Genomic DNA, 41,260 nt, shown 5'->3' with positions numbered 1-41,260 from the left:
TTTTTCGCTTTTAAATAGTCATCAATAACCGTTTTTCTACCAATAGTTTTGGTAATAATATCTTTCTCTAAGTCCCAACCACGCGCAGGAGAATATTCTCTCCCATACCATATAATTTGTAAATGTAAATCGTTCCACTTTTCTTTTGGGAACAGTCGTTTTGCGTCTTTTTCTGTTTGAACTACGTTTTTTCCGTTGGTTAAATTCCAACGATACATAAGTCTATGAATATGTGTGTCTACTGGAAATGCAGGAATACCAAAGGCTTGACTTATAACAACACTCGCTGTTTTATGACCTACAGCTGGCAATTCTTCCAAATCTTCTAAGTTTTGCGGAACCTCTCCGTTGTGTTTATCAATTAGGATGTGTGACAAACCATGAATTCCTTTCGATTTCATTGGAGACAAACCAACAGGTCTAATAATATCTCTAATTTCTTCTACCGAAAGTTTTATCATATCGTATGGATTATCTGCTTTTGCAAACAATAATGGCGTAATTTGATTCACGCGAACATCAGTACTTTGGGCAGACATTAATACAGCAATTAATAAAGTATACGGATCTTTGTGATCGAGTGGAATTGGAATTTCAGGATATATTTCTTCAAGAGTATCAATTACAAACTGAACCTTTTCTTGTTTGGTCATTTTTTCAGTATTTTTACACAAAAATATAAAATAAATAACGACACGCTATGAACACTTTAAAAATAGGTGATAAAGTACCCGATTTTACTGTAAATGATCAAGATGGAAATGCAGTTTCTTTGACTGATTATACAGGAAAAAAAATAATAGTTTTCTTTTACCCAAAAGCAAGTACGCCAGGTTGTACAGTAGAAGCTTGTAATTTAAGAGATAACTATGCTGAATTACAGAGCAAAGGTTTTGAATTGTTAGGTGTAAGTGCCGATTCTGAGAAGAGACAAACGAATTTTAAAAACAAATACGAATTTCCTTTTCCATTATTAGCAGATGAAAACAAAGAAGTAATTGAAGCTTTTGGTGTTTGGGGCGAAAAGAAATTTATGGGAAAAATTTATGATGGAATTCACCGTAAAACATTCTTAGTCAACGAAAATGGAGTAGTAGACCATGTAATTGATAAAGTAAAGACAAAAGATCACGCTGCACAGATTTTAGCGTTGGTGGAGTAATTAATTCCAATAGGTAAAGATATCTTTTGTAACGGAAATATAATCCTCATTTTTATACACTGCAGAATCTTTTATGACATTATTGTATTTGTCGTAAGTATAAAAATGTTTTCCATGACTTTTTAAAATTGTATCCTTGCCTTTAACAGTATAACTAAAATGGTCAGTTCTATTGCCGAACTGATCATTTTTGTATTTCGTAAACCAACCTGGCTTTCCTTTTTTATTGATATGATAATACTGAGTTTTAAAACCATTATTGTCATACATATATATAGCAGCTGATTGTCCTTTTTTATCAAAAAAGTCTATTTTAATATTATTGTTTTTTGAATCGAAATGATAATATGTAGAATCTTTTCGTTTGCCTTTGGCGTCGTAATCAGTTTTTGCGATTTTATTCCCGTTTTCATCATAGGTATGAATAACAGTTCCTCCACTTTTCACATCAGATCTGATCAGCTTTTTATCTTTATTAAAAGTTAATGCATACTCATGTTTCGTAGTTTTACTTTTATTTTTAAAAATAGTAATTACTTTTTTACCACCTTTTGAAAAAGTAGTATTGCTTCCCCATGATTTTCTCCCATTTTTATATGACCAAGAACTAATTTTTCTTCCTTGACGATCATATTCTACAATATATTTTGAGGTATACTCTTTTTTTATTTTTTTAAGTGTTTTGGCATCGTATTGGTAACTTATTGAAATTATTGATTTGACTTTCCCTTTGTATTGACTTGTAATATCTTTTGGATATTGATACGTAGCACAACTAATGAAGATTAGGCACAAAATATTTATTATGATGAGTTGTGTTTTTTTCATGTGATTAATATGATGCATCATTTAGTTTGATGTACGATGAATTCAAGATATAAAAAAAGCTCCCGAAAAAGGAGCTTTATAGTATGTTATTTATTTTCTATCAATTCGTTTTGTTGTAGATACCCGAATAAGTTTTTCTCTTTAATGATTTCGGCAACACCATCTGGCAACATTTTTTCCCAGTCATCTTCATTGTCGGCAATCATTTTTAATACTTTTCTAGAGAAAATATCAAGGATTTTATTATCAAAATCAAAAATATCAACCACTTTTCCGTTGTACTTAAAGAATTTGTACAATTCTTTCATACGTGGATGTACTTTTAGGTTATTACTATTCACCAATTCGCCCGTTTCCTTACGTTTCATTGGATATAAGTATACTTTCAAGTCTTTATAGAATAATTTACCGAAAGCTTCTAAAATTCCACCACTCATATGACGGTAATACTTCTCATCAAAAATATCAACTAGGTTATTTACACCCATTGTCAATGCCATACGTTCTTTCGTATAGTTTGAGAAATAATCAACCAAACGATAGTATTCTTTAAAGTTAGAAATCATCACCGTTTGTCCAAGTGAACCGAGTAATTGTGCTCTGTCCATAAAATCTTGTTCGTCAATTTCTCCTTCTGCACGCAGATTGGATAGCGTAATTTCAAAAAGGACAACCGTTTTTTCTTCTTCAACCTTATTTTCACGAATAAAAATCTCATACGATTTTTCAAACATGTCCATATTAACTTTGGTCACAGGTCTAAAACTTCCGCGAAGCGCCAATACATTCTTCTTGTATAGCAAACGTGCAGGAAGAATATTGTTTCCGTCAGGCCCAAAAATTACGGCTTCTGTCATACCGTTTTTAAGCAGTTGCAAACTCATCAATCGGTTATCAACTTTTTCAAATTGCGGTCCAGAAAAGTTAATCGTATCTATTTCAATCTGATCTTTGTCGATATGATCGTACAGACTTTTCAATAAACTTTTAGGATCATTATGCTTATAAAAAGCACCGTGAATCAAATTCACGCCCATTGTCCCTAATGTTTCTTGCTGTAATTTTGCATCATTTTCTTGGAAACGAACGTGTAAAACGATTTCATTATATCCTTGTGATGGGTCTATTTGGTACTTAATTCCCATCCATCCATGACCTTTATATTTTTTAGCAAAATCAATAGTAGCTACTGTATTTGCAAAGCTAAAAAACATTTTATCAGGATGTTTGTCACGAGAAATACGCGCTTCAATTAGCGACATTTCATGCGAGAGCATCTTTTTTAAGCGAGCTTCAGTTACATAACGACGATCATTCTCAACACCATAAATAGCGTCACTAAAATCTTTATCGTATGCACTCATTGCTTTTGCAATTGTACCAGAAGCTCCTCCAGACCTAAAAAAGTGACGAACTGTTTCTTGTCCTGCACCAATTTCTGCAAATGTTCCGTAGATTTGACTGTTTAAGTTAATTCGTAATGCTTTCGCTTTGATGGAAGGTACGTTTTCTATTACCTTGTCACCTTTGTAGACAATAGCCATGCGTTGATGAATTTGTTTGCTACAAAAATAGACATTCATAATTTTTTTTGAACTAAATATTTAAGGTTTTTTGTTAAATATTCAGTTAAATTTGAAGAATCATCGGTAAAATACATCGATGTGAACTCAAAACTGTCTAATTCTTAACAAATTATCAGTGTTTGCTATGAAAATAACTTTTTTAGGAACAGGTACTTCACAAGGCATTCCAATTATAGGAAGCGATCATCCTGTGTGTTTGAGTGATGATTCACGCGATAAACGTCTGCGAGTTTCAATTTTAATTTCTTGGGAAAACGCTACTTATGTCATTGATTGCGGACCAGATTTTCGCCAGCAAATGTTGCGTGCCAATTGCACACATATTGATGGTGTTTTGTTTACACATGAGCATGCAGATCATACTGCTGGATTAGATGATATACGACCTTTTTATTTCCGTCAAGGCGATATTCATACCTATGCACACAAACGCGTGTTTGGAGAGTTGGCTAGACGCTTTGATTATATTTTTGCTACAGAAAATAAATATCCTGGTGCGCCAGGCGTAATTCAGCATGAAGTCAAAAATAATCACCCTTTTACATTAGAAGGTGTACGAATTACACCTATTAATGCGTTACATTATAAGTTACAAGTTTTTGGATATCGATTTAATGATTTTGCTTATCTGACCGATGTCAAAACTATAGAACAAGCAGAAAAAGAGAAGTTGAAAGGTTTAAAAGTTCTTGTAGTCAATGCATTGCGAATTCAAGAGCATATTTCACATTTCTCATTGGAAGAAGCGTTGGCATTTATTGAAGAAATTAAACCAGAAAAAGCATACTTAACACATATAAGTCATTTGTTAGGTTTTCATGCAGAAGTTTCCAAAGAATTGCCAGAAAACGTATTTTTGGCCTACGATACCCTAACAATCGAGATTTAAAAAAAATAACATACCAATGAAAAAGAGAATCTTAGTATACGCAGTCATTTTTTTAGCTTTACTTGCAATTTATCTATTTGTAAGCTCGAATAAAATGTATGAGAAACAAAATACTAAAATTGAAGACTTGCGTGGAAAGGTGGAAACTTTCCAAAAAGATATAACAGCATATAAAGATTCAATCGATATACTTTATAACCAGAACTTAGATTTACGCTATTTTTCGTTAGATAGTAACGGAGAAGCCTTGGAATATTTTGATGATTATAATGTAAATGCGGAAAATCTTTCTCGAATTATTACAGATGTTATTTACAGTAAAAATTCTGCTTCAGCCAACAATCCATTAGTTCCTTTTGATGGTACAGGTGGAAAATTTATGGCAGTAGACAAAGTAAAAGTCATCAATCATAAGTGGATTATCTGCAGTTTTACTGATGGTGATTATTGGGGAGAAATGTTATTGAGTTACGAACTCGACCAAAAGAAAAATATCACTTTTGAATTGGTTACGGAAGTACTCTATCCAAAATATAAATAATAGTTTTTTAACTAATTCTACACATGTATCAAAAATAGGCTGTCTAGAAAGTTTTAAAAAGACGTCATTCTGAATCAAGTTTAGTTTGATGAAATTTTGACTTTTTAGACAGTCTATTTTGATAGTAGACTTATAATGACTCTACTTTTACAGTATGCTTGCCATAAGCATCTTCAACCGTTATGGAAGCTCCCAGATTTATAAGTCCTGCGCCAGAAGTCCATTGCGCACTGTGATACGTTGCTAAGAAAAACCCAGCAGATGAATTATTCTGCATCAACTTAAACTCGTTGGTTCCAGTTGATTCAAAATATAACTTGACTTCTGGAGTTGGGTAATACCAGCCGTTGGCTAATATGATTAATACATCAGAACCGCCACCCACGTAAGGACGTTTAAATGCTCTGTATTCAATATCGTTGGCTTTTGCCAAAACAGGTGCATTTAATTCTTTAAATAACGCAGTAGCATCTTCTCGATACCTTTTTAATAATAACTCAGATTCTTTTGTTTGCGTAAAGGCTTTTGTTTGTTTTTTTGATTTTCCCATGGTCGTAAATTTTAATTAGAAACTATATTAAATATACAATATGAAGCGTAGCTGTATAAGCGTGTAAACACTTGATTATAAATACAAGTAACTTTTACTAATGTTGTATGGATTATCAAATTGCATGTTTTTTACTGCTCACTTTTAATCGCTCTCACTACTTTTTGTTGCATTGGCGAACTATTTCATTTTCGAGTAATATTCACAAGTACATTTACACTGTAAAAAGCACTAAAAGACGTCATAAAAGCTTTGTGATAGCGCATTCCGAAAAGCTACAGATAGAGTAGGAGCAACCAATTAAAATTTTAAATTATGGAGTATAAAAGTAGATTGTTTTCTAATGAAAAACTAAACAGAGGAGATCGATTAATATCAGGTAATAGAAGGTACAAGCTTGAATTTTTGGACGATGGTAATCTTGTTTTTTATGATAACGGAAAGGAAAAATGGAGCTCAAGAACCGATAAAGGAAAAGCCGAAATATGCATAATGCAGCGAACAGGGAATTTTGTTATTAAAAATAGTGATAATAAAACTATTTGGTCAGTTGGAACGCATGGCAATAATGGTTCATACTTGGCAATCCAAGATGATGGAAAACTTGTTATTTATAAACCTTCAATGATAAAGAATGTATTAAATGTAAGTCCTTTGTAGATTTTTAATAATATTTCAAACCTTATAGCTAGTTTATTTTTCTCAATAAAAGTAGACTAGTTTTTTGCAAGTTTCTCTAAGAATACTTGCTTAAGTTTTTTTTCAATTTTTCGATCAAAAAACCATGAAAATGGAGAACCTGTTCTGTACTTTGTAAAAGAAATACAATTTATCAATATATCTTTTCCATCATATAAAATAGTGATTTGTCTCCCATAACTCAGAGAAGTCCAGTCCCAACCTTTTTCGAATATGTAAATTAGCTGGTCTTGACGCACTTGTTTCCAGTCTACTAAATCCTTAAAATATTCTTTGATAATCGTTCTGTTTTTACTTCCAGAAACACCTTTAATTTGTTGTAATCGGTTATTGAAAAAAAATGAAAGACAGATGTAGGTAGCTGTCAATAAGCTTACAATTACTAATAGCAAATCGAGAAAAAATGATTCAGTATCGTCAAAATTATTTATAAAGACTGCGATTGCTATAAACGGAAAAATAATGGTAACGATTACTTCAAAAGATGCTACAAAAAGCAAGTCCATGAAAGTAGCGAAGAGTCCTTTACGTTTGTATATTAACTTTCTTTTTTTTAAAGAAGCATCAATGTCTATTTCGTAATAATTCAATTAATTTTTAGAGTTATATAGATTAAATCAACTTCTCCAGCCAAGCTTTAAACGAATAGAAGTTCTGTGGTGCAACACCATGTCCTACAGGATATTCTTCGTATACATGATTTAGATTTTTTGATTCCATAAATGGTGCAATTTCACGTGCTGCTTCAACAGGAATAACCTGATCTTGACTTCCGTGCGAACAGTAAAAATTCAAATGATCGTATTTTTTATCGTCACTCATGTCAAAGATTTTGTGATTCAAATAACCACTCAACGCGACTACATTTTTTATCTTTTCAGGATGCGTAAATGCCACTGCATAACTCAAAATTGTTCCTTGACTGAAACCTAACAAGGTCACATTAGCAGCATCTACAGGATAATTTTGAACAACTTCATCAATAAAATTGGCTACAATATCTCTTGATTCAATTGCTTGCTCGTCGTCACTTATTTTTTCGGTAGCAGTATAGTGAATATCATACCACGAATATCCATACGGTTGCAAATCTCTTGGCGCACGCGCAGAAACTACAAATAAGTGTTCTGGTAATTCTGCTGCAAACGAAAACAAATCTTCTTCATTACTTCCATATCCGTGTAATAAAATGATAACAGGCGCATTTTCAGTTGCGTTTTTTGGAGTTCTTATTAAGTGCGTAAGAGTCAATTTTTTAGTGTCCATGGTAGTGTGTATTAAATAGATTTAAACCATTCTTGAAAATAATCGCCAACAAGCGGAACTGGTGTGTAGTCTCGTTGCATAGCATTTACAAAGCCAAATGCCCAAAGCACTACGAAAAATACGTAAAATGGCCCAGAAATCATCCAGCTATTAAAATATCCAATAAAAATGGCAATGGAATAAAATAAAATATTCAAGCCTAATGATTGGCGAATGTGCATGTTTGCAAATTTATTTTTAGAGTCCATATTCATTGAAAACGCAATTACCAATCCGATAATGGTTAAGTATGAAATAATGGCAGTTTGTCTACCTTCTTCTATTGTTTTTGAATCCATTACGAAACTACTTTTTGTTGATTATGAATGATTCCGTACACAGTTCCTTTCAATTCTTTTCCTAAAAAAGCACTGTTTTGAGAACTGCTGTGAATGTGTTTTTTGCTAAATGTATATTTTCCGTCAGGATTAAAAAGTGTCAAGTTTGCTTGTTGTCCCACAGCAATGGAAGCATTTTCCAAACCAAAGCGTTCTTTTCCTGAAGTCATGAATTTGATTGTTGTATCGGTATCAAAAATAGTCTGTAAAGCACCAAAAGCACTTTCCAAACCAATAGTTCCGTACATTGCATTATCAAATTCTACCTTTTTATGTTCTATATCAATTGGGTTGTGATCGCTTGTCACCATATCAATTGTTCCGTCTTTCAAACCTTCAATCAAGGCTTCTCGGTCGTTTTGCGTACGTAATGGTGGCAACACTTTATAACGTGTGTCAAATGTTTCCAATTCATCATCTGTCATTAGAATATTGTGAATGGCAACAGTGCAACTCACATTCAATCCTTTTTGTTTGGCTTCACGAATTAACTGAACCGATTTTGCAGTAGAAATCGTCGGAATGTGTAATTTCCCTTTGGTATAGTCCAACAAAAACAAATCGCGTGCAATGTGTAATTCTTCCGCTAAGGAAGGAATTCCTTTTAAGCCCAATCGTGTACTATTTGGTCCTTCATTCACAATTCCTTTTCCAACAACTTTGTTTTCTTGCGGAAATGAAAGTACCAATCCGCCAAAGTTTTCAGCATACAATAACGCAATCTTTAATAAATTCGGATTTGCAATTGCTTTTTGATAATCGCCAAATGCAATCGCGCCTGCGTTTTTCATATCAAACAACTCTGCCAAATCTACACTTTGACTAGCATTCGTCAATGCGCCAATAGGGTAGAGGTTGACTGCATTTCCTAACGATTGACTTTTTAAAAAAGCAATATCTGCTTTCGTATCTGCAATCGGATTTGCATTCGGATTCACGGCAATTGCTGTAAAACCACTCTTTGCAGCTGTTTTCAAACCGTTTTCAATGGTTTCACGTTCTTCAAAACCTGGTTCTCCCAAACTTACGCTGCTATCAAACCAACCTTGTGAAACATGCAGGTTTTCAAGTGAAATAGTGTCGTAATTGTTTACATTTTCTATGGAAGAGGCAATCTGTGTAATCGCTCCGTTTTCTATCAAAATATCTTTCGTAGCGTGATGATGTTCACTCGCTGCATCAATGATAGTCGCGGATTTTATGATGAGGTTCATTTTACGAATTTTAAAATCAAAATTTCAATACCTAAAAATACTAGCGCAAAAATAATAAACCATTTCCAAAGCGAAGCTACAGACTGTTCATTTTTTAAATCTTCAAAAAATTGAGCTACTGTTGTATGCGTATTTTCAGGATATAAATTGGCAATGTTATGGTATTGTAATGTGCTTTCTTTTCGATCGAAATTATAACTAATTTGTTGTAATTCAGCATTTTGATTCTTAATGCTGTAAATCCCAGCTTTCGATGGAAACTCGTCTGTTGTCAAACGAACTTTAGTATTTGTGGTTCGCTGTAGCGGAATAAACTCTTCGTCTGCTTTTGCAATCGTTAACACGGCATCTTGCCCAAGTGACGTTTGCACATCAAAGGTGTTTTCGCGTCCTAAGGTGTAATATAAATTGGTTAATCGCAAGCTGTTCTTACCAATATTGTATAGAATTGGAACAATGATTGGCGAGTTTTTAAAGTTCGAATTTTCATTATTAATTGCTGCCGTAAACACGTATGTTTCGTTGTTTTCCAATAGAAATGGCAGATTGTTTTCTAATCGTAAAATTGCCGCGGTTGAAACGATACTGTAATAATCATTGACTTTCGGATACTGGAAATTCGTCACTTGTTTTTCAAACACATTTGTAAAAAGTGGATGTGAAAAATTGATTTTCGTAATTTTCTTTTCTGTTACATTTGGCACTTTAGTAAACGTACTAAAACTATTTGTTTTTAAAAGATCATTATAGCTTGTTAGGTTACTTTCCTTGGCGGGAATGATCACTAAAGAGCCTCCATTTTGTTTGAAACTTCTTAGTGCTGTCAACAACGGATTTGGAATGGTTTTTAATTCATTCAGAACGATTAATTGCTGTGTAGAAATATCATTGTAATTCAGTTGATTCAATGGTGCAGAAACCAAGTTGAACTCGTCTTCGGTGTATAACTTCTTTAGGAATTCATCATCCGCTTCATTAATAGCAAGCACATTTATTTTTTCAGGCGCATTGATATTGAAAAACAGATTGTTGTCAAATTGAAGTGAATTGTCATCAATGCGAATTTCACCTTGAATCACTTTATTTGAAGGAATTGAAAAACTCACTTCCGAGCTATTTTGTGGATCTAAATTCACAGATGATTTTGCAATCAAGCTACCGCCATCGTACAATGAAACGGCTACATCTTGCACAGGAACTCCCGAATTTTTCAGAACAACTGCAATCTTCACAGAATTGGCATCTTGCTCAGCAATGTACAAACTGTCGAGCGCAATATTGTTTGCGTTTGCTGGTTTCAGTTGAATATAATTGGTGGTGAATGTACTATCTGTTTGAACCGATAATTGTTCGTTTTGCTGAAAATCTGAGATCAGAATTAAGTTTTTATCAGCATTGTTTTGTTTAGAAAACAACTTACGACCTTTCAAAATCACGGAAGGAATTGCTTCTTGCTGATGTGAATATTCCAATCGCAACAATTCATTTCGAATGCTCTTAATCGTCGTATTTTTGAACGTTTCCGTATTTGTGAAAATAGACACTTCTTCATCTTCCGGAACTGTATTCAGTAATTCTTGCACGGCGCGTTTTAGTAAATCACCTTTTTCACCTTTGGTTTGCATGCTAAACGAATTATCGAGATAAATGACGGTTTCTTTTTCCGTTTGTACAATATCACGATTCGCAAAATACGGTTGTGCAAAGGCAAAAACTAGTGCAGCAATGGCAAGTAATCGCGTACAGAGAATCAACCATTTCTTTAACTGTGAGCTTTTTCGGGTTTGTAAAATGACATTTTGCAGCAATTTTACATTCGTAAAAGCTGTTTTCTCAAATCGTCGTAGTTGAAATAAATGAACCAGAATAGGAATGAGTAGTAATAATAAGGCGTAAAGTACTTCTGGGTGTTTGAATTGCATTCCTAAATAAACGTTTGTCAAATATAAACGTTTAATTTTATTTTACCATAATTTGTTTTTTATAAAGAAAAGTTAAAAAGGTTTATAAGTTTATGGGTTGAGGAACTTAATAGTTTATTAGTCGAGAAATCATACAAGTTGTGCAAATAGTTTTTATATAAATTTCATGTGAATTATTGATCGTCTTAGTGCTTTTTGAGCCTCCCAATAATATGGTGGGTTAAATAGATTTTTATTTGGATTTATTTCAGAATAAGTTACCATACGTTTATTTTGTTTTTGGGATTCAAAATGAAATCTAGTCAAAACCATTTCTTTATGGGTAAACCAAGGGGAGTGTTTTCCAGAATAAGAATGATCAGGTAATGAAAGAATTATTTGACCATTTTTCTTAATTGCTGAAACAAAAAACTCTGCTAGTTCACGATAAAGATTAAGCAACTTACTCATTCCGTGATGGGTATTGAAACCATAAGGCGGATCACCAATAATTAGATCATAAGTGTTACTTTCTAGTTTTCTGAAATCAAAGTCTTCTTTGAAATTTTTGATTTCCAGTTTATTAAATATATTATGGTCAATAATAATTTTTGGAGAAAATGCTCCTTTTACAATTTCAAATCCATTAATGCTTGAATCAATTTTTGGTAATGATAAAGTTTCTTTTAAATCATTAAGTCTATCATTAAGTTTGCCTAGTTCTTGTTTGAGTCGAGGTTTAAACAGATGATTTTTGCGTTCAATAAATTTCGTATGGATTATTCTAACAATAAAATATGTGTAAATGTGGAGCCTTTCTGTAAGACTAAGTTTAGAAAAATCTTCAACTTTACTTTGATCCATTTCAAATTCGTCAGAGTCAGCTACACTGTTTATGTTTAGTTGTTCTTTATTTTGAAGAAGTAGATTGTAATTTTTATCAAAATTTGAATCCTCAATACTGACAGATGAAATTAAATCCGATAATTTTTTCGGGTTCATTCCTAGTATTTCAGCATTATCAAATAATAAAATTGTAAATAGGCAATCAAGATCACTACCATAAATATCCAAATTATAATTCTCTGATAATTTCAATAATTCTAATACAGTTGTACCTGTGCCAGAAAATGGATCAATTACAACTGTTTTATCTTTAGGGTTTATGTTCTCAAGCGCTAGATTAATCATAGCACCAATTAAAGTATGAGGGATACTTGTATTTGATTTCCAAGCTGGCTTATTTTCGTTAAAGATATGTAGCTGATTATCATTTTTATATAATTGCTTATAACATATGAAATAGTTATTCTCCCCAGGTATTTTTATATTTGGTGATATTGATGAATCTTTTATCATCCAATATGAATCGTTTGACAAGCCAATATTTGATTTGTTGAGTTTTAAATTAACTTCTAATTTATTCTTAAATTTTTCTTGCATCTCAATCAAGATTGTTGAAACTGAGTCCCTTTTAAAGAAAAATTTGTCAACATGAATTTTTAAGTGTTCTATGTCATGATTTAGATTTTTAGTATGTATAAAATCTTCATAAGAAAATACATTGAAATTAAACTTTTCATCACAATTATCAAGTGATTGACTTAAAGCTTCATAGAATTTATTTTTGTCAGCTTTGTTAAAATTTCTAATATAAACTAATTCACCACAAGTATTTACGTATCCTCCATTCGATATTATTTTGAATAAGTCAATATTTAAGTTTGGAGGTAAGAACAAACAACAAGAACTATATAGCGTGTCAATAACAATTGTTCTAGCTAGAATTTCGTAGTAATTTTCTACTAAACTATCAAGAATTCCATCTAAATTTAATTCGAGTTCTTTTAATTTCTTAGAAGCTTTATTTAGTTCTTGTCTATATTCATATATAGGAAAATTGAAAGTAGAAACAATTCTTTTAATAGAATCATTCATCATTTTCACAGTATGAATTTGAATATCGTTTTTAGAGATTAATAAATTCTTACCTTCTAATAAATTTGATTTGACTAGAGATTTAAACTCTCCATATTGAATATTAGTTCTAGAGAGATTTAGTTTAAATGTAAAGTAATAGGCATTTTGCTCGCTTTTAAACCATTCATTAAAAAAAAAACCAGTTTTAAAATAATTAAGTAATGCACTTTTTAGTTTTTGTTCTTGTTCAGTCATCTTATCACTTTCGTATTTGATAATCTAAAAATAAGACAAAGATTACACATACACAATGTGGTTTCCCGTAATGGAATCAAAAAAAACTCCCTAAACTATAAAACTTATCAACTCCACAAAACAAAAAAAGGAACCTCATGACAAGATTCCTTTTTCAAACGATACTTAACTGTAAATAGTAAGTTTACTTATTCTTTTCAATGCTGTATAACTTGTAGAATAAAGTTGGTAAAAAACCAAAATTAAATAGTGCAAAACCGATAAGTATCATGATACCTGAATACGGCCAATGCATGATTTCAAATAGGAATGCTGTACTAAGCGTAAATAAGGCGATAAAACCTAAAACATAAACTGATTTTTTCATTTTTAATTGATTTTTAATGTTCGTATTATGATTGATATGTAAGTGATGAATCTTTGTATTTGGAATAAAAATAAAGCGGAAGTGTCATGAGCACTAAAAACGCAAACCCAGAAACTAGTATTTGACCAGCATACGGCCATTGCATTACCTTAAATAGGCTTCCTACAGTAAGTAATGCTGCGTTTAAAAAACCTAAGGTAAACAAGAGCTTTTTACGATTTTTAGCCGATTTAAAATACAATTGTACGTTTGTTTCTGTCTGTATATGATTGATGTTTAAATAACCACCAAATTTCTGAATAGCAGCTTCATACGCTAACTCAAAATTGGTTGCTTCCGAATTTTCTATATGTGTACAAATATGATCAAGAATGTCTTCTTTCAACTCTTGATTCTTTAAACCATACAATTCTAAATTTTTAGAAATATAATCGATGTTTTGGTCCGTTAGTATCATTTTGAAGTAGGTTTTGGATTAAATATTAACGACAATGTTTTTATAAAATCATTGATTTGATTGGTTTGATCAACTATTACTTGTTTGCCCGATTTGGTTACTGAATAGTATTTCCGAACACGCTTGCCGATATACACTTTTTCCGTTTCTAATACGTTGTTCTTTTCCAGCTTATGTAGAATAGGGTAGAGCGCGCCTTCAGAAATATCAATTTTACCTTTGGTAAGCTCTTTTACTTTTTGAGTGATTTCATATCCATACATTTTTTCATGTTGACTTAACAACTTTAAAATGATAGGTTGCAGCGTTCCTTTGGTGAGTTCTTTACTATACATAGGACAAATATACATTTTATTTATATACATTTTAATAAAATGTATTGTATTTTGAAAAAAACATGAATTAAGAGAAAACCATTTATATAAAATCACAATTAAAAAACGTTCACCAAACAAAAAAACGACCTACAAAACTGCAAGTCGCTTTCTAATAATATTCGTGTCAAAATCATATACATAGATAGTAATAATTCCAGCCTAATATAAAATGATTAATAGATAATGCTTTTAATTTTATTTGTGAAAAGAAATCTTTGGATAAAAACATCTTTTACAGCTAATTTTAGCCAAAGAAATCGCACCAAGCGTCATAGATTGCGACAGCAGCAGCAGCACCAGCAGATCCTATCCAAGCACCAGCAGCTTTTCCTCCTAAAACACCACCAACAGTACCAGCTGGTCCTGCAAATGAACCTCCAGTTCCTCCAACAACGCCACCAACTACATAGCCAGCCGTATCAGCACCAACAATGATTCCACTTCTTGGATCAATATCTCTTTTTCCTATTATACCTGTTTGTCCTTGTGCTCTTGCAGCATTTCTGAATACTGAAAAGTCATAGTTTTCCCAAAAATCTCTAGAGTGTTTTGCAACCGCTACTGCTCCTAAAGCATATCGCTCATCTGCTCCCCAATCTTGAGCTAAGATTAAAGCTTCGTGATGCAATACAACTTCTCTCATAGTATTAAAAGCATCAGAGTTGTCTCTAGCATTGTTTGCTGCATTGAATAAATCATTTAATAAATTCATTGTGAATTCTCTATCTCTACTAGTAGCTGTATCGTTTAAAACACTAGCTGCTATATCAAGAGTTGTAATACCACTACAATTATACCATTCGTTGATATTTAGTTGATCGTATACTTCTTCTTGGAATGATACGGTTGAATTAGATCTTGTATAACGAGTATGGAAAGCATCGTTCATTACAGTTGCAAATGTAGCTCTGTAATCGTCACTTAAAAATTCAACTCGACTCCAGTCTCTGTTCGCATAGCTTTCTTCAAGTTTTTGTGTGAAGACTTCCATAAAGGCATTGTGCTCAATACCTATGTATTCTAATGGGTTTGTTCGGCTATTTTTGGCAGTGGTAGTTTGGTCGGCTTCCTTATTTACAGTGTCTTCACTACAGGCATAAAATCCTATAGATGAAACTAATAACAAAATAAATACAGACTTAAATAAATTTGTTTTCATGGTTCTTTATTTTTGGTTGGCCTATTTACTAGACTTTCTGTTGATTATTTGTCCACTAACTAACGCATTTCGGACATTTTAAGCTCGGAAGATACGTTACGAGATGACTTACTTCATTCTCGTCATTTCGTCATAAATTGGGTATATCAGCCCATCTGAGGTTATCTTTTACTTGATAAAACATGAGGTGTTTGTAGGTTAAAAATTTTCGATTAGTACTAAAATACAACTTAAAAAATGTTTATTTACGCTTTTATTGTACTTTTTTTGAGAGTATTTTAGTACTTTTAAAAAAAAAAAGATTAATGATTAAGTAGGTTGGAAATAATTTTAAACAAAAAAAAAGGAACCTCATAACGAGATTCCTTTTCAACTAGTAAATAAATTGGGTTAGTTAGGATTAGTCGGTTTTTAAATTTTTATCAGATCGTCCATTGTCATATAAACCTTCAAGTGCGACGATCTTGTTATTTTCTTTGATAAATCGGATTCTAAAAAAAGAGATGTTTCCGACCATAAATTCATTTTCGCTTATTGGAACTAATTTGTGTTTTCCACGGTTTTCACGTTGATAGATCAATTCTCCGTTTTCCATCGTAATCTTTCGAACTTCATAGGTTCCTACATACGATTTCAACACAGATTGCTTCACAGTCATCGGATTCGATAGTGCCTTTTTGTTGGTCAATGCCCAATTATATCTATGCTTCAATGCAGGATCGGTTGCTTCTTTAGCTAAATATTCCAAGGCTTTCATTTCGGCAACTTTCAATGCCTCATCTGCTTTTACTTTAATATGTGGTACAACACCAGTCCCTTCCCAATTGGTCTTTGTAATTGGGTTGATAGCTCGTCCAGTTGGTGTCCAAACCATAAAACCTTCGGTTGCGTTAATGGTTCCTCCAGGATGCGCACCGCCGCCAGTTGTTTCACCAATTAACGTAGCACGTTCTAAATGTTTTAAATTATAAGAGAACTCTTCTGCGGCAGAAAATGTACTGCTACTTGTCAACACAAAGACTTTTGCATCCGGATTTCGTTTACCAGGCACATGTGGCAATGTCCATGTTTGTGAGCTTCTATCTGCCGATCTGTTGTAAAAATTATTCAAATGGACAGGATCAGAACGAAATAAATAGCTCGTAATTAATTGAATCATACTTGGTGATCCGCCACCATTCTGACGAAGATCGACAATAATTACTTCTGCACTACTCAAAAAGTTCATCGCTGCAACCGCAGTTTCACTCGCATATTCAGTATCCATAAACGCGCGTAAATCCAAATAGCCAATATTTCCATCGAGGATTTTGACTTCTTTAAAGCCAAAGTTTTGATACTTCATTTGGTTTACACGATTGGCAACATATGCCAAACTATCTTCCTTTGTAATAACGCGTTTTTCTGCTTCAATCTGTTCCGGATTATAGATAACTCGTAAATGTTTGTCATGACTGATAGCTTGCAGTTCTTCGGTTAGGGTAGAAGCTAACACTTGCGGATCTTTGATTTTTTTATAAATTCCTTTTTTGAAATTACCTTGAATTTTGGAATTCATTTTTGTGGCAACTTCTGGAAAGATATAATTTGAATCTAAAATACTTGCAACCGAATCTACAACATCATGAATTTGTGATTGTGTAAGATTCACTTGCTTATCTTGCGCTTTTAGCAAACTTGTTGACCAAAAGAGCAAGAAGCAAGCAATGGTAGTTTGTAAGGTGAACTGTTTCATTTTTTTGATTTGATGATTGATGAATGACGCTTTTATGACGTGCAGTTTGATTTAATTTTTAATAAAATTCGTTCTAATTGTAAAACTTCCTCTTCAGAAATACCGTGAAGAGCATTATCTCTATTGCTTGTAATAATAGGAGCCAAGGTTTTTAAAACTTGTTTCCCTTTTGATGTAATTTCAATTTTATATCGCCTTCTATTTTCTTCGTTAATAGACCTTTTTAAATACTTCTTTTTCTCCATTAAATCCAACATTCTTGTCATGGAAGCATTGTCTTTAAAAGCCATTGCGGCAATTTCTTTCTGAGTCTTCTCAGGATATTTATCTAAAAAAGCTAAAATCATTCCTTGATCAATAGTCATATCATCAACTTCAACAGAAAGGTTTTTCTGAGAAGACTTCCGATATTCTTTTATAGTAGATTCTATAGTGTAAAAAATAGTTTCTGCAGGAGATTTTAGGTTCATACTCTATTATTTGATACAATAATAGTTGATATATCAATTATATGCAATTTTTTTAGAAAATATTAAGAAAAATAACTCAAGATATAAATCATACATCATAGTAATTAGCAAAAAGTATTGCCTACCTTCACACGAAACCAACTGTTCTATGGATACTGTACTTATTTCAAATAAACCCACACCAATTATCCCTAAAACAGAAATCGCATTGTTTTATCGTGGAATGGATATTAAAAGCACGATTAAAATATTAGAATCAGGAAAACATGTATTGATTACAGAATTTTATTCAAATGGACTTGAGTTGTTGAAAGCGCTACATGTATACTTGAAGAAAAAAATGTTGAACGGAACGTTTTTAGAGCAACGCAAGTATCGATCTGTATATCAAAGACTTTCAAACTTGATTCTTATAGAAATTACCAATCATAAACTAGTCGTAAAAAAATCGCCTGTCATCGGTTGGTTAGAAAAGTTGTATCCGGAAAATAAAAATTTCTTTTTGCCATTATCACAAATTCAAGGATTAAATAGTGCTTGGCAATGGTATAAAAATGGAATTTCCATTCCTGTACTTCGAAACAAATTGCATCCATATTATGGTGTGTATTTTCCAACGCGTTTTGAGCATCTTGAGCTTTTTGACAATTGGTTGAAGCGTTACAAAGGTTCAAAAAAAACAGCTATCGATATTGGATTTGGAAGTGGAGTACTTTCATTTCAACTCATAAAACACGGTTTTCAAAAAGTATTTGGAACCGATACAAATCCGAATGCAGTTATTGGTTTGAGAGAATCTATGGGAACCACAAAACTGTCACGAAAAATTGAGGTTGACTTTGGAAACCTTTTTGGGAAATGGGAAAAACCAACAGAACTTATTGTTTTCAATCCGCCTTGGTTGCCAACAACACAAGAGATGAATAGACTTGATGAAGCCATGTATTATCCTAAAAGTTTATTTCCTGATTTTTTCAAAGAAGCAAAAAAAATGTTGTTGCCAGATGGAAAATTGGTCTTGATTTTTTCAAATTTAGGAGAACTAACAAATGCAACAAGCGAACATCCCATAGAAAAAGAATTGGCCGAAGGTGGAAGATTTCAATTAGAAAGGTGTTTCAAAAAATCGGTAAAAGCAGCTTCCAAAAACACAAAGCGCGATCAACATTGGCGAGCAGAAGAATCTGTTGAACTTTGGGTGCTGACGAACGTGTAAATAAATAGCTTTCAGTTACTTAAAAATTGTATCTAAACATGTTACTATTTAGCCTTTTTAGCTCTTTTTTCAGCTTTCTTTTCTTTTGCTGTTTTCATCGGTTCTTTTTTTACATTCTTCTTCGAGTCTTTACTTTTAGCCATAATAAGTTTTTTTAATGTTGTTTCTAAGTGATTAGGTTCACAAAGTAGGCTTAATATTCCATGTAACAACTACATATTGTATTTATGATGTTAAATTTTAAATCAAGAAAATGGGATGACTTCTAATAATCAGACCAATCTAACACAATAAAAAAAATTCATAACAAGATTCCTTTTCAACAAGTATATACTATTAAGATTTGAATAGGAGCGTGTTGGTTAATTTTGAGAAGAAGAATCTTATGTTTTAGTGTACTTCAAATTTTTGTAGAAAAGGAATTTCAATAATCTTTCCTTCTTCATTTATGTGAATTTTTCCTTGAATAGAATAGTTGCCACTTTGTAAAGAATCCAATACAATATTGGCAAAAGATGCATTTTTAACAATTGTAGGTTCTATGTTTATTTTGGAATCATTCAAAAGAATTTGATCAATGAATAGGTGTCTACCTTTTTGTACGAGCTGTGCCTTAGCAGATGAAAGTGTAATCAGAACACGGTCATCAAATTGCTTGACCTTAGTCTCAATATGTTTTATTGTGCTAACGTCGTGTATAATACTTGGTGGCTTGTTTAGATATTCAAACGTATAACTCATAGCAATTACGAGGTTATTTCGCATCATTCGTAAATGGTATTCTTTATCGAGTTGCGAAGTATTGTTAGTTGTTAGTAATCGATCAATTGTGTAGCCATCTTCTTTTTGCACAATCGTTTCAATTTCATTCAATAATTGATGATATTCATTTTGGACAGTTTCAATGCTATGATTTTTAGAAGTGATATTCTGAGTTAATTTTGAAATGAGAGCTTCATATTTTATCCAAACAGTATCAAGTTTTATATTGCGCGTTCTTGGTATTTCTTGAACCTTTATACTATATTCTTCTTGTTGATTTTTTAAGACTTTTGCTTTTATTTGATAGTTTTCATTTAGGAATGAATTCAGAGCTTTTATGTCTTTAGAAGTATCTTTTTGACATGAAGATAGATTCAGTAGTAAAAGAATATTTAGTGACAATAGTTTATATATGGTTCGCATCGTTTTCTTTGTTTAAATTATTGCACTTTAAATTCTTCACGAAAAGGAATCGCCGTTTTTCCATTTCTATTAAAATATTGAACCGTTCCTTCAATTTTATACGTTCCAGAAGTCAACGAATCCAATATAATATCTGTAAAACCATGGTTTTTAGTAATATTAAAATCCATTTTTTTCTCAAAACCATTAAAAATAATTTTATCAACGATAATAAGGTTCTCTTGTTTTATGAGTAGAAAAACATTTGAGAATAGTATTATTTTTGTTTGATGCTCGTTTTGTTTAACAGTTGTACGAACACGAAGATAACGAGAGCCTGTATCTGAATATATCATGTTGCCCGTAAAACTTTCATAAGTATAAATTATAGCAGTTGTAAGGTTATTTTTCATCATTTTTAAACGATACTCAGCATTGAAATTCAGATGATCTGTTGTCAAGAAATATTGGTCTAACTTTTCTTTATAATATGTTGCAAGAACGCTTTTTATGTCGATTAGAAATTCGTCATACTCTTGTACAAGTGATTTTATATTTGATTCTTTGGAAATCATAGCACGATCAACCTTTGCAATTAGCTGTTCATAAGAAGTAGTAATAGCAGCGTGTTTTTTAGTGTTCATTTGGGTAATTCTTTTTATCATTTCAACATAATCGCCTTTTTGGCGATTCAATCGCTTGGTATTGTAGGAATGATTTTGTTGTAAAAAAGAATCCAGTAGTTTCAATTCATTGCTTTTAGTTTTTTCACAAGATGAAAAAGCAATCAATAGCAAACTGAAACATAAAAAAAGTCTGGATTTATGAAAAAAGGAATCAAGCATGGTTGGTTGGTGTTAATTATGTAAACGGTATTCCTCTACATATTAGTGTATTTCTTATTTTTTTATTAAAACTCAAGGTTAAAACGATACAGGTATTTTCTGAATTTTTATAAAATCACGTAAAATTACGCTAGTATAAAATTGTAGTTGACTATATCTTTATGCAACTTAAAAATCAACCATATTATGGCAAACTCAAATCCAAAATTTAGAATTTATCCTTCTATCGGAATTGCGCGACTTGGAAATGGTCCTGCAGAAAAAGATAAAGTAATATTTAGTCCAGAAGTTCCTTGGGCAAATTTATATGAAACAGATCAAAATTATTTGACAAAAGACGGACGCTTAAAGAAGCAAGCACAACGTTTTTACATTTACGAATGTGACGATCATGGAAATCCGAGAAGACAGGTTAATACTGAAGATTTCGATATTGAATGGTCTGTAGAAGTGGCGAACAAAAAACCATTTTGGTACGATTTCAACAATAGTTTAGATTTATCAGTCATAGCAGATAACCAAAACTTATCTCCAAATTTTGTAAAAGATAAACTCGCTCCTGGAATTAATGCCGCGTACAGAAATCCAAATGTATTAGACCAAGGATTGCGTGTAAAAGATGGGTATGATTACCGAAAAGATTTAGTAAACCATCCAGGAATGGTAAGTGTTGATGCAAACGGAAAACGCAGAGAAATAAGAGGTCAGTTTCCATCTTCTAGATTTTCAAAAGATGGAGTAAGTATGTTGGCTAAACGTATGAACGTAGATGCTAAAGATGTAAATCTTGGAACAGTTGAATATGATGATGACGGAACATTGATATTCTATGGAGCAGATGGAATTTCTGCTGCTTTGAATCCTTCTGATTTAAACACAGATTTTGCCGATAACTCAAATTGGTATGATGATATTTGTGACGGACGCATTACTGCAAAAATCGTTAGAAAAGATACTGGAGAAGAGTACAGGCTTGACGATGAAAAATCAGCTGCTTGGGTGGCTTCGGCACCGCCAGATTACGCACCGCAAATTCAGCCATTATCAACGATGTATGATTTAATTACGGGAGCTTCTAACGAATATCATGAACCTGAATTGGGAACTGTTTTTCCAATGATGTATCGTTTGTATAGAATGCAATGGGTAAACTTAGGTGATTTCTTAGCGCCATCATTCAAAGAAACAATCGATGAATTAATAGAAAAAGATCAATTCAAATACATTTATCAAAAAGAGCCAAAAGCAGAAGCAGATGCAGTACGTGAAAAGATTTTCAATATGTTCCGTAATCCTGCGTATAACATGTCGAATGAACCGATTATTCCAAGTAAAAACACAACTGATTTTGTAAACCGCGGAAGCGGAACAGAGGAATTAAAATTACCATATTATCCTGGTGATGCCATTGATTATCCTGGAAGTCCAGCACAATGGTTTGCCATTCCACCAATGATTTATGAACAATTAAGACAATGGCGCGATGGACATTTTTATACGCCAGAAGGTTTTGATTTTAAAGATATGAACGAAATGGGCGCGTTTTATCGCGATCAATTTCAAGAATCTGCCAACGATGAAGCTCGTAAGCCATTATTAATGACAAGAGCTGTTTTAGAAACTTTATACGGTGGAGGTTTTCACCCTGGAGTTGAATTGACTTGGCCAATGCGACACAATAATATTTATTCAGAAAATAGAGAAGCATACAGATTTATTGTAGACAACCATGACTATAGAATTGGCGCGTATGGTTTACGTGAAGTACGATTAAACTTAGCTTCTAGAGAAGAGCAAGAAAATATATTTTATAATGATTTTGGATTCTCAATGAATTCGGAAGATATCCAAAGATCGATGGAACCAGGAAGTAAAGACAGCTGGTTTTGGAAAATTACTCCGGGCGATTTAACCAAATGGATGGGAATTCCTTGGCAATCGGATGCAGGAAGTTGTCAGGCTGTGTATGTTGAAAAACAATATCCAGTTCCATCTTGGTGGGCAGCGAATTTACCTGTGCATGTATTACCACAAGACAGTTATAAAAAACTGTTAGATCCAACTATCACAGAAGATACGAAGCGTAATATTTATGCCAATCGTTTGGAATGGTTACACACGGCAAGCACAGGATTCATAGGATATCACGCGGAAGGTGGTTATATGAATGGCTTGATTAATATGGTGTATCAATGGAAAGATATTGGCGTGGTGACGGGAAGAAGACTTGATTTAGATATTGATGGAATTCCTGAGATTGTGTATGTAGCGTATGATTCGAAAGATAATTAGGAATTAGACTCGTTCCCGCGTATGCGTATCTCTTAGACTTGCTATGCTCTTAGAATGTTAGATACGCTTCGCTTTTTGATCGCTTCGCGTGAATTCTTAAAATACTCAAAACGTCATTTCGAGTGAAATCTCAAAGAGATTTTGTATCGAGAAGTACTTTGAAACGTATATCATCATTTTATAAAATGAAAAAAGAAGTAATTATTATAGGCAATGGCATTGCAGGCGTTACGCTTGCAGTGCTTTTGCAACGTAAAGGGATTTCCTTTGTGCTTTTACACAGAGAAGGAGAGAAGGAACCTTTTGCGCTAGGTGAAACCTTGCCACCATCGGCAATGCCGTTATTGGAGCAATTAAAATTACTTTCACTGTTTGAAGAAAATGCATACCGAAAGACTTACGGATATCATTCCATGTGGGGAAGTTCGCGTGTGACCGATATCAATTTTTACCATCAAAATCCGTATAAAAATGGTTTGAAGATCAACAAGCATCAAACCTTAGAAAAAATGCGAGATTTGATCCGAGATGATATGGTTTCGTATAGTAAAGGTTTTGAAATTATTCATGAAGAACACGGAAATACAGTCGTTTTAGCTAAAAATGAAGGTGTTAAAATTGTTCAAGGAAAAATATTGATTGATGCTACTGGAAGAAATCGTGCTGTGTTACAGAAACTTAAAGTTGAAAGTACCATTTATGACGAATTGGTGTCGTTGAGCTGTCATATCCCAAAAATTGAACATCCAAAACTCACGCATGAAGTCTATGTGGAAAGTTTTAAGCAAGGTTGGGGAATTGTTTCTGCGTTAAACGAAACGGAAAACATCTGTACCATTTTTACACAGAAAGGACATGCTATTTTGCAAAAACTCAAGGATGTTTCACAGTGGAAATCTGTCTTGTCGGAAACGATCTATTTAAAAGATTTCTTGAATGAAGATGCTCAGATAAAATTCAAAGGTGGAAACGCAAATTCTTCCGTAGCAGCACAAATTGCAGGCAATAACTGGCTGGCACTTGGTGATACCGCCATGTCTTTTGATCCGTTATCTTCTCACGGAATTACCAATTCAATTTATACAGCGTCAAATGCTTCAGAAGCGATTGAAAAGAAACTCAATTTTGCAGATACAGAAGCCTTTCCGGAGTATGACGAAACTATGAAAACTATTTTTCAGCAGTATGTACAATCTAAAAATAAGTTGTACCAACAGGAAACGCGCTGGAAAGAGGAAGCTTTTTGGAAACCTTTTTTTGAATGATTAAACTGAGTTTGATCTTTATGATTCTAGTTAATAGCTTTATAATGAATGTAAAATCGAGCGCAGTCGAGATTCAATGAAAGTAATATGATCTTTAGCTTCTCGATAGCTTCGCTAGGTATTTTCAATTCAAAAATATTTGAATCTTAATAATGCTCGAAGTGACAACCCTTTATGTAGATAATTCTTTACTTCGAACTCACAATAAAGAATTCACAAATAAAAAAGCAAAAATTACCAACTGGTAGCTTTTGCTTTTATGCTATTTAAAAATAATTTTTTATGTGGAAATCTCTCGGTTAGGCAAACTTCACAAAACCATGAGTTGTATCATAATTATATTGAGTTATATCGTATTTTCCATCTTTATCAGGATTTGTAAACACATAAAACGTACCTGCTTTTACAGGGCGTGTAAATTTCCCTGGCCATTGTTTATCTTTGGCAAGTGATTGTAAAATATAGGTTTTACTCTTGTCTTCACCATGATCACGCCAAAGTCCTTGTCTGTCCCAACAAATTAATGTAGAATGACCATCAGAGATTAGTCCATCTTTGCTGAAACCAGGATCGTTTTTCAATTGGAATTCAACATCCATTCCTGGATTTATCTTAGGATCTGTACTCGCTTCAATATCATAAGCTGCAGGAATGACCGTTTGAAACGGATTTTGCGTTTGATCTTTTGATTGTGGATCTTTTGTAATTACGAGGTTTACGGTTGCCCAATGTTGAGCAATCCAATTTGGTAAGGCAGTCCCCAAGTTCTTTGCTTCACTAAAACCATCTGGTGATAAACGTTGCCATGGAAGTGTAATTGAACCTTGCTTTGGACTTGGCAAGTTATAAGGTTTAGCTTCATGAATATAATAATAGCTTTCACCTCTTTTTTTATCATCAGGAAGATTTTTGTTATATGCGTCCATTTCAGCTTGTTGCTGCTTGGTAGGAAGATCATGTGCGTGTCTAAATACAATAACAGCTGCGGGATTTGAATTACTCATAAGATACGTCAGTTTTTTAAATATACGTTTTGTTACATATACTTTTTTAAGATAAACTAATATTAGTTCACTCTATAAAAAACTGATTTATATCTTATTAGATTCATGAAAATTGGAAACAAATACGTAAGAAAAATACAGTGTTTTTGAAAAATTCAAATCAAAAATTAATGCTGTGAATTCAGTTGCGTTGTAAGGTTTTTGAAAATTAGATCATTCAAGAAATCTTTTTCTAGTGTTAAAACATCATATTTTTTTTGCCTCAAATACACAACAATTCCTCTAATTGGTAAAGCATCAAAATAATAGGCGATATGTGAAATTTTAGTGCCTTCTATATTTTGGATATAATCGGTACTTAGAGTTCTGGGGATTTTATTTTTTGTAACCTCATTAATCCATAATTTTTGAATTTCTTCTTTACTATCTTCTATAGATATCCCTAAATAAATTAATAAGCACAATTAATATTAGCAACTATTTTATCACTTATTTCTACACTTGCATTTTTTGTTCTTTGAATAACTGTTCTCATATTACTACTTTGTAAAATCTTGATATATAGCGATTGTTCCAATTATTATATTAGTTATACCTGTTATAATATCTTCATTTTCCCAATCATTTTTTAATAGTAATAATAAATTAAAATGAAGAGGCATATATGTTGAACCTTCGTTTGATGTATCATCAAGTCTTTTAAGCCAAGTTTCCCATAATTGTTTTAAATCTTTATCAGCGATTGCATTTGTTTCTTGATTAAAAATTAATTCAATTTCAGAGTTTATTAGTTTGTAGGCATCGTTCAAACTATAACCAATTGTTTCATTAAATTTTTCATTTACATAATCTATATTTGTTGACTTAACACATAATAATAAAAAGCTAGAAATATCAGATATTATACGATTTCGTTGAATCAAAGGTGTATTTAATAAAATCTCTTTAATTGTATTAAATGACTGATTATAATCAATACAAATTAATTCTTTGTTAATAATTTTGTGATCCTTCTTGTCAGTTCTTAAAATATCCAAAGAAAGTGAATTGTAAGGAAGAATCTTAAATTTTCCAATTTGATATTGCGGCAAATAAATTGCAGATAGTTTTTTTTCAGACGCAATTTGCTTTACACCACTTAATAGTAAATGTGCAGTTGAATGACCTTCACCCCAAGTTGAAAAGTACTTATCCAAATCATCAAATGGCTTATCAAATTTAGTTTCCGAAAAAGGGCTTATTTTTATATGATTATCTCTAAATTCTTTTTGAGCATAATATTGAGCAAAAAAGTAAGTGAAAATTTCTTCATCAAATGAATTAAAATGCTTTGCTATTGATCTTAATATTTCAATATGTTCCTCTAAACTTTCTTCTAATTTCTGTAAAACACCAGGGAATTGAGCAAATACTCTTATGTGCTCGGGAATATCAAGTTTTACAAGATCACTATGGTGTTCTAAATTTTGAAATGGTTTAGATATGGTTTTTACCAATCCAACATTTAATTGACCTTTGGTTCTTTCCCCCCAAATAGCTTTGGATAAGTCAATATAATATTTGCTTATCGTTTTTAGTTTTTTAGAATTAATTGTATGTTTTTTTTCAAAACTTATAATTTTTTTTACTACTGCATTCATATCAAGAGCGGAATATAGTCTCTGTCTTTTATCAAGACAAATTCTTAAACCTTCATCAATTTTTAAACTGGTAAGAGTATCGAACTGACGAATCGATCTATTTGAACTCATCCAAGAGATGTCAGCAAGAAGTACATTCATTGGTTTTTGAAAAGCTTCAGAAAACCTAAAAACTCTTCCAATATCCATTAATAGAGCAAGGCTATCGGAAGTAGGACTTAATCCGTGAGCCATTACAACATTTTCTATTTTATTGATATCATCAAGATTATGTAAATTTGAATATTCAGTATCATTTACTAATTCAGCACAAGAATTTAAAAACTCTAATTCATTTTCATGAAAGTCTTTTGTTAAATTAGTATTATTTTTTTTCCTTACATCACCAATTGCCATATAAGATATTTTTGAAAGAAACCTTTCAGGATTACTAACAAAAGCTATATCATGTAGAGCATTTGGTTTGTCTTTTTGACTTTTGCAAGCATCAATTAATCGAGCAAAGTATGGTAAATTCTCTGAAATATACTTTTTATGGAATTTATCAGATTTATTTTGTTTTACAACTGCTTGATTCAATCTTTTAGTTGAAACTCTGACTAATTTATTTATGTCAATCATTAGTAGGATATTAATTTTGTTAATATTCTAGGTTTTTAGGTATTGCATACATTGTATGTATAACAGGAGTTCCCACTATCATAGTAATCAGGGGAAATAATAAAAACTAATTTAAAGTTTACTATCTATGATTTTTCAAAAATAAATCAAAGTTGATTGTATTCATTACGGTTTTCCTCAATCCAATAAAAAATACATACAAACGAACCAACTCAAAAAAACCAACCATTCCAAAAATTTGAATAACTTCGCAGCATGATTAAAGAAATTCAACTGCGCGTTACTTTAGAAGAAGAAACACAAGACGATATTGTGTTGCAAAAAGCACTCAAAAAGTTACGTGTAAGCAAAGATGAGGTTAGCGGAATTAAAGTATTGCGAAAGTCAATTGACGCCCGAAAACCGTTGGTTATATTTAATTATAAAGTTGCAGTGTATATCAATGAAGCATTGCCAAAAGCGAGCGAATATCAGTTTGATTATAAAGATGTATCTAAGGCAAAAGAAATTCATATTGTCGGTTTTGGTCCCGCAGGAATGTATGCAGCCTTACGTTGTATTGAATTAGGCTTTAAACCGATCGTGCTGGAACGTGGAAAAAATGTAAAAGACCGTCGTCGCGATTTACGTGCCATCAACCAAGAGCATTTTGTGAATGAAGATTCTAACTATTGCTTTGGAGAAGGTGGCGCAGGAACCTATTCGGATGGAAAATTATATACACGAAGTCTGAAACGTGGTGATGTCCGTAGAATTTTCGAAAACTTAGTCTATCACGGTGCAACCGATCAAATTTTGGTAGATGCACATCCACATATTGGAACGAATAAATTGCCTAACGTTGTTAAAAACATTCGAGAAACCATCATCAAATACGGTGGTGAAGTGCATTTTGAAGCACGCGTGACGGAATTCATCATCAAAGAAAATAAAATACAAGCCATTCAATTACAAGATGGACGTGAAATGATTGCAAATCGTGTCATACTGGCAACAGGACATTCTGCAAGAGATATTTATGAATTATTGCACAAGCATGAAATTGCACTGAAAGCAAAGTCGTTTGCAATGGGCGTTCGTGTAGAACATCCACAAGAAATAATTGATAATATTCAATACCATTGCACAGGCGAACGCAACGAGTTATTACCAGCAGCTGCCTATAGTTTGGTGCATCAAGTGCGTGATCGTGGTGTATATTCGTTTTGTATGTGTCCTGGCGGATTTATTGTACCAGCCGCAACAGCAAATGGAGAAGTTGTAGTAAATGGAATGTCACCTTCACGACGAAATAATAAGTTTGCGAATTCTGGAATTGTCGTAGAAATCAACGCAGAAAAAGATTTATACAAGTACGAACAATACGGTGTGTTAAAAGGACTAGAATTCCAGAAAGATCTAGAAAAACTAGCGTTTACGGCTGGAGGAAGAAGTCAGGTAGCGCCTGCGCAACGCTTAACGGATTTTGTGGAAGGAAAACTATCAACCGATTTGAATCCGACATCGTATCAACCTGGATTACAATCGGCACCATTGCATTCGTTGTTACCAAAAAGTATTGGCGGACGTTTACGAAAAGGATTTGCTGCATTCGGACAAAAAATGAACGGTTATTATACCGATCAAGCGAATATTATTGGTGTAGAATCGCGTACATCTTCGCCTGTAAACATTCCGAGAAAAGAAAATTTAGAACACCCAGAAGTTGCAGGTTTATTTCCTTGTGGAGAAGGCGGCGGTTATGCTGGCGGAATTGTCTCAGCAGCCATGGATGGCGAACGTTGTGCGGAAGCAGCAATAGTGGGTTTATAATTTAAAAAACATCAATTTAGAATCCAATAATTCAGTCTTATTAATAATAGTATAAACAAATTAGTATTTTAACATTTCATTGAGATTTTAACATATTATGTTTATATTCGTCTCACTATATGTAGATTCCCCTAAATCAGTGTATATAAATAACCTCTATACTATCAACTTGTTAGGATATTTTTTATAGTAATTATTTACGTATAAAAATTAATTAAACTAACAATTAGATGAGACATCTTTTACTTTTTGTATTACTATGTTTTACAACAAATGTAACAGTAGCACAAACCTTTGGAACAGGATCTTTAACATTTACAAATAATAGTGGTCCCTATGACATGCAAAATGGAAATGGAACCGTTAATTTAACCTGTGGAACGGTTGATGAATTAAATATCCCATTAACTGTAACTAACATAGGAACATTAGGCGCAGGAAGTCCTAGCCCAGCTATCGAAAGTGTAACCTTAAATATTACTCATATATATAATTCTGACGTTCGATTAAGCCTAACGGATCCTTCAGGAATGGTTACTTTAGATTTAATTAATTCAGGAGTAGGAGGTCCTGGAAATAATTTTACAAATTGTACTATTATTGATGGAGGAGGCGTTTTTCCTACCATAAACACCAATTCTATCACAGGAAATTATGCACCGCATGGAACAGGTGGCTTTGCTAGTTTTAATATACCAGCTACAATATTAGCCGATGGCGATTGGACTTTAAATGTTTGTGATGCTGGAGATGAAGATGTAGGAACAATAGATGATTGGTCTATTACTTTTACAATTCCAACAGTATATATTCCAGATGATAATTTTGAACAAGCATTGATAGATTTAGGCTATGATTCAGGCCCCTTAGACGACTATGTGCCATTTTCTATTATCAATACAATAACAACTTTAGATGTTTCAAATAAAAATATTAGTGATTTAACTGGAATTGAAGCATTTACAGCACTTGAATCTTTAGTAGTGCATTCCAATCAATTAAGTACATTAAATGTGACACAGAATAGCTTGTTAACCAATTTAAACTGTGAGAATAATTTGTTGACATCGATAGATTTAACCCAAAATACAGCATTGATCTCAGTATCTGTAGCGGCTAATCAATTAACGCGTTTAGATCTTAGTCAGAATCTTAATTTAGAAACTTTAATTTGTTCCGCTAATCAAATAAGTTACTTAGACGTACAAGTAAATATAGCATTAACACAATTTATTGCTGCTAGTAATGCATTAAGAATTTTAAATGTTAAAAACGGGAATAACGCTAATTTCACTCAGTTTTTTATCAATAATAATCCTGAATTAACCTGTGTAGAAGTTGATAGTGCATTATATAGTACTTTTAATTGGTTTAATATTGATGCTGGCGTTAGTTTTAGTGGCGGATGCCTTACTTATGTACCAGATGATAATTTTGAAGCGTATTTAGAAGCGAATAATTTAGGAAATGGTATTGCAAACGATGATTATGTCTTAACTACTTCTGTAACAAATGCTCTAAACTTAGAGCCTAACAATAAAAATATTTCTGATCTTACAGGTATTGAAGATTTTTTAAATTTATCATTTTTAAGCTTAAATGATAATAATTTAACCAGTATAGATGTTAGTCATAATTCGATGTTAACAGATTTAAGCCTGTATAATAATAACTTAACCAGTTTAGATGTTAGTAATAATACGATGTTAATCTATCTATATTGTGACTCGAATGCCCTAACAATTTTAGATTTTAGTAATAATACTAAGTTACAGACTCTTAATTGTAGTAATAATGACTTGGCTGTACTAAATATGAAGAATGGGGCAAATCACTTAATCTTACCTGAAGATCCTTTATATCCAGATCCTTTTTTCATTTCATATGGTAATCCAAATTTAACCTGTATTACAGTAGATAATGAAGCATATAGTAATGCAAATTGGTTGTATAAAGATGCACATACAAGCTTTAGCGAAACAACATGTACCAGATTCGTTCCTGATGATAACTTTGAGCAGGCACTAATCGATCTTGGATATGATACTGTTTTAGATGATCAGGTAGAAGCAGCAAATATTTTTCTTGTTACAAGTTTGGATGTAAACAACAAAGGTATTTTAGATTTAACAGGTATTGAAGGTTTTGTGAGTCTAACTAATTTAAATTGTAGTGCTAATAATTTAGAGATTTTAAATCTTAACAATAATACAAAACTAAATTCTCTTAATGCTTCCAATAATGAATTACACTTTTTTACCTTTAAAAATGGAAACAATCAACTTATTAATAATTCAGCCGATTTCAATACAATAGGCAATCCAAATTTAAGTTGTATTCAAGTAGATAATGCTGCATATAGTACTACTAATTGGACAACTATCGATTCTGGCGTTAGTTTTAGTCAATTATGTCTTACCTATGTGCCAGATGATAATTTTGAAGCTTATTTAGAAGCGAATAACCTAGGAAATGGTATTGCGAACGATGATTATATTCCAACGGCTTCTATCATAAATACCCTAGACTTATATCTGAACAATAAAAATATTTCTGATCTTACAGGTATTGAAGATTTTTTAAATTTATCAGTTTTAAGCCTGTATGATAATAATTTAACTAGTTTAGATGTTAGTAATAATTTAAATTTAACATATTTACAATGTAGTTCTAATGCCTTAACAAGTTTAGATGTTAGCAATAATACTAAGTTAGAAGTACTTCTCTGTAGTAATAATAACTTGAGCGTACTAAATATGAAGAATGGAGCAAATCACTTAATCTTGCCTGAAGATCTTTCATATTTTGATGTTTTTTTCGATTCATATGGTAATCCAAATTTAACCTGTGTTACAGTAGATAATGAAGCATATAGTTATGCAAATTGGCTGTATAAAGATGCGCATACAAGTTTCAATGAAGTTTCTTGTCAAACAGTAGAAATTGAACCAAAAATATATCTGCAAGGAGCAAGTTTAGAACCAAATACAGGTGAAGAAACACTAATGCGAGACAACTTACGAGTTGCGAATTTAGTACCAACGACAAGTCCGTACGAAGATGGATTAACTACTACCAATGCTGTATTTACAGTTACAGGAAACAATGCTATTGTGGATTGGGTTTGGTTAGAATTGCGTGATGAAAACGACCTTACAAGAATAATAACGTCACAATCAGCCTTATTACAACGTGATGGAGATGTTGTAGCTACTGATGGAGTTTCTATCTTAAGTTTTGCAGCAGATCATGCAAACTATCATGTGGTACTTAAACACCGAAACCATTTAGGAATCATGACTCAAAATACAGTTGCTCTAAGTGATGTTGCCACTTCCGTAGATTTTACAAATGCTGCGACTCAAATTACGTATGGAACAAATGCGCAAACGACTTTTGGAATGCCAACGGGAATTATTGCCATGTGGACAGGAAATGCTAATGGAGATGTTGCTGTTCAATATTCAGGAACAAACCCAGATACACCAAGTATATTATCGAAAGTGCTGAATGATGCAGGTAATTTCCTCAACTTTCCTACGTATATTGCAAACGGATATGATGTCTTTGATATAAATATGGATGGAAATACACAATATTCAGGTACAAACCCAGATACGCCTTTTATTCTGCAAAATGTATTGGCACATCCAAGTAATTTTTTAAACTTTAGCACCTTTCAAATTCAAGAACAATTACCTGAAAATTAATTTTCTATTTGTAGAATTAACAATGATATTTATAACGATGTAAAAATATCGGCATGCAAATTGATTATAATGAAATCGATATAAATTTTGAAGGCTAAAAAATAATTAGTCAATTAAAAAATTTTGATTTATATTGTTAACAGAAAACTTATTAAAATCCCGATTATGAAAATTTTGAAAAAACTGTCGTTTGCCTTAGTAACCTTAATGCTACTATTTTCTTTTACTGCTCCAGAAGGCGATTATGTAGGAAAATGGAAAGGGCAAGATCAAGGAGATATAGGCTTTTTAACGCTTACTAGCGATGGATATGCCTCATTTGAAATCAACGGTCAAATTGTTGGTGGAAAATCATATGCAATGCAAGGTATGACTGCAGCAATGAAATATCAAGTAAATAATGGAATATCGCCAGCAGGAATTGATTTTATTATCATCGATACTGAATCGAAAAAAGAATTAGGTCGCTTAAAAGGGATTCTAAAAATGAAATCTAAAGACGAAATGCAAATGGCAATGACCTTTGGAGGTGGAACAGGAAGACCTACAGATTTTTCAACGGATGCAATTGTTTTTGAACGTGTAAAATAGCCTGAAAGCAACTAAAATATATTAAAATGAAGCCTCATCGACTAGATGAGGTTTTTTTATGGAATGAATTTTAAAATAGAATTTAAGTATTTGTAATTCAGTTTTTTAATATGATTTTCTTGAGTCTATTATTGTCGAATCCTAGATTCCTTTTGTTGTTCAACGTATTTTTTCATGCTAGTTTCGTTTCAAATTAATTAGTAAAACAAATATTATGAAAACACAAAAATTAAAAGGTTTAGCGTTGAACAAAAAAGTAGTTTCAAACTTTACAGGATTACAAATTACAGGTGGAGGAAATACTGCAGATAATACAAACTGTGCATCTTATTGTTATGCTTGTGGACAAGTTCCAACAAAACGAACTAGATGTTGTAATGAGTAAAAAAGAAGAAATATTATAAAAACGAACTTCGGTTCGTTTTTTTGTTTTAATTCACACAAAATTACGTCCTGTCCAAGAAACAGTCTAAAAATCTAAGAAATCTAAGAAGTCTAAGTTAGTCTAAGTCAGTCTAAGAAGTCTAAACTAAAACTTCTCAAAAACGCCCAAACCAAACAAAGCAAAATCATACTTTACAGGATCGTTCGGATCCAATTTTTGCAAGGCAGTATCTAATTCTAGCAAAGCTTTGGCATCGTTTTGCTTTCGTTTCAATAATCCCAATTTACGTGCTACATTTCCCGAATGTACATCTAGTGGACAAGACAATTGCGATGGAGAAAGGCTTTTCCATATGCCAAAATCAACACCAGTAGTATCGTTTCTAACCATCCAACGGAGAAACATATTAATACGTTTTGCGGCGCTTCCTTTTTGTGGATCAGAAACATGCTTTCTTGTTCTTTGCGGATGTGGAATACTGAAAAAGATTTCTTTAAACTTAGAAATGGCATTTTGCATACGTGCTTCTTTTGTGTTTGCAAATACCGCTTCCAATCCGCCATGATGTTGGTAGATGTTTTTTAGCGCTTTGATAAAAAACACAAAATCAGTTCCATTGAACGTACGATGTACAAACGATTCCAGCGATTCTAAGTCTTCCTCGGTATGATTCATCACAAAATCATAGGGAGAATTTCCTAGCAAATCCATCATTCTTTTCGCATTATTATTGATCATTTTACGATTTCCCCATGCAATGGTAGCCGTTAAAAATGCAGCGATTTCAATATCTTCTTTTTGATTGAATTGATGCGGTATTTGAATAGGATCACTTTCTACAAATTTAGGTTGATTGTATTCAATAACTTTTTCGTCGAGAAAAGATTTAAGTTCGGTAAAATTCATAAAATGGTATAATCTATTTACAAAAATAATTATTATTTTTAGTTGCATTAAATTAAAACCGTTACCATCATGAAAAATTATTTACCACTTTTTATTTTTTTCAGTTTATTAGTTGTACCCATATCGTATGCTCAAACCTTAAAAGGGTATGTGTTTGACAAAAAAACACAGGAACCATTGTTAGGAGTATCAGTATATTTTGACGGGACAACCATTGGAACTACAACAGATATGTCAGGTAAGTTTACTATTAAGTACAAACCTTCTACAGAATCGGCTTTAGTTATTAGTTATGTAGGTTATGAAAAGCAGTTATTAGATGTGCGTAAGCTTGAAAATGGCGTAAAAATTAATATGGAATTGCGACCACAAGCTTTAGGAACCGTATATCTTGAAAATGATCCTTGGTCACGAAAAAAGAAAATGGAAATTTTTAAACGTGAATTTCTAGGAAAGTCAGTTGAACGTTTTGAATGTAAAATCTTGAATTTAGATGACATTAAGTTGGTTTACAATCCTATGACACAGAAACTAAATGCATATTCAGATAAGCCGCTTATTATTAAAAATAGGTATTTAGGATACATGGTTTCTTATACTATGGAAGAGTTTGAAGCAGATTTACGCCTAACAAATTCAGGAGAAGCACTCACACGAAGCGTGTATGTAGAAGGTTCAAGTTTTTATACAGAGCGAAATGAACGCGTACGGAGAAAACATCGCATTGCAAGAGAAAGAGAGTATGGAGAATCAGTACTACATTTTATGCGATCATTGGCAACTAAAAAATTAAAAGAAAACGGGTATCAAATATTTCACAATGGATTTATTGTGCCTCCATACAAGTATTTTAAAATTACCCAAATGGGAGAAGATACCAACATAGAACTTACAACAGAGAAAGTGATTATTGTATATGATCGTTTTCACAAATCGTTCATGACAATTCTTCAAGCCAAAAAAGAATTTGTAATCAATAAGTACGGAAATTATTCACCTCCAAAAAAGATTTTATTTGGAGGCGTTTTAGGAGACAAACGTATGGCTAATACCTTGCCGTTAAACTATAATTTATAAGCTTTCTTCCAATTTATCTTCAAGCGAATTCATAAAGGCAATAATTGCTTTGATTTCTTCTGGAGTTAATTCTAAAGCATCTGGCGGAAGTGTCTGGTTTTCCAATTCAATTCCAATACCAGCGCCGCCGCCAAGGTTGTAAAATTTTAGCACTTCTTCCAAAGTATCATACACGCCATTGTGCATGTATGGTGCTGTTTTGGATACATTTCGCACAGTTGGTGTTTTGAACGCATGTTTTTTCAATTCAGCTTGTGCTACATTGTAACGCCCTAAATCTTCATCAACTATAGCGTTTTCCCATGTTTTGGTATTTGGAACACCTAAAACTTCCAATTCACTTTCTGTAAAGTATGGCGGAACTGTTCCGTTGAAAACAGGCGCAAAGTGACAGGTAGCACATTTTCCTTTTCCCATAAACAGATTAAAACCTAAGGTTTCTTCTGTAGTAAATGTATCTTCTTTTCCAGAAATGTTTCGATCAAATTTTGAGTTAAACGGCGTCAATGTACGTATAAACATTGCAATAGCATTGCGAACCGATTTGTGATCAATTCCTTGTTTGTATAACTTTTGAAAACGCTTTTTGTACGTTGGAGATTTTTCCAGTTTTTCAATAATCTTCGCTGTATTTGCATGAAATTCCTTTTCATTGTTAATTACATCTAAGATTTGATTTTCCAGATTTTCTACACGTGCATCATAAAATTGCGATTGCTGAATGCTTGAATATAAGAGCGTAGGAGAGTTGCGTTGTACAAAGTTTCCATTGTTATCTTTAGAAAAGCGTAAACCATCTGTAAAAGCTTTTTCAGGTTGATGACAGCTCGCACAATTCATTGTTTCTGATTCTGAAAGAGACGCATCAAAGAATAAATCTTTTCCTAGTTGTGCAATTTCTGGTGATAATTTTGGACTGTATCCTGGTTTAAATGCATTTGGATTGAATGTTTCCGAAGCATAAAACGAATCAATGTCGTAGTTTAACTTTTGTTTAAAAGGGAATTCCACTTGCCAATCGCTTACGGTTTGATTCCACAAAGAAAGCATTGGTTGCAGTTGATTTTTTATAAAACCATATCGATCAAACGTATTGAAACTTTCAGCTTCGTCAAATGCTTGTTGCGCAGTTTGCAATGCGGAAATCCAATTTTTATATAACTCTTTGTTTTTAAACTGTGATTCGTAGATGTTGAAATACTTTTCTAAACTCACAAACACTTCTTTATTCTCAGGAATGGATTGTAATAATACAGGCGAATCAAATCCAGATATTCCTAAAGACATCACTCTAACTAATGCTTGACGTGTTAACCATAAAAATTTATAGTTAGTATGTTTTAAGATGGAATTATGTTTTTGTTCTAGTTTTAACTTTCTATAAATATCATTCGCATATGCGTGAATTGCTGTTGTATCAATTTCAGTTTCAGCAATTGCTTCTTCTAAAGCTTGAAAACCAGATGCTTCAATTACTTTTTCAGCATTATCACCTTCATCAACTTTGGGTAAATTGGCTTTATTCAATCCATAATAATTCGCACTATTATAAAAAGATAAAATTGGCTCCATACGTTTAAAATCTAAACGAGAAGCCTTGAAATAATGCAAAATACTATCTTTCGTTGTTGCTTCGCGCAAAGCGTTTACATCATCAATACAATTCTGTAAATCGTTCCCAAATTGCACTTTAATTGCGTCAGTAATCGTTTCCTTTTCATTTGCTGGAATTGCTGTTGTTTCAACCGTATTTTTGCACGAAACTAGGAAACTCATACATGCTACAAAGAGGCTTATGATATAAGCCTCTTTAGGTAGATTAATTTTTCTTTGCATGACTTATCTCGCTAATCCTTTTACAACTAGTAAAATACTTCCTTCATTTCTACTGTTAGCGTCAGTTCCTGCGCCATCAGGATTTAAGAAGACGTCGCTATACCAAGAATGCGCTTGTTGAATTAATAAAAAAGTATCAGGTTCGCCAATAATATCAGAAATGTCAATCATTCCGGTAAGCTCCCATTTTCCCCATCGATCATCAAAGCTTGCATATCCGTTATCAACTGCTTCAACAGTTCTGTGAGCAGATTCTAATACTACTTTTAATGTACCTGTATTTAAGTCATACTGATATAAGTATGCATCGTGTTGTTTTACCATATCGTCTACATATCCATTTGGATCTTCTTGGATGTATGCGTAGTTTTCAGTTACTAAGATATTATCTGGACTGTGGAATGTTTTTGCTTTTCCTGTTAAGTCATCTCCGTTTAAAACTAAGGTAAGTTTTCCAGTTAAAGGATTGTTTTCATCTAAAACTAATTTGTATACACGACCATATTTTGTACGCGTATCTGAGTTAGATGAATGCCCTGTAGCATTAAAATAAATTTCTCTGTTTGCTGCAGCAGAACCTTTTCTGTAGTCGATATCTTCTACACGATTGAATGCCATAATTCCTTTTGACATACTTTCTGTGTTTAACTCATTGTATGTTGTTTGGTCTAAGTGAACGAATTCAATATCATACTCATCACCAATTACTAAGTCGTTATCCGTTATAGTACCATCTCCAACTCTTAATCCGTATAAATTACCTCCATGTAAATCTCCAACAGTGTTAGAAACATACATTGCTAATTGTCCACCAGCATCTCCGCGGCTATCATCTCCAATCATTACGATTGTTTTTCCTGGGAATGCATCTTTTCCAAGTGGTACTGCGTTTTCAATAGTCCATTGTCCCATTGCTGGTAATACTTCAGCAACACTTGCTTCTGATGCAGATTTGTAAGGATCTACCATAAACACATTGTTTGTTGGCATTGCTCCCCATTCTCCACCGCTTAAATATACAGGTCCATACCCATGCTCTTCTGGTGTAGCTAAACTTCCTGAACATTGTGCAGTGTTTCCAGTAGCATCAGAGTTTACAATGTATTCTCCTTTGATTGGCTTGAAAGTTGCATCTAAAGTAATACGAGCAATGGAGTAATCAGCTTCAATATTGTTGATTAAGGTAAACGTTCCGTCTTCATTTCTTAAAAGACCACAACCATCTGCCATACTTCCGTATACAAAGTTTGGAGATTCAGATAATATATCTTCTGAACTTAAGATACTGTACACTTCTATGTCGTTAAACTCTGCTTGCTTCGTTACAAAAGCAGGAGTCATAGAGTGATTTTTAAGGTCTATAACGCTACTGTTTCCGTCTGGAGTTGTAGTTGTACCGTTATTGTCATCATTATTACAAGACGCGAAAGAAATAAGTCCTGCTAATGCTAAAATTTTTGAAATGGTTTTCATCGATTGTTTATTTGCGAATTTTTAGTTCTCCAAAACTATCGATGTTGTGTTAGTGAATATTTAGCTTACTATTGTTTTACGATTACCTCTGTATTAAGTTAAGGTTTCGAGTTTAATTTTATATGAAATCGAGAATTTGATAGTTGTAAAGTTGTAGAATCTTTTATATTATAGTAGCTGAAATTTAGCTTTTATTCAAAAGTTACCTGAGGCGCAGTGCGTTCCAGTTGTTCTCCGTTTTCAAAAGTAAAGATGATTCTGAAAGTTACGGTCGTTTCAGATGGAATTGGCGTATCAAAAGTCAGATAATACTCTTGCGAGTGATTCGTTTGTTCAAGATTTATAGCGGCAACCATGTCATTCATATTAAAATTATTTGAAATATGTCCGAATCCTGTACGAACATGATTGTTTAATGAATTACCTGCTTCAATTCCAAACAATGGAGCATCTGCAAATAATTCTATAGTAGTTACTCGTTTCGTAACAATATCTTCTTGATCACAGGATGTCGCATTTGCGGTATTAATAAACCCTGATTGTTTTGATAAGGCTGCAACTAAAGTCCGATCATAATCTACTTTAGCAAACAAGTTAAAGTCAGCATTAGAAATACTATTAATATTATCATCAGCTTCATCTCTTACCGTAAAATCAACTACATTGACAAACACGTTATAGGTATCCGTACAGCATGCATATAAGCATATTTGAGCAATTATTACAAAGCAAAATAGTTTGATAATTTTATTTTTCATGTTTTCAATTTTCTTAGTAGATGCTGAAACCTTGAAAAGGTTGCGTATTATTTAGAATGATTCTTAATTTAGTTTTCTAGCTGTCAGTTCGACTGCGAATCTATGATTTGGTGCACTTCTATAAACTCAGCAGTACTATCGAGAATAGCTATAGAATTCGTAGTACTTCTCGATACATAATTTCTACGAAATTCCACTCGAAGTGACGTTTTGTGGAAAGCATGGTATTGAGAAGTCAGTATTGAGTATTGAGATGTTTCAAAGTACGATCTTGGATTTTTCGATATCAAACTTGCAAGATGTATAGTTTATGAGTTTAGTAGTTTAGGGCGAAAAAATAAATCCACAAACAACGAATAACGAATAACGAATAACGAAATTTAAAATGAAAAGTTTAATATGCAAAATGAAAAAGTATTTTCCTAACACCTAACACCTAACACCTAACACCCAAAGTACCTAATCCACAACATTCCCATCACGCATTACAATGCTTCTATCTGCCATGTTCGCGAGTTCTTTGTTGTGCGTTACAATGACAAACGTTTGCCCAAATTCATCACGAAGTTTAAAGAATAAATTGTGTAAGTTTTCTGCCGATTCTGAATCTAGATTTCCACTTGGTTCATCTGCAAAAATGATAGCAGGCTTGTTCATTAAAGCTCTAGCCACCGCGACACGTTGTTGTTCTCCACCAGAAAGTTCATTGGGTTTATGGTGATATCTATCAGACAATCCTAAGAAATCTAACAATTCTTGCGCTCTTTTTTCAGCGGCTGCTTTGTCTGTATTTTTAATAAACGCAGGAATACATACATTTTCAATCGCTGTAAACTCAGGAAGCAATTGATGAAACTGGAAGATGAATCCGATATGATCGTTACGAAATTTTGCCAACTCTTTTTCAGAAAG

38 protein-coding genes are annotated in these 41,260 nt (G+C 32.7%); 12 read left to right on the top strand and 26 right to left on the bottom strand.

The genetic code is table 11. The features are described from left to right. Positions 1 to 653 (bottom strand): endonuclease III domain-containing protein (locus ACRBBL_RS16550; RefSeq protein ID WP_431370181.1); only part of this gene is annotated, 653 nt, incomplete at its 3' end. A gap of 47 nt (positions 654 to 700) precedes the next feature. Between ACRBBL_RS16550 and bcp the strand changes: the two genes are divergently transcribed. Beyond that, positions 701 to 1,162 carry a thioredoxin-dependent thiol peroxidase gene (gene bcp, locus ACRBBL_RS16545; RefSeq protein WP_431370180.1) on the top strand — a complete coding sequence of 154 codons (462 nt, stop codon included), beginning with the start codon at positions 701 to 703 and terminating at the stop codon, positions 1,160 to 1,162. On the opposite strand, the gene ACRBBL_RS16540 is transcribed toward bcp, so the two are convergent. Both ACRBBL_RS16540 and ACRBBL_RS16535 read right to left on the bottom strand, forming a co-directional pair. After that, positions 1,163 to 1,990 (bottom strand): hypothetical protein, encoded by an 828-nt coding sequence (locus ACRBBL_RS16540; protein ID WP_431370179.1) that lies wholly within the window; start codon positions 1,988 to 1,990, stop codon positions 1,163 to 1,165. 86 nt (positions 1,991 to 2,076) lie between these two features. After that, the gene (locus tag ACRBBL_RS16535) at positions 2,077 to 3,534 is read right to left on the bottom strand and encodes a TonB-dependent receptor (RefSeq protein WP_431370182.1); all 1,458 of its coding nucleotides are present in this window, start codon (positions 3,532 to 3,534) and stop codon (positions 2,077 to 2,079) included. 166 nt (positions 3,535 to 3,700) lie between these two features. On the opposite strand from ACRBBL_RS16535, the gene ACRBBL_RS16530 reads away from it, so the two are divergent. Both ACRBBL_RS16530 and ACRBBL_RS16525 read left to right on the top strand, forming a co-directional pair. Further along, complete coding sequence (locus tag ACRBBL_RS16530; RefSeq protein ID WP_431370178.1) at positions 3,701 to 4,465, top strand: MBL fold metallo-hydrolase; 765 nt, start codon at positions 3,701 to 3,703, stop codon at positions 4,463 to 4,465. Between the two features lie 16 nt (positions 4,466 to 4,481). Beyond that, positions 4,482 to 5,006 (top strand): hypothetical protein, encoded by a 525-nt coding sequence (locus ACRBBL_RS16525; RefSeq protein ID WP_431370177.1) that lies wholly within the window; start codon positions 4,482 to 4,484, stop codon positions 5,004 to 5,006. 130 nt (positions 5,007 to 5,136) lie between these two features. Here the strand turns inward: ACRBBL_RS16525 and ACRBBL_RS16520 are convergent, their stop codons facing one another. Then, positions 5,137 to 5,556, bottom strand: coding sequence for a hypothetical protein (locus tag ACRBBL_RS16520; protein ID WP_431370176.1), 420 nt, complete (start codon positions 5,554 to 5,556; stop codon positions 5,137 to 5,139). Between the two features lie 315 nt (positions 5,557 to 5,871). Here ACRBBL_RS16520 and ACRBBL_RS16515 point away from each other — a divergent pair, with 315 nt between their 5' ends. Further along, positions 5,872 to 6,216, top strand: coding sequence for a hypothetical protein (locus tag ACRBBL_RS16515; protein ID WP_431370175.1), 345 nt, complete (start codon positions 5,872 to 5,874; stop codon positions 6,214 to 6,216). Positions 6,217 to 6,272: 56 nt separating this feature from the next. Here the strand turns inward: ACRBBL_RS16515 and ACRBBL_RS16510 are convergent, their stop codons facing one another. The 12 genes from ACRBBL_RS16510 to ACRBBL_RS16455 form a co-directional block, all read right to left on the bottom strand. Then, positions 6,273 to 6,845, bottom strand: a complete 573-nt coding sequence (locus ACRBBL_RS16510; protein WP_431370174.1) for a hypothetical protein — start codon at positions 6,843 to 6,845, stop codon at positions 6,273 to 6,275. Between the two features lie 22 nt (positions 6,846 to 6,867). Continuing rightward, positions 6,868 to 7,521, bottom strand: a complete 654-nt coding sequence (locus ACRBBL_RS16505) for an alpha/beta hydrolase (protein WP_431370173.1) — start codon at positions 7,519 to 7,521, stop codon at positions 6,868 to 6,870. 11 nt (positions 7,522 to 7,532) lie between these two features. Next, positions 7,533 to 7,859, bottom strand: coding sequence for a hypothetical protein (locus tag ACRBBL_RS16500; RefSeq protein ID WP_431370172.1), 327 nt, complete (start codon positions 7,857 to 7,859; stop codon positions 7,533 to 7,535). Further along, positions 7,859 to 9,112: a dihydroorotase gene (locus ACRBBL_RS16495; RefSeq protein WP_431370171.1), complete on the bottom strand. Its 1,254-nt coding sequence runs from the start codon at positions 9,110 to 9,112 to the stop codon at positions 7,859 to 7,861. Before ACRBBL_RS16495 ends, ACRBBL_RS16500 begins: the two co-directional genes overlap by 1 nt. Continuing rightward, a complete protein-coding gene (locus ACRBBL_RS16490) occupies positions 9,109 to 11,055 on the bottom strand; it encodes a vWA domain-containing protein (RefSeq protein WP_431370170.1) in 1,947 nt (648 codons plus the stop codon). The genes ACRBBL_RS16495 and ACRBBL_RS16490 overlap by 4 nt, the downstream gene beginning before the upstream one ends. 132 nt (positions 11,056 to 11,187) lie before the next feature. Further along, positions 11,188 to 13,188, bottom strand: coding sequence for a DNA methyltransferase (locus ACRBBL_RS16485; RefSeq protein ID WP_431370169.1), 2,001 nt, complete (start codon positions 13,186 to 13,188; stop codon positions 11,188 to 11,190). 184 nt (positions 13,189 to 13,372) lie between these two features. Continuing rightward, positions 13,373 to 13,555, bottom strand: coding sequence for a hypothetical protein (locus tag ACRBBL_RS16480; RefSeq protein ID WP_431370168.1), 183 nt, complete (start codon positions 13,553 to 13,555; stop codon positions 13,373 to 13,375). A 25-nt stretch (positions 13,556 to 13,580) separates the two neighbouring features. Further along, entirely contained in the window at positions 13,581 to 14,012 is a 432-nt protein-coding gene (locus ACRBBL_RS16475) for a hypothetical protein (RefSeq protein WP_431370167.1), read from the bottom strand. Further along, complete coding sequence (locus tag ACRBBL_RS16470) at positions 14,009 to 14,347, bottom strand: PadR family transcriptional regulator (protein WP_405302029.1); 339 nt, start codon at positions 14,345 to 14,347, stop codon at positions 14,009 to 14,011. The genes ACRBBL_RS16475 and ACRBBL_RS16470 overlap by 4 nt, the downstream gene beginning before the upstream one ends. A 286-nt stretch (positions 14,348 to 14,633) precedes the next feature. Beyond that, positions 14,634 to 15,548: a hypothetical protein gene (locus ACRBBL_RS16465; protein ID WP_431370166.1), complete on the bottom strand. Its 915-nt coding sequence runs from the start codon at positions 15,546 to 15,548 to the stop codon at positions 14,634 to 14,636. Between the two features lie 400 nt (positions 15,549 to 15,948). After that, positions 15,949 to 17,283, bottom strand: coding sequence for a S41 family peptidase (locus ACRBBL_RS16460; RefSeq protein WP_431370165.1), 1,335 nt, complete (start codon positions 17,281 to 17,283; stop codon positions 15,949 to 15,951). A gap of 32 nt (positions 17,284 to 17,315) precedes the next feature. Beyond that, complete coding sequence (locus ACRBBL_RS16455) at positions 17,316 to 17,753, bottom strand: MarR family winged helix-turn-helix transcriptional regulator (RefSeq protein ID WP_431370164.1); 438 nt, start codon at positions 17,751 to 17,753, stop codon at positions 17,316 to 17,318. A 148-nt stretch (positions 17,754 to 17,901) separates the two neighbouring features. Here ACRBBL_RS16455 and ACRBBL_RS16450 point away from each other — a divergent pair, with 148 nt between their 5' ends. Continuing rightward, positions 17,902 to 18,969 carry a methyltransferase gene (locus tag ACRBBL_RS16450; RefSeq protein ID WP_431370163.1) on the top strand — a complete coding sequence of 356 codons (1,068 nt, stop codon included), beginning with the start codon at positions 17,902 to 17,904 and terminating at the stop codon, positions 18,967 to 18,969. A gap of 390 nt (positions 18,970 to 19,359) precedes the next feature. Here ACRBBL_RS16450 and ACRBBL_RS16445 read toward each other — a convergent pair whose 3' ends face one another. Together ACRBBL_RS16445 and ACRBBL_RS16440 are read right to left on the bottom strand one after the other, a co-directional pair. Then, on the bottom strand, positions 19,360 to 20,154 hold the full coding sequence (locus ACRBBL_RS16445) for a hypothetical protein (RefSeq protein WP_431370162.1): 795 nt from the start codon (positions 20,152 to 20,154) through the stop codon (positions 19,360 to 19,362). 17 nt (positions 20,155 to 20,171) lie between these two features. Continuing rightward, on the bottom strand, positions 20,172 to 20,777 hold the full coding sequence (locus tag ACRBBL_RS16440) for a hypothetical protein (RefSeq protein ID WP_431370161.1): 606 nt from the start codon (positions 20,775 to 20,777) through the stop codon (positions 20,172 to 20,174). 387 nt (positions 20,778 to 21,164) lie between these two features. Between ACRBBL_RS16440 and ACRBBL_RS16435 the strand changes: the two genes are divergently transcribed. Together ACRBBL_RS16435 and ACRBBL_RS16430 are read left to right on the top strand one after the other, a co-directional pair. Next, positions 21,165 to 23,270: a LodA/GoxA family CTQ-dependent oxidase gene (locus ACRBBL_RS16435; protein WP_431370160.1), complete on the top strand. Its 2,106-nt coding sequence runs from the start codon at positions 21,165 to 21,167 to the stop codon at positions 23,268 to 23,270. 185 nt (positions 23,271 to 23,455) lie between these two features. After that, positions 23,456 to 24,535, top strand: a complete 1,080-nt coding sequence (locus tag ACRBBL_RS16430) for an NAD(P)/FAD-dependent oxidoreductase (protein WP_431370159.1) — start codon at positions 23,456 to 23,458, stop codon at positions 24,533 to 24,535. Positions 24,536 to 24,834: 299 nt separating this feature from the next. Here ACRBBL_RS16430 and ACRBBL_RS16425 read toward each other — a convergent pair whose 3' ends face one another. The 3 genes from ACRBBL_RS16425 to ACRBBL_RS16415 all read right to left on the bottom strand — a co-directional run bounded on the left by ACRBBL_RS16425 (position 24,835) and on the right by ACRBBL_RS16415 (position 27,800). After that, the gene (locus tag ACRBBL_RS16425; protein ID WP_431370158.1) at positions 24,835 to 25,539 is read right to left on the bottom strand and encodes a hypothetical protein; all 705 of its coding nucleotides are present in this window, start codon (positions 25,537 to 25,539) and stop codon (positions 24,835 to 24,837) included. Between the two features lie 167 nt (positions 25,540 to 25,706). Next, positions 25,707 to 26,003 carry a hypothetical protein gene (locus tag ACRBBL_RS16420; protein WP_431370157.1) on the bottom strand — a complete coding sequence of 99 codons (297 nt, stop codon included), beginning with the start codon at positions 26,001 to 26,003 and terminating at the stop codon, positions 25,707 to 25,709. 75 nt (positions 26,004 to 26,078) lie between these two features. Then, positions 26,079 to 27,800: a hypothetical protein gene (locus tag ACRBBL_RS16415; protein ID WP_431370156.1), complete on the bottom strand. Its 1,722-nt coding sequence runs from the start codon at positions 27,798 to 27,800 to the stop codon at positions 26,079 to 26,081. A gap of 255 nt (positions 27,801 to 28,055) precedes the next feature. Between ACRBBL_RS16415 and ACRBBL_RS16410 the strand changes: the two genes are divergently transcribed. The 4 genes from ACRBBL_RS16410 to ACRBBL_RS16395 all read left to right on the top strand — a co-directional run bounded on the left by ACRBBL_RS16410 (position 28,056) and on the right by ACRBBL_RS16395 (position 34,298). After that, the gene (locus ACRBBL_RS16410) at positions 28,056 to 29,612 is read left to right on the top strand and encodes an NAD(P)/FAD-dependent oxidoreductase (protein WP_431370155.1); all 1,557 of its coding nucleotides are present in this window, start codon (positions 28,056 to 28,058) and stop codon (positions 29,610 to 29,612) included. A gap of 230 nt (positions 29,613 to 29,842) precedes the next feature. Further along, on the top strand, positions 29,843 to 33,322 hold the full coding sequence (locus ACRBBL_RS16405) for a hypothetical protein (RefSeq protein WP_431370183.1): 3,480 nt from the start codon (positions 29,843 to 29,845) through the stop codon (positions 33,320 to 33,322). A 165-nt stretch (positions 33,323 to 33,487) separates the two neighbouring features. Further along, positions 33,488 to 33,913 carry a hypothetical protein gene (locus tag ACRBBL_RS16400; RefSeq protein ID WP_431370154.1) on the top strand — a complete coding sequence of 142 codons (426 nt, stop codon included), beginning with the start codon at positions 33,488 to 33,490 and terminating at the stop codon, positions 33,911 to 33,913. A gap of 214 nt (positions 33,914 to 34,127) precedes the next feature. Further along, positions 34,128 to 34,298 (top strand): hypothetical protein, encoded by a 171-nt coding sequence (locus ACRBBL_RS16395; RefSeq protein WP_431370153.1) that lies wholly within the window; start codon positions 34,128 to 34,130, stop codon positions 34,296 to 34,298. Between the two features lie 144 nt (positions 34,299 to 34,442). Here ACRBBL_RS16395 and ACRBBL_RS16390 read toward each other — a convergent pair whose 3' ends face one another. Then, entirely contained in the window at positions 34,443 to 35,204 is a 762-nt protein-coding gene (locus tag ACRBBL_RS16390) for a TIGR02757 family protein (RefSeq protein ID WP_431370152.1), read from the bottom strand. Positions 35,205 to 35,273: 69 nt separating this feature from the next. Between ACRBBL_RS16390 and ACRBBL_RS16385 the strand changes: the two genes are divergently transcribed. Beyond that, the gene (locus tag ACRBBL_RS16385) at positions 35,274 to 36,281 is read left to right on the top strand and encodes a carboxypeptidase-like regulatory domain-containing protein (RefSeq protein ID WP_431370151.1); all 1,008 of its coding nucleotides are present in this window, start codon (positions 35,274 to 35,276) and stop codon (positions 36,279 to 36,281) included. Here ACRBBL_RS16385 and ACRBBL_RS16380 read toward each other — a convergent pair. From ACRBBL_RS16380 to ACRBBL_RS16365, 4 genes are all read right to left on the bottom strand, one after another. Continuing rightward, positions 36,276 to 38,117, bottom strand: a complete 1,842-nt coding sequence (locus ACRBBL_RS16380) for a cytochrome-c peroxidase (protein WP_431370150.1) — start codon at positions 38,115 to 38,117, stop codon at positions 36,276 to 36,278. The two genes, ACRBBL_RS16385 and ACRBBL_RS16380, sit on opposite strands and share 6 nt — an antisense overlap. A gap of 3 nt (positions 38,118 to 38,120) precedes the next feature. After that, positions 38,121 to 39,590, bottom strand: coding sequence for an alkaline phosphatase PhoX (locus ACRBBL_RS16375; protein WP_431370149.1), 1,470 nt, complete (start codon positions 39,588 to 39,590; stop codon positions 38,121 to 38,123). A gap of 191 nt (positions 39,591 to 39,781) precedes the next feature. After that, positions 39,782 to 40,348 carry a hypothetical protein gene (locus ACRBBL_RS16370; RefSeq protein ID WP_431370148.1) on the bottom strand — a complete coding sequence of 189 codons (567 nt, stop codon included), beginning with the start codon at positions 40,346 to 40,348 and terminating at the stop codon, positions 39,782 to 39,784. Between the two features lie 459 nt (positions 40,349 to 40,807). Beyond that, positions 40,808 to 41,260: ABC transporter ATP-binding protein (locus ACRBBL_RS16365; RefSeq protein WP_431370147.1), on the bottom strand; the 453-nt coding region annotated here is incomplete at its 5' end.

Source organism: Kordia sp., assembly GCF_050633145.1.
Lineage (GTDB): Bacteria > Bacteroidota > Bacteroidia > Flavobacteriales > Flavobacteriaceae > Kordia.
This window is presented reverse-complemented; position numbering and strand designations above follow the sequence as displayed.

Bases quoted from the DNA above. Each gene is read 5' to 3' on its own strand.
- ACRBBL_RS16530 (WP_431370178.1), top strand. From the start codon at position 3,701: ATGAAAATAACTTTTTTAGGAACAGGTACTTCACAAGGCATTCCAATT.
- ACRBBL_RS16380 (WP_431370150.1), bottom strand. From the start codon at position 38,117: ATGCAAAGAAAAATTAATCTACCTAAAGAGGCTTATATCATAAGCCTC.
- bcp (WP_431370180.1), top strand. From the start codon at position 701: ATGAACACTTTAAAAATAGGTGATAAAGTACCCGATTTTACTGTAAAT.
- ACRBBL_RS16410 (WP_431370155.1), top strand. From the start codon at position 28,056: ATGATTAAAGAAATTCAACTGCGCGTTACTTTAGAAGAAGAAACACAA.
- ACRBBL_RS16440 (WP_431370161.1), bottom strand. From the start codon at position 20,777: ATGAACACTAAAAAACACGCTGCTATTACTACTTCTTATGAACAGCTA.
- ACRBBL_RS16455 (WP_431370164.1), bottom strand. From the start codon at position 17,753: ATGAACCTAAAATCTCCTGCAGAAACTATTTTTTACACTATAGAATCT.
- ACRBBL_RS16405 (WP_431370183.1), top strand. From the start codon at position 29,843: ATGAGACATCTTTTACTTTTTGTATTACTATGTTTTACAACAAATGTA.
- ACRBBL_RS16395 (WP_431370153.1), top strand. From the start codon at position 34,128: ATGAAAACACAAAAATTAAAAGGTTTAGCGTTGAACAAAAAAGTAGTT.
- ACRBBL_RS16375 (WP_431370149.1), bottom strand. From the start codon at position 39,590: ATGAAAACCATTTCAAAAATTTTAGCATTAGCAGGACTTATTTCTTTC.
- ACRBBL_RS16505 (WP_431370173.1), bottom strand. From the start codon at position 7,521: ATGGACACTAAAAAATTGACTCTTACGCACTTAATAAGAACTCCAAAA.
- ACRBBL_RS16445 (WP_431370162.1), bottom strand. From the start codon at position 20,154: ATGCGAACCATATATAAACTATTGTCACTAAATATTCTTTTACTACTG.
- ACRBBL_RS16515 (WP_431370175.1), top strand. From the start codon at position 5,872: ATGGAGTATAAAAGTAGATTGTTTTCTAATGAAAAACTAAACAGAGGA.
- ACRBBL_RS16465 (WP_431370166.1), bottom strand. From the start codon at position 15,548: ATGAAAACAAATTTATTTAAGTCTGTATTTATTTTGTTATTAGTTTCA.
- ACRBBL_RS16385 (WP_431370151.1), top strand. From the start codon at position 35,274: ATGAAAAATTATTTACCACTTTTTATTTTTTTCAGTTTATTAGTTGTA.
- ACRBBL_RS16390 (WP_431370152.1), bottom strand. From the start codon at position 35,204: ATGAATTTTACCGAACTTAAATCTTTTCTCGACGAAAAAGTTATTGAA.
- ACRBBL_RS16500 (WP_431370172.1), bottom strand. From the start codon at position 7,859: ATGGATTCAAAAACAATAGAAGAAGGTAGACAAACTGCCATTATTTCA.
- ACRBBL_RS16495 (WP_431370171.1), bottom strand. From the start codon at position 9,112: ATGAACCTCATCATAAAATCCGCGACTATCATTGATGCAGCGAGTGAA.
- ACRBBL_RS16525 (WP_431370177.1), top strand. From the start codon at position 4,482: ATGAAAAAGAGAATCTTAGTATACGCAGTCATTTTTTTAGCTTTACTT.
- ACRBBL_RS16520 (WP_431370176.1), bottom strand. From the start codon at position 5,556: ATGGGAAAATCAAAAAAACAAACAAAAGCCTTTACGCAAACAAAAGAA.
- ACRBBL_RS16475 (WP_431370167.1), bottom strand. From the start codon at position 14,012: ATGATACTAACGGACCAAAACATCGATTATATTTCTAAAAATTTAGAA.
- ACRBBL_RS16370 (WP_431370148.1), bottom strand. From the start codon at position 40,348: ATGAAAAATAAAATTATCAAACTATTTTGCTTTGTAATAATTGCTCAA.
- ACRBBL_RS16535 (WP_431370182.1), bottom strand. From the start codon at position 3,534: ATGGCTATTGTCTACAAAGGTGACAAGGTAATAGAAAACGTACCTTCC.
- ACRBBL_RS16450 (WP_431370163.1), top strand. From the start codon at position 17,902: ATGGATACTGTACTTATTTCAAATAAACCCACACCAATTATCCCTAAA.
- ACRBBL_RS16485 (WP_431370169.1), bottom strand. From the start codon at position 13,188: ATGACTGAACAAGAACAAAAACTAAAAAGTGCATTACTTAATTATTTT.
- ACRBBL_RS16470 (WP_405302029.1), bottom strand. From the start codon at position 14,347: ATGTATAGTAAAGAACTCACCAAAGGAACGCTGCAACCTATCATTTTA.
- ACRBBL_RS16415 (WP_431370156.1), bottom strand. From the start codon at position 27,800: ATGATTGACATAAATAAATTAGTCAGAGTTTCAACTAAAAGATTGAAT.
- ACRBBL_RS16480 (WP_431370168.1), bottom strand. From the start codon at position 13,555: ATGAAAAAATCAGTTTATGTTTTAGGTTTTATCGCCTTATTTACGCTT.
- ACRBBL_RS16460 (WP_431370165.1), bottom strand. From the start codon at position 17,283: ATGAAACAGTTCACCTTACAAACTACCATTGCTTGCTTCTTGCTCTTT.
- ACRBBL_RS16540 (WP_431370179.1), bottom strand. From the start codon at position 1,990: ATGAAAAAAACACAACTCATCATAATAAATATTTTGTGCCTAATCTTC.
- ACRBBL_RS16430 (WP_431370159.1), top strand. From the start codon at position 23,456: ATGAAAAAAGAAGTAATTATTATAGGCAATGGCATTGCAGGCGTTACG.
- ACRBBL_RS16435 (WP_431370160.1), top strand. From the start codon at position 21,165: ATGGCAAACTCAAATCCAAAATTTAGAATTTATCCTTCTATCGGAATT.
- ACRBBL_RS16400 (WP_431370154.1), top strand. From the start codon at position 33,488: ATGAAAATTTTGAAAAAACTGTCGTTTGCCTTAGTAACCTTAATGCTA.
- ACRBBL_RS16425 (WP_431370158.1), bottom strand. From the start codon at position 25,539: ATGAGTAATTCAAATCCCGCAGCTGTTATTGTATTTAGACACGCACAT.